The organism is Arthrobacter sp. OV608 (genome assembly GCA_900110595.1).
Classification (GTDB): Bacteria; Actinomycetota; Actinomycetes; order Actinomycetales; family Micrococcaceae; genus Arthrobacter.
In genome coordinates this window covers 1-57671 of the sequence record FOEZ01000014.1, presented here as the reverse complement: position 1 = coordinate 57671, position 57671 = coordinate 1, and the positions used below count along the sequence as shown (strand labels likewise).

The following is a 57671-nucleotide window of genomic DNA, read 5'->3' as shown; positions in this document are numbered from 1 at the left end:
GAGCCCGAAACGGCGCTGCACGAAACCTGGGCGCGCGACTTCGATCTGGTTATTGCCGAGCAGTATCCGGGCCATGCCGCCCCGCGCTATCCGCAACTGGACCGCGTCAAGCTGACCACCGATGCCATCCGACTGGCTGTTCCCCCGGCGTCCGACGGCGGCCCCTCCATCCGTTCGCTGGAGGACACCGCGGAGCTCGCCTGGGTCATGGAACCGAGGGGTGCCGCGTCCCGCCATTGGGCCGAGCAGGCCTGCCGGAGCGCCGGGTTCGAGCCTGACGTACGCTTCGAAACGGCGGACCTGCAGGCCCAGGCCCGCCTGATCGAGTCCGGCAACGCGGTGGCCCTGATGCCGGACCTGGTGTGGACCGGCCGTGGCACCACAGCCCAGCTGCTGGAGCTTCCGGGCAAACCGCACCGCACCGTCTTTACGTCCGTCCGCCGCTCCAGCGCCCAGAGGCCGGCCATCCTGGCCGCGCGGGAGACGCTCGCTGCAGCAGCCGCGGCGCTGGCAAGGAACGACGGCGCGTGACCGCCGCCGTCGTACGCGTCCTTCCAAGCGGCTAAGCGTCACTGTTCCCTGCGTCACTGCGCCGTGGCGCCCCCGGCGCTAGACTGATGCCGTTATGAATCGAACAATGTTCAAGTCCAAAATCCACCGGGCCACCGTCACGCACGCCGACCTGCACTACGTCGGTTCCGTCACCGTGGACCTGGACCTGCTCGAGGCCGCCGACATCCTGCCCGGCGAGCTCGTGTCCATTGTGGACATCACCAATGGCGCACGGCTAGAGACCTATACCATCGCGGGCGAGCGGGGTTCCGGTGTCATCGGCATCAACGGTGCGGCGGCGCACCTCATGCACGAGAACGACCTCGTCATCCTGATTACCTACGCCCAGATGACCACCGAAGAGGCCAAGGCCTACGAACCGCGGGTGGTCCATGTGGACGAAAACAACCGGATCATCCAGCTCGGCAATGACCCGGCCGAGGGCCTCACTCCCGGGATGATGCGCCCCCCTTTCGCGCTTAACAACGCCACCGCCTAACCGGGGCCGTGTGTCCCGGTACCCACTTCCGCCGCGCCCTGCGGGATAAGCCACCGGTGATCCCTTGCTAGGTGTACTGGCCGGCTTCTTTGTGGTCTGGTGCATCATCCTGGTGGGCTGGTTCGTGGGCCGGCGGAAAATCCTGGGTGAGAACGCCCGCCAGGTCCTCAGCTCCCTCACCTTCTTTGTGGCCAGCCCGGCGCTGCTCTTCGAAACGCTGAGCAAGGCCCGCCTCGCCGAAGTCTTCGCCGCACCCCTGTTAGTAACAGCGGTTGCCGCCATGGCCACGGCAGCCGTCTTCTTCAGCATTGCCAAGTTTTGGCTTAAGCGCTCCTTGCCTGAGTCCCTGATGAGTTCCATGGCTGCCTCGCTCGCCAACTCAGCGAACCTGGGTATTCCCATCGCGGTATATGTTCTGGGCGATGCCAGCTATGTGGCGCCGCTGCTGATCTTCCAGCTGGCCTTCTTCACGCCAATGTTCCTGATGATCCTCGACTCCAGCACCAGCGCACACCGCACCACGCCCCTGAGTTTTGTGGTGATGATCCTGCGTAACCCCATGATTGTAGGCTCCGCGCTGGGCCTGGTGGTGGCCGGCACCGGCTGGAAGGTCCCGCCCCTGGTATTGGAGCCCATCCACCTGATCGGCGGTGCAGCCATTCCGGCCATGCTGATCGCCTTCGGCATGAGCCTGAACGGCACGCGCCCGCTGCAGGCCGCCGCGGGCCGGCGCCTGGACACCCTGCTGGCGAGTGGTTTCAAACTGGCCGTCCAGCCGGGGCTGGCGTATCTCTTTGCCCGTTTTGCGCTGGGCATGGAAGGGCATGCCCTGTTCGCCGTGGTGGTCACGTCCGCGCTGCCCACCGCCCAGAACGTCTTTGTGGCCGCGAGCCGCTACAAGACCGGCCTCACCGTGGCCAAGGACACCGTGCTGATTACAACCGTTGTGGCCGTTCCGGCGATGATTGGCGTAGCGCTGCTGCTGACGTGATGGGAGTTTGATGGACAAGATGCTGGATACCCTGGTGATCGGCGGCGGGGCCATGGGATCGGCCGCCGCCTGGGCGCTGTCCCGCCGCGGCCGGCAGGTGACGCTCGTGGAGCAGTTCGGACCCGGGCACAAGATCGGCGCCTCTCACGGCACCACCCGCAACCTGAACCCGGGCTATCACCGTCCCGAATATGTAGCCATGCTGGCCGAGGGGCTGGCCCTGTGGGACGAGTTGGAGCAGGACAGCGGCGAGACGCTGCTGGCCCGCACGGGAATCGTCAACCACGGCCCGGACCCGCGGCTTCCGGACGTGGCCTCTGCGTTGAATGAGGCTGGCATCCGGGCCGAGTTCCTGTCCCCCTCGGAGGCAGGCGAGCGCTGGCGCGGCATCCGCTTCGACCAGCAGGCCCTCTTTATGCCCGACGGCGGGCAGCTCAACCCCGAAGCGGCGCTCCCCGTCTTCCAGCGTCTCGCCGCGGCCCGTGGCGCCGAGATCCGTCACCACACCAAAGTGGTGGAGTTCAAGGTGATGGACGACGGCGTCCGGCTGGCTTTGGAGTCCGAGGCCGGTACCGAGGTGGTCACCGCCGCCCAGGTGGTGGTCACCGCCGGCGGCTGGACGGAGAAACTTCTCGGCACAGCCGGCGCAGGACTCCGGATCCCGAAGCTGCGGGTCACCCAGGAGCAGCCGGCGCACTTCCGGGTGGCTGATGCCGGCGCCGTCTGGCCCGGGTTCAACCACATGCCGGGCACCAGTCCGGAATACAAAAACTGGTACTCCCCGGTGTACGGGATGCAGACCCCGGGTGAGGGGATCAAGGCGGGATGGCACGGTGTGGGCCCGCTGGTAGATCCGGACCGGCGTTCCTTCCAGCCGGAACCGGTGCAGCTCGCGGCCCTGCAGGATTATGCGGGGACGTGGCTTCCAGGGGTGGACCCGGATTCGTTCGAGGCCATCAGCTGCACTTACACCACCACCCCGGACGAGGACTTCATCCTGGACCGGATCGGCCCCGTGGTGATCGGCGCCGGGTTCTCCGGGCACGGGTTCAAGTTCACGCCCGTAGTTGGCCGGATCCTCGCGGACCTCGCCACCGGCACCCGGCCGGCGCCGGACATCTTCCGCGCTTCCCGCTAGGTACAAGCGGCAGCTATGTATCAGCAACGCTCCGGCTTTTTTCAGGGTCCGAATCCCGCTCCCCGGCGTCCGCGGCGTCCGCTTTCACTGCCGGCATTGCCAGGACCGCCGCCACGGTAAGGATGCCGCCCACCAGCGCCGCCAGGAAGACTGCGCCGGAAGCGGCCACCACCGCGGGGACGTCGCCGTCGCCCGTTGAGTTCGAATAAACCGCGTTCGCCACCGCGCCGAACACGGCCACACCCAGTGCGCTTCCAATAGACCTGGCGAACAGGTTGGTGCTGGTGACCACGCCGCGCTCATTCCAGGAAACGCTGGACTGGGCGGAAATCAGGGTGGGAGTGGCCACCAGCCCCAGGCCTAGTCCCACCACAAAGCAGCTGGCGGCCACCAGTACTACGTTGGGCGTGGTGGACGTGAGCGTAAGGGCCAACAAGCCCGTCACGGTGATGCTGATCCCGATCAACGCGGTGGCCTTGAACCCGATCCGCAGGTAAAACCGCCCCGCCTGCGAGGCACTGATGGGCCAGCCGACGGTCAGTGCTGCAAGCGCGAGTCCCGCAACGAGGGGTGATGTGTGCAGTGCCCCTTCCAGAAACGTGGGCACGTAGGAGGTCAGCCCGATAATCACAGCCCCGACGCCAAAGGCGACCAGCGCGGTAGTTCCAAGAAGCCGCCGCGAGACCACCCAGGATGGCAGCACCGGCTCCGCCGCCCGCCGCTCCACCACCAGGAACACGGCCAGCAGGACCGCACCCACCGCAAAGATGCCAATGCTGAGGGGGGAATCCCACTTCCACCCCTGGCCCCCCTGGAGGGCACCCAGGATCAGCAGGCCGAGTGAACCCGCCAGCAGGGCCGCACCGGCGTAATCCACCCGGTGCCTGGCCCGCTCAATGTCTTCGTGCAGGGTCCGGAACAGCATCCACCCGGCCAGCAGGCACAGCGGGACGTTGACCAGGAAGATCCCGCGCCAGATCCCCAGCGAGGAGAAAATCCCACCCAAGCTCGGGCCCACTACCGAGGAGACGGCCCACACGCTGGCCAGGTAGCCCTGGACCTTGGCACGCTCCTCCAGCGAGTAGACGTCCCCGGCGATAGTGATGGACACCGGCAGCACGGCTCCCCCGCCGAGTCCCTGCAGGGCGCGGAAGGCGATCAGCGAGGGCATGCTCCAGGCAATGCCGCAGAGGACGGACCCCAGCAGGAACAGCCCGATGCCCGCCAGGATGATCGGCTTGCGGCCCACCATGTCGGACAATTTGCCGTAAATGGGCACCGAGACGCCCTGGGCCAGCAGGTATGCCGAAAAAAGCCACGGGAACGATTCGAATCCGCCCACATCCCGGACGATCGACGGCACGGCAGTGGCCACGATGGTGGAATCAATGGCCACCAGTCCGGTGGACAGCATCAGGGCAATAAGGATGGGGCCGCGTTCAGAACGGAACCCCACTGCCTGGGTGCGGGCGGTCATCATCAGTCTCGTTTCAGTCTTTTGGGTCCCTGTTACCTCCACTCTAGGTACCGACGACGGACACCGCCTATCTTCTGCCCTGGTGTTCGTCCAGGAGCCTGGCGCAACGGATGAAGCCCAGGTGCGAGTAGGCCTGGGGATGGTTTCCCAGATGGGTCTCCGTACCGGGATCGTACTCCTCCGGCAGCAGCCCGGTGGGGCCGAAAAGGTTCACCAGCTGGTCGAACAGGTCCCAGGCTTCGTCGATACGGCCCACGGCTACATAGGCTTCAATGAGCCAGGTGGTGCAGATGTGGAACCCGCCCTCCAGGCCCGGCAGGCCGTCGTCGTACCTGTACCGGAAAACAGTGGGCCCCACCCGCAGCTCCCGCTCAACGGCGGTGACGGTGTCCAGGAAGCGCTGGTCCGTGACGTCCAGCATGCCGGAGAGGCCGATGTGCAGGACGGCGGCATCAAGGTCCGGGCTGTCATAGGCCACGGTGTAGGACTTTGCCGAGTCGTCCCAGCCCTCGTGCAGCACCTCCTCACGGATGGTGTCCGCCATCACCGCCCAGGCCGGGTCCGGCTCGCGGCCGTGGCGGGCCGCCGTCCGCAGAGCCCGGTCCAGGGTCACCCAGCACATCACCTTGGAATAGACGTGGTGGCGGGCCGCCCGCCGGGCCTCCCAGATACCGTGGTCCGGTTCATGCCAGCGGGCCAGGACGGCCGAGGCCATCTGGACCATCAGCTCCCAGTGGCCGTCCGCGAGCGCACCCTCCCGCTCACTGAGGGTGTGGATCAGTTCAGCAACCGGCCCAAAAACGTCCAGCTGGACCTGGTGGTCTGCGGCATTGCCGATCCTCACCGGGCGCGAGCCCGCATACCCCGGGAGGCTGTCGACGACGGCTTCGGTGGAGAGCGGCGCACCGGTCACCGAGTAGAGCGGGTGCAGCCATTCGGGGCCGGGCGCGTGTTCGAGGATCCGGCCCAGCCAGGCCAGGAATCCGGCAGCCTCCGCCGTGGAACCGAGGTCCACCAGCGCGTTGACGGTCATGGAACCGTCCCGCAGCCAGCAGTACCGGTAGTCCCAGTTCCTGGTTCCGCCAATTCCCTCAGGCAGGGAGGTGGTGGGGGCCGCGAGGACGGCGCCCGTGGGCTCATGAACCAGGGCGCGGAGCACCAGGGCCGAGCGCCGCACCAGGGAAGGCTTAACGGAAGGCAAGGCAAGCCGCTGCACCCACTGCCGGGCCTGCAGGGCCACCCCGGCCCGCCGCTCCGTCTCCCCTTGGGGGTCCGCGGGCTGCGGTTCAGTGTCGCCACAGCGCAGGTTGAGCACCACCGGTCCATCTTGCAGGTTCACGGACGCCGTGGCCGTGGCGTGCCGGCCGTCCGAGGTAATACTGAACGTGACACCGGGGGCAAAGAGGATGACCGGTTCCGATGTGCCCACCACGTGTACCTCGCCGCCGCGCGCTTCCATGCTGAACGGCGCGTTGGCGTAGTCCGGCCGGGGAGCAAAGACAATCCTGGCGGCTCCGTGCCCGGAAAGCACCCGGACCAGGCTGGTGATGCCGTCCGGGGCAGGCTCCAGGTAGTCCGTGACCGTGACGTCCGCCCACCGGGTTTCGACAATCATGGTGCTGTCCACGTACCGCTGCCCCAGCACTTGGGAAGCCTTGACCGGTTCCACCGAGAAGTGGCCGGCCGCGTCGCCGCCTAAGATGTGCGCAAACAGCGACCCTGAGTCCGGCAGCGGGTGGCTCATCCAGCAGATCTTGGCGTCCGGTGTCAGCAGCGCGGTGGAGGAGCCGTTGCCGATCATCGAGTGCCGTTCCAGGCCCACGGCGTCCTCGCCGAACAGCCAGGCCCGCCGCAGTTCGAAGAGGAGGGCGAGGACCCGCGCGAAGGATTCGGGGCCGCGGACACGGTGCGCGGCGGCGGTCTCCCCCGGGCCCACGTGCAGCCCCAGGTCGGGCCCCCGCAGGGTGGCGATGGCGAGTTCGTCACTGTAGGCATCCCCGGCGAACATGGCTGCGCTGGCTCCCAGCCGGGACCGGAGTGTTTCCAGCGCCTCCGCTTTGGACGGTTCCACAACGGACAGGTCCAGCACCGAACCGTCCACGATAAAGAACAGGCCGTGGACCCGGGCGATCTCCCTGGCTGTTTCCGTCACGGACTCCACAACGTCCGGCGGCGCCGGCCGGGTGTGGACAGAAACGGCCACTGGTTTGCGTTCAATCCAGATGCCTTTTTGGAAACCCACTGCCTCGTTGAGCGCGGCGTTGACCTTCTGCAGGGCCGATTCTGTGGCGAGGGTCTGGCCGTGCGCGAAGCCCATGTCCGATTCCGCGCCGTGCGAGCCGATGAGATGCACCTCCACCGGAAGGCGCGACACGGCCGCAAGGTCACGGAGAGAGCGCCCCGAGATGATCGCCGCATGGGTGTTGGGCAGGGCTGCCAGGGCGCGCAGGGCAATGGCCGCGCTGCCCAAAGGCAGGATCTCGGTGGAGATGCCCTCGGCGTCGCACAGGGTGCCGCCGTAGTTGCAGGCCACCAGCAGGCCGGGAACGCGCGCCAGTACCTTGAGTTCGGCGAGGAGGGCGGGCGTCAGCCCGTTGTCCGCCGCGTCCGACTGGACGAATGCGCGGAGCATCTCCAGCGGGAGGGAGCGGGTGAGCAGGGCGGAATCCGCCACGCTTTGGTTCAAGGGCGTCGGCATCCGTGTACCCCTTAGAGGCAGGACCAGGCCGGTAACTCAGCCGCTGGATTGCCTGCGGACTACCGGTTGGTGCCCCGCCTGGGAATCCCAGCGATTCCCAAGGGGGCAAGTCCAATACTCAGCCCCGGCAGTTTCCCCCGGAAGTCTCCTTCATTGCGTATGTGTAAAAGTCTGCGGGTCACGCTGCTGCCACGCCCGGCAGCCGTTTGGACCACGACGGCGACGCCCGGCGCACGGAACCGGGGAACCCGCCGTCGTGCCCGGGTGAAAAAGTGCCGCGCGTGACGCTCCGGCGGGCCTAAGAATCAGACCCGCACCAGCCCGGCGGCCTCGGCCAGGAGTTCCACCGACCGGAGCCGGGCCTCGGTGCCGGTGCTCTGGTGCGCCACGATGAGTTCGTCGGCGTCGGCATGCCGCCCGAATTCATCCAGGTAATCCAGGACGACGTCGGGCGTGCCCACCGCTGAATACGTCATCATCTGCGAGACGTGCTGGCCCTGCGGGGAGTCGAGGATCATATCCGCTTCATCGTCCGTGAATTCCCGGCCGCCGCCGAAGAACAGGGACACGCGGGCACGCTTCGTGGCCTGCATCATGGCCTGCGCTTCGGAGGCGGAATCCGCGGCGATCACGTTCACGCCCGCGATGACGTGCGGCGTGTCCAGCTGCGCCGAGGGCTTGAACTCGCGGCGGTAGAGGGCCACGGCATCCTGAAGCGCATTCGGGGCGAAATGGGAGGCAAACGCGTACGGCAAGCCCAGCTGGGCGGCCAGCCGCGCGCCGAACAGGGACGATCCCAGGATATACAGCGGAACGTTGGTGCCCTTGCCCGGGGTGGCTTCGACGCCCTGGATGCGGGTGGGACCGGTGAGGTAGCCCTGCAGTTCCAGGACATCCTGCGGGAAGCTGTCCGCGGACATAGGGTCCCGCCGGAGCGCGCGCATGGTGTTCTGGTCACTGCCCGGTGCACGTCCCAGGCCCAGGTCAATCCGGCCCGGGTGCAGGGTTTCCAGCGTGCCGAACTGCTCGGCGATGGTCAGCGGGGAGTGGTTGGGCAGCATCACGCCGCCGGCGCCGAGCCGGATGCTTTCGGTGTGCGCGGCAACATGGGCGATCAGCACGCTCGTCGCGGAGGAGGCAATCGAGGACATGTTGTGGTGCTCGGCGTACCAGACCCGGCGGTAGCCCAGTTTCTCGGCGCTCTGCGCCATGGCCACGCTGCCCGCGAAGCTTTCCGCCGCCGTCTGGCCCTTGCCGATGGTTGCCAGGTCAAGGATGGAGAGGGGAAGAGTCACGGTAAATGCCGGCCTTTCAGAAAATTACACAGGAAGGTGCCGGCCGGGTTGCGGCGGGCACGGTTTGTATAACGACGGCGGCTGCCGGCTTATTTCTGTGACTTGCGGAATACTCAGCAGGCTGAGGAGGTTGCCGCCCCTATGAGCTTTGAGACAACGAACCAGCTGGAACTGTCCGCAACGATTGACCTGAAGGACCTTGGAACCGTGCACCGGCTCGGTTTTGGTGCCATGCGCATCGTGGGCGACGGCGTCTGGGGTGAGCCCGCCGACCGCCAGGCCGCCGTGGACGTGGTGCGCCGCGCCGTCGAGTTCGGCGTTGATTTCATTGATACCGCAGATTCCTACGGCCCGAACATCAGCGAGGAGATCCTTGCCGAAGCGCTGTACCCGTACAAGGACGGGCTGAAGATTGCCACAAAGGTGGGCTTCACGCGGACCGGGCCCGGCAAGTGGATTCCGGTTGGCCGGCCGGAATACCTGCGCCAGCAGACGGAACTGAGCCTGCGGAAGCTGAAGGTGGACAGCCTGGACCTGCTGCAGCTGCACCGGATTGATCCCAAGGTGGATGCTGAAGAGCAGTTTGGTGTGCTCCGCGAGCTGCAGGACGAGGGCAAGGTCCGGGCCCTGGGACTGTCGCAGGTGAGCGTGGCGGAACTGGAAGCGGCCGGCAAGCACTTTACCGTTTCCACTGTCCAGAACCGCTACAACCTGACGGACCGGAGCTCGGAGGACGTGCTGCGGTATTCAGAGGAGAACGGGATTGGCTTCATCCCGTGGGCGCCCATTTCGGCCGGCGAGCTGGCGCAGCCGGGCGGGCCGCTGGACGAGGCGGCCAAGCGCCTCGGCGCCACCACTTCCCAGGTTGCGCTGGCATGGCTGCTGCGCCGCTCGCCCGTGATGATGCCCATCCCCGGCACCGGTTCGGTGCAGCACCTCGAGGAGAACATGGCCGCTGCGGGCGTCACGCTCGACGACGAGACGTACGCCGAGCTCGAGGCCGCCGGCGAGTAGCGGGAGGGTCCAGCCAAAGCCCGTCCCGGCGAGGACGTGGCCCAGGAAGTCACTAAGACGTGATGCTGAGCCACGTCGGCCGGCAAAAGGATGTGGCCCGGTCTGGTTGACCGGGCCGCATCCTTGCTGCGCACCTCGTTGGGCGCTGCAGAAGCTACCGCTACTTCAGCTTGAAGTTAGCGCTGATGGATGAACCGTCCTTCCCCGTCATCGTCAGCTTGTAGCAGTTGCCGGCACCCGTGGGCGTCTTCCAGTTGTAGACGAACTGGCCGGCGATGGCGTCGTAGCGGAGGACGGTGTTTCCGGTGGCAACAACCTCGACGGCGTCCTCAGCAGTGCCAGACAAGCACTGGATTTTTGCTGCACTGAACTGCACCAGGTTGGGGTCAGTGAGTTCGGTGGTGCCTGCGAAGACCTCGAACTTGGCCGGAACCGTGCTGCCGGACTTGACGGTGTTCAGGACTCCGTTCATATCGATCGGCTGATAGAAGCCCTTGAGCGTCCATGCCTTGACCTCGTAGGACTGGGACACGGTAGTGCTGTTGCCGGCGCGGTCAACGGCTGTTGCGGTCAGGAAGTGCTTGCCAACTTCCGGGCCGTAGCCCGAGACGGTGCAGCTTCCATCGAGTCCTGAGCCCCCGTCGTCCGATGCCTTGCAGCCGGGGGCTGCGGGGGTGGCGCCGAAGTAGCTGTCACCGAGATTGGAGGTGAAGGAGACCGAAGGTGCCGACTTATCGATGCTGAAGGTGGCCGACGTTGCTCCTTCAGGAGTGGTGTTACCTGCGCCGTCCGTGAACGCCGGGCTGTCTACTGACACCGCAGCGCCCTCGCCCGTGGTGGTCCTGGTCTGCATGGCGGACGTGGGGCCGGAGAGGTCGTCGGTTCCCGTAAAGGTCGCGACCACGTCGGTCTTGTACCAACCGTTGCTGTTCGGCGACGTTGTGGCGCCGCTGTAGGAGACCTTCGGCGCCGTCTTGTCGATCTTGAACGACTTGGCAGTGGCACCGGCGGCCGTGGTGTTTCCGGCGTTGTCGACGAATGCCGGGCTCGCTACCTTCACCTCCGGCCCCTCGCCGGTGGAGAACACTGTCTGCGACGAAACAGGCAGTCCGGATGTGGCATCCGTTGCGGTGAAGCGGGCCTCGACGTCGGACACGTACCAGTCGTTGGTCCCCAGGGTGCCGCTTGCGACCTCGCCGTAGCTTACGTCCGGTGCTGTCTTGTCGATTTTGTAGGACCGGGACACCGCGCCAGCGGCCCGGGTGTTGCCCGCGATGTCAGTGAAGGCAGGGCTCTGGATGGTCACCGATTCGCCTTCACCGGAGGAGGTCACTGCCTGCGATGCGCTGAGGGGTCCGGAAATGAGGTCCGTTGCCGTGAAGTTGGCCTGGACGTCCGAGGTGTACCAGCCGTTAGTGCCGAGGGTCCCCGTTTCATTGGTGTAGCTGACGTCAGGCGCATTCTTGTCGATCTTGAAGGTTTCCGAAGCCGCGCCAGCAGGGGTGGTGTTGCCGGCGATGTCGGTGAACGCGGGGCTGGTCACTTGCACTGCGGCACCCTCACCGGAAGAGGCCACTTGCTGGGTTGAGGTAAGCAGTCCCGAAGTGGTGTCAGTTCCGGTGAAGGTGGCAAGGATGTCAGAGGTGTACCAGCCGTTCGTCCCGGCAGTTCCCGTGGCGTCCGTGTAACCAACGGTTGGCGCGGTGCCGTCCTTCTTGAGGTTGACCGTTTGGGTTGCTGCGGTTCCGCCGGCACTGGTGGCGGAGCAGGTGAAGTCGGCTGCCATCTGGTCTTCAGTGATGTTCTGGTCCTTGCAGCCCGTCATCTCCAACGTGCTCGAAGAATCGCCTTCTGTTACCGTCCAGTCCAGCGCGACAGCGCTCTTGTACCAGCCGCCAGAGCCGTCAGGGGTGGTGGGTGACAAGGTGTATGAGATGACCGGCGCCGAGCCATCGGTGATTCCGTAGGTGATGGAACTGGCCGCGGTGAGGCCGCCTTTGTCGGTGTAGCTGCAACTGGCTTCCTGGATACCGATCCCGGTGGCGGCGTCGTTGCCCGAGATGGCACTCAAGGTTGCCGGGAAGGATTTGTTGCCGTCCTCCTTATCCGTGACGTTGCAGACGGCAGCGGGGACGTCACCCTTGGTGTAGGACGCACCGTTCGTTGCTCCAGAGATGTTGAGGATCGGCGCAGTGTTGGAAGGCGCTGGCGCGGCCACGTTCACCGTGAAGGCTGCGGATGCGAGATTGAAAGTGCCGCCGGTGTTATTGCCCGCCTGGCTGGCGGTCACATTTGCGGATCCTGCGCCCACAGGCGTGATGGTCAGCACCTTCGCGTCACCGCAGGACGTGAAGGTAACGCTGGACGGGGACACTGTGGCCACGGACGCGTTACTGGAGGTGAGGTTCAGCGTGAGCGTGGTCGAGCCCGTCAGGTTACAGCCGTTTTTGCCATCATCTTTCGTAGGAGACACGGCCAACGTAGTGCTGCCGTTGGCACCTCCGACATTGAGCGGCAAGACCTCTGCCGTGGCGTCGATGGTGGCGTCCAGGTCGTTGAAGATGTCGTCAGCAAAGGCCACCCCGCCGCCTGCCAGCACCAGTGTTCCCGCCGCAACTGCCGCTGCCGCCCTGGTACCGGTTCGCCTCACCAGGCCCTTCCCCTCAGCTAAAGCTTTCCCACCTGGCGAATTCATCATGTGTTTCTCCTCAAGACCAAGTGCCCCACCGTGGGCGCAACGTACTTCAACGTATGGGCTGGCGAGGGTGCGGCACACGCGTAATCCCCCACCTGTCTTTGCTCCTTGAGTACTCGTTTTCTTAAGCGGTACTCGAACCGCGCTACTTGGTTTAGCCGTTGGTACTCGCTCCGTAATGTGACCGCCGCGGTCCTCCGGTGACCTGCGGTTACTCCGCGTATCTCCGGGTTTCAGCGCCTTTGATTCGGTTGCTCGCGCTGCCGGATAGTTGCTGCAACGAGCACATCCGTTGCATCCGCTACCACCCTCCAAGGAGGAATAATGCCCATTCTCAAGGCGAAACCGGCTGCTGCCGTGGCCCTCACCATCACCGCGCTGCTGGGACTGGCAGCATGCGCCGATCCGGGCGCGACGGCGGCGACAGCACCGACGTCGGGATCTTCCACCACAGCGGCAGGCAAGACGTTCAACCTGTCCCCGCAGCAGGACCGCTTCAAGGTCTCCGTGGACTCCGAGGCGGCAGCGCTGGTCCCCGAAGCCATCAAGGCCGACGGCAAACTCACCGTGGTGAGCACCGGCGGCACTGCCCCGCTCAGCACCTTTGCCACGGACAACAAGACCCTGATCGGCAGCGAGGTGGACATCGCCTACGCGGTGGGCGCGACACTGGGGCTGGAGGTGGAGGTCCTTCCCGTGGCCTGGGCTGACTGGCCGCTGGGCATTGAATCCGCCAAGTACGAGGCCGTGCTGTCCAACGTGACCGTCACCGAAGCCCGGAAGGAGAAGTTCGACTTCGCCACCTACCGGAACGACCTGCTGGGCTTCTACGCAAAGAGCGATTCGGACATCGGCGAGATCAAGGAGGCCAAGGACGTTGCGGGCAAGCGCGTCATTGTTGGCTCTGGCACCAACCAGGAAGCCATCCTGGTGCGCTGGGACGAGGAAAACAAGAAGAACGGACTGAAGCCGGTTGAGTTCCAGTATTACGACGACGACTCCGCCTCCACGCTGGCCCTGCAGTCCGGCCGTGCGGACCTGACGTTCGGACCCAATGCCGGTTCTGCCTACAAAGCCGCCCTGGATGGCAAGAGCAAGCAGGTGGGCACCCTCAACGGCGGCTGGCCGCTGACCGCGCAGATCGCCTTCACCACCAAAAAGGACAACGGCCTGGCCGTCGCCGCCCAGGCAGCGCTGAACGAACTGATTGAAAACGGCACGTACGCCAAGATCCTGGACCGCTGGGGCCTGTCATCCGAGGCTATCCAGAAGTCCGAGCTGAACCCGGCAGGTCTGCCCAAGAAGTAAGCGGACCTGCCGACGAATGGATCCCCGCCTTGCCCTGACGGCGAGGCGGGGATTCTTCTGCGTTGCCAACGCCCCCAGTGCCTGACGCATATTCTGGGAGCAGCCCACCCCGATCATGGAGGAAGCCCATGCCCCACCCCGCCCGCCCCTTGCGCAAGCTTGGCTTCCTCACGATCGGCCTCTTCGATCCGGCGGATCCCGGCCCCGGCCACCAATCCACCTTGGAGATCATCGAACTTGGCGAGCAGCTCGGATTCGACAGTGCCTGGCTGCGCCACCGCCACCTGCAGTTCGGCATCTCTTCGCCCATCGCGGTGATGGCCGCAGCCAGCCAGCGCACCACCAGGATCGAACTCGGCACTGCAGTGACACCGCTCGGGTGGGAAAACCCGTTGCGCCTGGCCGAGGACCTGGCCACCGTGGACCTGCTCGCCGGGGGACGGATCAATCCCGGGCTGAGCGTCGGGGAACCGATGAACTACGACACAGTGAAGCACGAGCTGTACCCGGACTCCTCTGCAGTGGAGGACTTCAGCTACGCCCGCATGGATCGGCTGGCCCGTTTGGTTGCGGGGGAACCCGTGCGGGATTTTTCCGGCAAGCAAGGTGTGGTCGAGGAATTTTCCAACCGGGTGGAGCCGCATTCTCCCGGGCTGAGGGACCGTCTTTGGTATGGGGCAGGCAGCACGAAGTCGGCAGTCTGGGCCGGGGCGAACGGGTTCAACCTGCTCTCCAGCAGCGTGGTCTTCCCCGAAGCGGACCAGGAGCCGGACTTCGCCCTCGTCCAGCAATCGCAGATCCGTGCCTTCCGGGAGGCGGCACAAGGACATGGCGCGGCCCGGGTGTCGCAGGGCCTGGTGGTGATCCCCACGGATTCGGCCTCGCCGGCACAGCGGGAGAAATACCAGCGCTACGTCGATGAACGCACTCCGCGCACCCGGACGCCGCAGGGGCCCAAGGGCATGCTCTTCGCCCCGGACCTCATCGGCACCAGTGACGAAATCGCGGAACAGCTGTACGCCCACGCGGGATTCCAGGAAGTCGACGAGGTGGCGTTCGCCCTGCCTTTCAGCTTTGACCATGAAGATTACGTCCAGATCCTGACCGACATTGCCGGCAGCCTCGGCCCCGCCCTGGGGTGGACGCCGGCCGAGGGCCCGCAGTAGGCAGCGGACCGGGGCGTGTACCAGCCCGGTCCGGAAGTGCATTCGTGACGGGTTTGGCAATAGTGTGGCGGGGTGGGGACAAACACCGTCAATGGCGAACAGATCGACAGGCAGACACGCATTCTAGAAGCGGCACTCGATCTGCTGTCCCGCCACGGTATCTCCGGCGTGAGCATGCGTGCCGTAGCGCGGGAAGCCGGCGTCGCCCTGGGCCTGGTGAACTACTACTACGACGATAAGACAAGCCTGATCCGCGCAGCCCTGCGGCGGGTGGACGAGCACGACCTCCTGCTGGTGGCACAAGACCCCTCCCTGCCCGCCGACGAACAGTTGCGCAAGGCCCTGCGGCGGGTTGCCGCCGCTGATCTCCTGACCACCCGGTATCTGTCCCTGCGCCTGCACCTGTGGGCCCTCGCGCAGGCGGATGAGGACTACGCGCAGATCAACGCTGCCGCCTTTGACCGCTACATCGACGGACTCGCGGCACTGGTCTCCAACGCCCAGCCCGGACTGTCGTGGGAGGAATGCAGGGCAAGGGCAGCGGACATTGTGGTGATACAAAACGGGATGTGGCTGACCTCGCTTCTTGGCGTGGACAAGGAGTCCATCAAGCGAAGCATCAGCCGTACGGAAGAAATCGCTTTCGCCCCGCTCAAGGCGCAGGATCAAGCCGACAGCAAGAGCTCAAGTCCGCTTCAGGAGAACTAAAACCGCGCGCTTCCCGGCACTGCCACCCCCTCAGTCTCATTGAACGCCTGTTCAAAAAAACTATTGAACAGGCGTTCAACATCGGCTACTGTCCTCCGTATGACTTACGCCACACCGTCTCCGGACGTGACAGCATCCACCCTTTTCATCAACGGTTCGTGGGAGCCGGCAGCGTCGGGCGCCGTCCGCCACATCCACAACCCGGCCGACGGCGAACTGGCCGGCACGGTCTCCGAGGCCGGCCGTGAAGATGCCGAGCGGGCCATCGCCGCCGCGCGTACTGCCTTCGACTCAGGCATCTGGTCCAGTGTCCCGGCTCCCGAGCGTGGCACCTTCCTGCTCAAGGTCGCAGCCGAGCTGCGCGAGCGCCGGGAAAAGTTCGCCCGCGCCGAGTCACTCGATACCGGAAAGCGGATCATCGAAAGCCGCATCGACATGGACGACATCGCCGCCTGTTTCGAGTACTTCGGCCGGCTGGCGGGGCAGCAGTCGGGCCGCGTGGTCGATGCCGGGAACCCGGCCGTCGTTAGCAGAATTGTCTATGAACCCGTAGGCGTCTGCGGCCTGATCACTCCATGGAACTACCCCCTGCTGCAGGCCGCGTGGAAGATCGCCCCCGCGCTGGCCGCCGGCTGCACCTTTGTCCTCAAGCCCTCCGAACTGACCCCCTCCACCGCCATCCTGGCCATGCAGCTGCTGCAGGACCTCGGCCTGCCGGACGGCGTCGCCAACCTCGTCACCGGACCCGGCGCTGAAGCGGGCGCACCGCTCTCGGAACACCCCGACGTCGACCTCGTCTCCTTCACCGGCGGCCTGGAGACCGGCAAGCGCATTGCCGCTGCCGCCGCCGGCACGGTGAAGAAGGTGGCGCTGGAACTGGGCGGCAAGAACCCCAACGTGGTGTTCGCGAACGCGGACTTTGACGCCGCCGTCGACAACGCTTTGAACGGCGCCTTCGTCCACTCCGGCCAGGTCTGTTCGGCGGGGGCGCGGCTGGTGGTGGAGGAATCGATCGCCGAACGCTTCGTTGACGAGCTGGTCCGCCGGGCACAGGGAATCCGGCTTGGCGGCCCGTTCGACGAAGCGGCCGAGACCGGCCCGCTGATCTCCGCCGCCCACCGCGACAAGGTCCACGCCTACGTCCAGCGCGGCATCGAGGAGGGGGCGAGGTTGCGGTGCGGCGGTGCGGCGCCGTCGGGAGAAAAGTTCGACGCCGGCTTCTACTACCAGCCGACCATCCTGGACCGCGTCCAAAAAGGAATGTCCGTGGTCACCGACGAGGCGTTCGGGCCTGTGGTTACCGTGGAGACCTTCCGCACGGAGGACGAGGCTGTAGCCACCGCCAACGACACCATCTACGGACTGGCGGGTGCGGTCTGGACCCAGGACGCCGGCAAGGCGCAGCGTGTGGCAGGCCGTCTCCGGCACGGCACCATCTGGATCAACGACTACCACCCCTACCTCCCGCAGGCCGAGTGGGGCGGCTTCGGCCAGTCCGGCGTCGGCCGGGAACTCGGCCTCACCGGGCTGGCTGAGTACCAGGAAGCCAAGCACATCTACCAGAACACCAGCCCCCAGGTGACCGGCTGGTTCGCTGACCACGGCAGGGAGAACTAGATGCACTTCGACAACATCGAGGACCTCGGCGAGCGCGGGTTCGACTACGTGGTGGTCGGCGGCGGATCTGCCGGCGCGGCTGTGGCAGCACGGCTGAGCGAGGATCCTGAGGTGACCGTGGCCCTGGTGGAGGCGGGCCCGGATGACCGCAACATCCCGGAAATCCTGCAGCTGGACCGCTGGATGGAGCTGCTGGAATCCGGCTATGACTGGGACTACCCGGTGGAACCGCAGGAGAACGGCAACTCCTTTATGCGCCACGCCCGGGCCAAGGTCATGGGCGGCTGCTCCAGCCACAACTCCTGCATCGCCTTCTGGGCACCCCGCGAAGACCTGGACGAGTGGGAATCGAAGCACGGTGCAACCGGCTGGAACGCCGACGCCGCCTGGCCGCTCTACAAGAGGCTGGAAACCAACGAGGACGCCGGCCCGGACGCACCCCACCACGGGGACTCAGGCCCCGTGCACCTGATGAACGTGCCCCCGGTGGATCCTGCCGGCGTCGCACTTTTGGACGCCTGCGAGCAGGCCGGAATCCCGCGCGCGAAGTTCAACACCGGAACCACCGTGGTCAACGGTGCCAACTTCTTCCAGATCAACCGCCAGGCAGATGGCACCCGCGCCTCCAGCTCGGTGTCCTACATCCACCCGATTATCGACCGGGAAAACTTCACCCTGCTGACCGGCCTCCGCGCCCGCCAGCTGGTGTTTGACGCCGACAAGCGCTGCACCGGCGTGGACGTGGTGGACTCGGCCTTCGGCCGTACCCACCGGCTCACAGCGCATCGCGAAGTCATCCTGTCCACCGGCGCCATCGACTCGCCCAAGCTGCTGATGCTCTCCGGGATCGGCCCGGCGGCCCACCTGGCGCAGCACGGGATCGAGGTCCTGGTGGACTCCCCCGGCGTGGGCGAGCACCTGCAGGACCATCCGGAAGGCGTGGTGCAGTTCGAGGCGAAACAGCCGATGGTGCAGACCTCCACCCAGTGGTGGGAGATCGGCATCTTCACCCCCACCGAGGCCGGCCTGGACCGGCCGGACCTGATGATGCACTACGGCTCGGTCCCGTTCGACATGAACACCCTGCGGCACGGCTACCCCACCACGGAGAACGGCTTCAGCCTCACCCCGAACGTCACCCACGCCCGCTCCCGCGGCACAGTCCGGCTGCGCAGCCGCGATTTCCGCGACAAGCCGATGGTGGACCCCCGCTACTTCACGGACCCCGAAGGGCACGACATGCGGGTGATGGTGGCCGGCATCCGCAAGGCCCGGGAAATCGCGGCCCAGCCGGCGATGGCCGAATGGGCCGGGCGCGAACTGTCGCCCGGCGTCGAGGCCCAGACCGACGAGGAACTGCGGGACTACATCCGCAAGACCCACAACACCGTGTACCACCCGGTGGGCACCGTGCGGATGGGGCCGGTGGACGACGACATGTCGCCGCTGGATCCAGAGCTGCGGGTCAAGGGCGTCACGGGGCTGCGCGTCGCCGACGCCTCGGTGATGCCTGAGCACATCACCGTCAACCCCAACATCACCGTCATGATGATCGGCGAGCGCTGTGCTGATCTGGTCCGCGCGGACCTGATCCGCACCGGCAGGTCCGGGGAAACCATGGCCATGGAAGAAATGGAGCTCACCGCGTCCCTCGCCTGAGCGGCGGGGTCCGGCGGCAAGGCATACTTTCGCATGCGCCACGGCCGGCCGGTCATCACTATCGTGCTTTTCTGATTTAGGAGTCCCACATGGCGGAACCCAGCAAGAGTATTGATTCAAGCGGCATGGACGAATTTGGTTATACACAGACCCTGGACCGGAGCATCGGCAAGTTTGCCAGCTTCGCGGCAGGTGTCAGCTACATCTCCATCCTCACCGGTGTTTTTCAACTGTTCTACTTTGGTTTTTCCATGGCCGGCCCCGCGTACGCGTGGTCCTGGCCCCTCGTGTTCGCCGGCCAGCTGATGGTGGCCTTGTGTTTTGCCGAACTGGCAGGCCGCTACCCCGTGGCCGGATCCGTGTACAACTGGGCCAAGCGGCTTGCGTCCGGGACGTCGTCCTGGCTGGCCGGCTGGCTGCTGCTGTTGTCCTCCATCATGGCGCTGGGGTCCGTGGCGCTGGCCCTGCAGATCACGCTGCCGCAGCTTTGGTCCGGCTTCCAGTTTGTTGGCGACGGTACCGGCCCCTACGACTTCGCCATGAACGGGGTGGTGCTGGCCACCATCATGATCACCATCTCAACCCTCATCAACGCGTTCGGCGTGAAACTCATGACCAGGATCAACAGCATCGGCGTCTTCGTGGAGCTGGTGGCCGCGGTGCTGCTGATCCTCGCACTGGCCTGGCACGTGGTGCGGGGACCGGAGGTCTTTTTTGAGACCGCCGACTTCGGCGAAGGTCACGATCTTGGCTTCTTCGGCGTGTTCCTGATCGGCGCCATGGCGTCCGGTTATGTGATGTACGGCTTTGACACCGCAAGCTCCCTGGGCGAGGAGACCAAGGATCCCAAGCGCACGGCCCCCAAGGCCATCATCCGTGCCGTCACGGCGTCCTTCGTGCTCGGTGGCCTCATCCTGCTCTTCGGCATCCTTGCGGCACCGGACCTTGCCGACCCCAAGGTGGGAGCTGCCGACGGCGGCCTGCAGCACATTGTGCTCTCTGTCCTGGGCGGGCCTTTCGGCAAGGCCTTCCTGGCATGCATTGTTGTGGCCGTAGTGGTCTGCACCCTCGCTGTACATGCCGCCGCGATCCGGATGATGTTCGCCATGGCCCGGGACAACAACCTCCCGTTCAGCCGGCAGCTCAGCAAAGTGGACCCGGTCCGTAGGACCCCCACCATCGCCGCGATCGTGATCGGCGTGATTGCCGTCATCCCGCTGCTGGTCAATGTCATGCAGCCGGCCATTTTCACCATCCTGTCCAGCATCAGCATCGTCCTGATCTACCTGTCCTACCTGCTGGTCACCGTTCCGCTGCTCCGCAAGCGGCTGCAGAAGAAATGGCCGCTCGCGGACGACGGCTCCGAGCCCGGCTTCAGCCTGGGCAAGTGGGGGCTGCCGGTGAACATCCTTGCGGTCGTGTGGGGCGGCGCCATGACCCTGAACCTGGTGTGGCCCCGGCCGGAAATCTACAACTCCGTGCCGCCGTTTGAGTGGTACCTGCAGTGGGGCGGCGTGATCTTCGTGGCCGCCGTCACCGGCGGCGGGGCCCTGCTCTACCGGCTGAGGATCCGCCATAAGACGGGGGTGCTGGCCGAGCACGCGGCGGCCGTGGCTGCCCATCCGTCTTCGGGGCCTGAGCGGCGCGAAGCTTCCGCTGAATCACAGCCAATGGACGCCACAGTGGCTTAGAGCGGCAACATCCACAGTCACCTCAGAAGGGTCGACGGCGGCACTCACCCGAGTGCCGCCGTCGACCCTTTTCGCGCACTATCCGATACTCGTAATAAGCATGTATTTATGCTTGTAATGACTGTCGGCCCATGTAAGGATGGTCACATAACCTCAAAAGAGAAGAGAAACGCCAGTGAAGGTTCACATGAACTCAGTCCGCAAGCTTAGGGTCCACTGGCCCATCAGTGCCGAGACGTTCGGGCAGATAACGGCCGGCGAGGTGGCGGCGTTGACGAAGGACAGAGGGCTTGCCACGTTGCTTCAGGTTGTGGAGCAGTTCCAGGATCTGGGGGACTTCGGCAACTACAAACATGTCTTCGAATCCGGGGTTGGCTTCGAGGGTTTCACGTGCGCCGCTGGAGCTACCCCCACGCTGGGAGAAGTGGGAGAACAAACCTTCTCGCCGACTTTCGTCTACACCACTTACTTCAGTGCCGCCCTTGATGACGCTGTGGTGGAACAGTTCGTTCGGCAGATCGTGGATATCCATCCATGGGAGCTGCCCGTAATTGAACTGACAGGGCCGGTGAGCGTTGCGGCCGGCGCCCAGGTTGAAGACTGTGAAGGAGCGGTGGCATCTTGACAGGAACCACTGCCGTTGGCATTTGGGCTGGCCTGCAGTCCCTGCTCCAGGGCGCGTCTTTTACTGATCTGACTCATTCGTTCCACCCGGGCCAGCCACATTTCCCGGCCTTCCCGAATGAAGTGCGGGAAGCACTTTTCGATGTGGAGAAAGGCGATGGCTTTACTGCCCATCGCTACTCGATCGTTGGGCAGTGGGGAACACACGTTGATCCGCCGTCCCACTTTATCCGTGGCGGCAGGACACTGGATCAGATTCCGGTGGAGGAGATGATCCTTCCACTTGTAATTCTGGATATTACTGACCGCGTGAGCGGCAACCCCGATGCCACCCCAGTCCTGAAGGATGTTCAGGATTGGGAGAGCCGGAACGGCGCCATCCCGGAGGGCGCCTTCGTGGCCTTGCGCACCGGTTGGAGCAGGCGTTGGCCGGACCCGGAAGCAATGGCTAACCGGGATGCCGAGGGCTTGAGCCACACGCCCGGCTGGTCCCAGGAGGTGCTTGCCTTTCTGATTGAACAGCGGTCCGTTGCCGCCGTGGGCCACGAGCAAACCGACACAGATCCCGGTCTTGCCACGTCCATGCAGGACTTCAGCCTCGAGACCTACGTTCTTGCGCAAAACCGTTGGCAGATCGAACTGCTGGCCAACCTGGACGGACTTCCGGAAGCCGGTGCTGTAGTCGTCGCAACCTGGGCTAAGCCTCTGGGTGGCAGTGGCTTCCCGGCAAGGGTGTTCGCCATCTCCTGAAACAGTGGCTCGTCTAGAATCGGACGTATGTCAAAGATGTCCAGCATGGGCCGGGGAATCATGGCCGTTCTGGCAGCGGGATCGCGGCATGCGCAGGGGTTTCCCGGGGGAACAGTAGCTGACATTGCCGCAGATCTGGGTAAGGATCGGAGCCAGGTGTCGCGCAGCCTGCGCACTGCCGAGCTTGAAGGCTTCCTGCGCCGCACATCGCAGCGCGGCTTCGCCTTGGACTGGTCGCTGTACACGGACGCGCAATTGCTGTCCGGGCGGCGCCTGGAGATCGATGGTGCCGCTGCCCTCAACAGCCTTGCCCGGCAGACCGACGAGGGCTGCTTCCTTGGCGTGCTCAGCGGAAACAGCACGGTCACCATCGGTGAAAGTGTCCCGGAGAGCAGCAACATGGTGGGGTCCTGGCTGGGCAGGCCCTACCCCGCCTACTGCAGCGACGCCGGCCAGGCGCTGTTGTGGGAAGCGTCGGACGAGGAAGTGCATACCGTCTTTTCCGGTGTCGAGTTTGTCCGCCATGGACCAAATACGCCGACCAGTGTGGAGGACTTCCTGGCCCGGTTGAACCAGGCACGGTCGCGCGGGTACTCCATCGTTGACGAGGAGGCGGAACCGGGCCTCTACTCGCTTGCCGTGCCTATCCGGGACTTCAAAGCAGACGTCGTGGCCGCCCTGCAAATTGTCGGCCCCAAAGTGCGCCTGGAACCCCGGCAAAAAGATTGCGCGGAAGTTCTGATGGTGCAGGGAAAGCAACTGGAGGAGGCCCTGGGCTACGTTGCCGAAAAGCTTGGCGCGTAGCCTTTGCCCAGAGACGGGTCACGCGGTGGGGCGAACTTTGTCAGCTCGACAGCGCGGTCATTTGCAGAGGATCGCGCTGATCTAAAGGCACCGAACCGAGCCGTCCGGCAGCGTCAGCCAGGACCGCAGCGATATTTGTAGCGTTCGATGCCACGGCGGCGCGGACGCCAAGGACGCTGAGCGAGGCAACGACGCCGCCGCCTGCCTCGCGGATGGGGACCGCCAGTTCAGCAATGCCATGTTCGAATTCCTCCACTGCGGCAACATATCCGATGCCGCGGTCGCGAACCATCAGTTCCCACACTTCGGTTGTGGAGTGTGCAGCCTCGGGGCCTCCAACACCAATGAAATTCACGTCTTTGAGCAGCGCCTGAACTTCTCGTTCCTTGTAATCCCATAACAGGGCACGCCCTGCCCCAGTGCACCAGACAGGTGTCACCATGCCGGGCTTCACGAAGCCGCCTGCCACAGCGTCGGTGCTGGAGGCCCGCAGCAGGATGACGCGATATCCATCAAGGACGGAAATACGGGCTCGATGCCCCACCACAGCGCCGAGCTGCTCCAACTCGGTCGCGGCCGCCCGCACCCAGCCTGTATTGAGGGAGGCACCAAGGCTGAAAAACCGCGGGCCGACGCGGAAGGGGCCGCGGTCCTGGCGCTCCAGCAGCCCCAGATCGCATAGTTCCCGTGTCAGGCGGGAAACCCTGCTCTGCTCCATTTGCAGTTCGGCGGCCAGCTGCGAGACCCCGGAAAGTTGCCTGCCGGATTTCTCCCGGTCGGCAACCAGCCGCACTATCCGAAGTCCCTGTGCCATCGATGATGCTTCCGGGGAGGTATCCACCGTTATTGCTCCTTCCGCCAATCCAGCCTATCCCGGGGCAGGCATTATCCCGGCTGGCTAGGAAGGATTGGATAGCGGTCTCACCTGGACAAGAGCAGGCGGTATTGGGGGCCTGCAGCCGAAGCTGCCGGCCCCCAATACCGCCCGATAGGTGCTAACGGTCAGGACACTCTCTCAAGGCTGGCTTTGCGCCCGTACCTGAGGTAGAAGAATCCATAGCAGGCAGCCACGAAGGGAATGCCGAAGTAAAGCGCGGCGACCTGCGTGGGATCAAATGCGATGCCAACCAGGGAAACTACGCACAGGGTGAGTGCCAGGATGGGCACGAGCGGGAACAGCGGCGCCCTGTAGGCGAGGGCGGAAACGTCGCCGCCGTTGCGGACAAAAGCGCGGCGGTGGAAGAAGTGTGAGGCGGTGATGGACATCCAGACACCCACCACGGCGAATCCTGCCACGGAGACCAGAACCAGGTAGACCGTCTCTGGGGCAACCACGCTGCTGATCAAGGAGGCGACACCGCCCACCATGCTCACCGAGAGCGCGATCAGCGGGATGCCGCGGCCTGTCAGTTTTTTGAAGGCGCGGGGTGCGTGGCCTTCGTCGGCGAGGGAGTAGAGCATGCGGGCGCAGGAGAAGAGGCCGCTGTTGCCTGCTGACAGGAGGGCGGTGATGATGACGAAGTTCATGACGTCGGCGGCGAACGGAAGGCCGATGGAGGAGAAAACGGTGACGAAGGGGCTTTCGTCCAGGCCTACCTCGCTGTAGGGGATGGTGGCTGCGATGACGGCGATGGCGCCAACGAAGAAGATGAGCAGGCGGATCACGGTGGTTCGCATGGCCTTGGGGATACTGGTGGCGGGGTCCCTGGTTTCGCCTGCTGCAACGCCGATCAGTTCCGAACCGGAGAAAGCGTAAAAGACCGCAAGTGCGGTGACCAGGACGCCGGTGAAGCCGTTGGGAAACAGGCCGGCCTCGGTGGCGAAGTTCTCAAAGAGGAAGGGGTGTTCTCCCCCGCCGCTGAGCGGGTGGAACCCGAACAGGGCGGCGCCGCCCAGGACGATGAGCCCGATAATTGCGGCGACCTTGACGATGGCGAACCAGAACTCGGACTCGCCGAAAAACTTGGCAGAGACAGCGTTGAAGCCGAAGAGGACTGCGGCGAAGACCAGGCACCAGACCCAGACGTCGACGTCCGGGAACCAGCGCTGCATAAGCAGGCCGGAGGCGGTGAATTCGGAACCGATGGCCACGGCCCAGCAGAGCCAGTACAGCCAGGCGGTGGCGAAGCCGGCGGCGGGGCCGATGGAGCGTGCGGCGTAGATGTGGAAGGCGCCGGAAACCGGGTATGCGATGGCGAGTTCACCGAGGCAGGCCATCACCAAGTACACAACGAACGCACCTACCAGGTAGGCGATCACCGCGCCGAGCGGGCCCGCCTGGGAGATGGTGTAGCCGGAGCCGAGGAACAGCCCGGAGCCGATCACGCCGCCCATGGCAATCATCACCAGGTGGCGCGGGCCCATGGAGCGTCGAAGTCCGGGCTCTGCAGCGGGCGGCGAGTCGGGCTGTTGGTCAAGAACAAGGGGAGTTGGGGGTTGCAAGAGTGCCTCCGGTGTTGAAAGGGGTGGGGCATGTATGGCGCATCGCTCCTGGTGACCGGATTGGCTCGGGAAGGACTGTGCACCGATGGTGATGAAGGTAACACCAAATGGGGCGTTTAGTCATCAAAAACATAAAATCATGTCTATGTTGCGCAGATGTTACTTTCCTGTGGACTGTCACTTCGTCATCATTCTGGTCGCTTCGACATCGATTTCGGGCAGATGCACATGGCTGCCCTGACGCCAACAGGACACAGGATGGGAGCACTGACGTAACAGACTGAAGGAGCATGATGACCACTTACGACATTGCCCTGATCGGATTCGGCGGCGTAAACCGGACCTTGGCCGAGTTGATCGCCACCCGCGGAGAAGACCTCCGAAAACAGCTGGGCTTCGGGCTCCGGGTGGTGGCCATAACGGATCTGCGCCTCGGTTCGCTGGTGCAGGACGAAGGAATAGACCTGGCCATGGCCCTGGGACTGGGCACAGGCAGCGAGACGTTCGCTGAGCATGGCGGATCAGCTGAGCCGGACAATGAGCGCGTGATCCGCAGCTGCACCGCTGACATCATCTGCGAAGCGACCTTCACAAACCCGGACGACGGCGAACCGGCAGTCTCCCACGTGCAGTGGGCTTTGGAGTCCGGCAAGAGTGTGTGCACCACCAACAAGGGCCCGGTAGCACTGAGGGGAACCGAGCTGACCGAACTCGCCGAGCGGAACGGCGTGCACTTTGAGTTCGAGGGTGCTGTCATGAGCGGCACCCCGGTCATCCGGCTGGCGAAAAAGATGTTTGCCGGCCTGAAGCTGAACGGCTTCGAAGGCATCCTGAATGGCACCAGCAATTATGTGCTGGGCAGAATGGAAGCCGGACTGGCCTTCCACGAGGCCATCAGCGAAGCACAGCAACTCGGTTATGCAGAGGCGAACCCGGCTGCAGACATCGAGGGCTATGACGTACAGCTTAAGGTTCTGATTCTCGCCAATGAACTCCTCGGAGCGCGCATCCAGCTGGCCGACGTGCAGCGGCAGGGCATTTCCAGCCTGACACTCGAGGATATACGCGAGGCAGCACGCGAAGGCCTGCGCTGGAAACTGGTGGGGTCAGCCGAACGCAAGCCTGACGGAACGGTAACGGCCGCCGTCGGACCGGTTGCCCTGCCCTTGGATCACGGCCTGGCAGGTATCTCCGGCGCTACCAACGCAGTATCCTTCAGCACTGATCTCCTCGGTCCGGTCACGGTCTCCGGACCTGGAGCCGGGCGGATGGAGACGGCATACGCACTGCTCTCGGACATCATTGCCATGCATGCCAAGCAGAACCGGGTGGCCGCGCATGTATAAGACGAGCGTGGAAGCCATGGAGGAGGCATTGCCTTCGTTCCACGAGGTAGAAAGCCCCTACGACGGGACGATTGTGGGCGCAGTCCCGCTCACATCCCTGTCTGCCGTGGAAGAAGTCCTCAACGTCGCCCGCGAACGTGCCCGAAGGGCCCGGACGCTGTCCCGCCATGCCCGCGGGAAGATCCTGGACACTGCTGCGGCGGACGTTGAGGAGCGGTGCGAGGAGTTCGCGCGGACTATTACCTCCGAAAGCGGCAAAACCATCCGACAGGCCCGCAAGGAAGTCCGGCGGGCAGTTAATACACTTCGTCTGTCGGCAGCCGAAGCCCGCAGTAACGCCGGGGAAATGATCCCCTTTGATTCCTACGAGGGCTCAGAGGACAGGACGGGCTGGTATTCACGTGAACCGCTGGGGATCATAGCCGCGATCACCCCCTTTAATGACCCGTTGAACCTGGTGGTGCACAAAATCGGCCCGGCCATCGCCGGCGGCAACGCGGTCATTCTCAAACCTTCCGCGCTGACTCCTTTGTCCGCGCAACTGCTTGCGGACACACTTGCCAAGGCCGGCCTTCCCGAAGGCATCCTCAGTGTGGTCCACGGGGGCCGGGAGGTGACTGAAGCCATTATCAAGGCCCGTGACGTCAGGATGGTGTCCTTCACCGGGGGCTTCTCGACCGGCGAGAGCATCGCACACACCGCAGGGCTGAAAAAGCTTTCCATGGACCTGGGCGGAAATGCTCCGGTGATCGTGATGGCAGATGCTGACCTCGACTCCGCAGTGGAATCCTGCGTCTCCGGTGCCTTCTGGGCTGCAGGGCAAAACTGCGTTGGAGTGCAGCGCATCCTCATCGCCCAGCCCTTGTATGCCAGGTTCCGCCACCGTTTCCAGCAGGAAACTGCCCGCCTGGTCGCCGGCGACCCACGTGAGGAGCACACCGATGTTGGTCCTATGATCAACGGCCGTGCCCTGAGCCAGCTCAAAGCAAAGCTGGATGAGGCCATTCACGGCGGTGCTGCCTGCCTTGCCGGTAACACCTACGAGGGCAACGTGCTTCAGCCCACGGTTCTGGAGAACGTCCCGGCCGCCAGCAGGATCTGGCAGGAAGAAGTATTCGGTCCGGTGGTCATGCTCCAGTCCTTTGACACCTTTGACGAAGCAGTAGAGGTCGCAAATGCCATCGAGTTCAGTCTTCACGCGGGGATATTCACGAACTCGCTGGACACAGCCATGGACGCCGCGAGGCGTCTTGACGCAGGAGGAGTCATGATCAACGACTCCTCGGACTACCGTTTTGACGGTATGCCTTTTGGTGGTTCCAAGTACGGCAACATGGGCCGCGAAGGCGTCCGCTTCGCCTACGAGGAGATGACTCAGCCAAAGGTCATCTGCATCAGGCGCTAACAGGGTTTTGGAGGGACGGGACTTCCCGTCCCTCCAGAGACTGATGGACCGGCAAGCAGCCAGAACATTCCTGGGCTCCGCGGCCGGGCGGACGCCGGACATTGACATGTCCGGGAGCTAAAGCTCCGGCCTGGCCCCGCCAGGACTCCGCCGGACATAGCTGGACAGAGTCATCGCAGTGACCGTGTCCGTCACCCCGGGAAGCGCAGCTATCTGCTCCCAAATATCCTGAATCCGCTCCAGCGACCGCGCCTCGACGCGCACCAACAGATCAAAATCCCCGCTTACCACGTCGCAAAGAACAACCTCCGGAATGGACTGCAGTACAGCGATTACGTCTGAACCGCGGACCCGGTCCTTCCGGTAGATCATAAAAAATGCGGAGACGGCACCCTGGCCGGGCGTACCCGAAACGATGGTGTAACCCTGGATGTACCCCTGCCGTTCCATCCGATCGATCCGCTGCCGCACGGCGTTCCGTGAAAGCAGGACCTTCGAGGCCAACTCCGCATGGCTGACACGGGCGTTCTTCATCAGCTCCGAAAGGATCCTCTGATCGATCTGGTCAAGGCTTGCTCGATCCATGTTCACCCTTCAACGCCAGAAAGTCCGCCAACACCCATGAACCAGAAACGGCTCACAGACCTAAGGGCGCCAAAGACTGATAATACTTCCGCAACAGCAGAACCAGACCGCAGCGAGCGCGTTCAACTGCGTTCTGTTCGGCATGGACGGAACTCTTCTGAATTCGGCAGCAGGGGTGATAGCCAGCGCTGCCAAGGCGTTGGCGGCAGTGGGCGCACCGGTGCCCTCCCCGGAAGAAATGCGCCGATATGTAGGCCCGCCGATGATCGAATCCTTCAGAGGACCAGCCGGCCTTCACGAGGAAACCGCGCAAAAAGCCCTAAAGCATTACCGAAAGGCCTACGCGGATGAAGGAGGTGGCCTGTCGAGCCTGTACGAGGGAATCCCTGAGGTGCTGGATCAGCTGAAATCGGCAGGCATTCCTGTGGCCGTATCCACCTCCAAAGTAGAGGACCAAGCGGTCCTCATGGCGCAGCGCTTTGGCTTGGAGCGCTACTTCGTCAACATCTGTGGTGCATCTGACCTGGAGGGAAGATCCTCCAAAGTGGATGTAATAGCCGAGCTGCTGCTTCGGTTGGACCGTGCGGGCGTCGACCTTCCACATCCGGTTATGGTCGGCGATGGAAGCTACGACGTAGAGGGCGCCGCACCCCATGGAAATACCCACCCTTTTCGCAGCGTGAGGCTACGGCAGGGCGGCGGAAGCTTCAGCGGCATTCGCCGTCAGCTCAACACCGGAAGCTGCCCTGGAAGTCTTACTGCCCGCCGACCGCCGGTTGCCCAACGCGCGGTCCGAGCACAAGGGCCATCAGCAGGCTTTGGCAGGTTGACAGAATCATAATTATCGGCAGGGAAACATCGAGAGTAGAAGTGGATGCGAGAACTCGATGAATACGATGCCATAAGTGCTTGACTATGTCACCTAAGTGTCGATTGCTACTCCCGTCCCAAGAACACCCGCGCATGCCAGTTTAAAGTGGGCAGCGATGGGTGATCCACGGTATTGAGCACGAAGTCCTCATAGCACTGACCATCATCAGCGTTGAAGGTCTCTGGCTGAGGTACTGGGGTAAGCGTTTCGACGGCGATCACGGACGCTAAGCATCACTGTTATTCCGTGCGCATTTGTGACCGTTCGATCACTATCGGGTAGAAGCGCAAGGGCGGCGCGATGTACTGGAGACCAGCTATCGCGCCGCGCGTAGCGCGTCGTCACATGTAAATCATGCGACTGAGCTTCACGGCGTAGCCGGGGTCCGTCGTGACATTCGGGTTTCCCCACCGTTCCAAGAGAATCGCTGCAGCGAACTCGCGAAGCTTCGGGAGCCGCTCCTTCTGGGCGGTCTCCAACGCCGCAGGAATCTGTGCAGCGCTCAGTTCCGTGCAGTACACAGGTGAGCCGGGCTGTTGCCGCCACGAGTCGGTGATCCAGCCGGCGTCGACGGCGTCGAACCCTGAGTCGTCCATCAGTGTCGCGGCGACCCGCTTGGCCTCGGGATCGTCTCCAGAGATGGGTAGCCCGATGCGGTCGGGGTGCCCGGCTGGAAGATTCCGATTCTCCAAGGTGGCCGCGCCTACCGCGTTCCATGCCTTGATGACGGGTCGCCTCAGCTGCTCGATCACCCATTCGCTTTCGGGTTGCCCGTTCTCGATCGCCTCGATCCGGCCGTCTCGGCTCGGGTAGTAGTTCGAGGTGTCGATCAGCACCGTCTCTGACGGCACCGACGCGAGGAGCTCGGCGATCTTCGGCAGGGTGCTGAGTGGGATCGAGAGGATGATGACGTCGACGTCCCGGACCGCCTCTTCGGCTGTGACGGCACGGGTACCCGTGGACAGGATGTCTTCGTCGATGGTCTCGGGGCCGCGGGAGTTCGCCGCCCTGACCAGGTGACCTGCTGTCGGTAGCCGCCGGGCGAGGGTGCTGCCGATGTTGCCAAGACCGAGCAATCCGATCTTCATTGTGTGTCTCCTTCTGAAGGACTGGGGCATGGTGACGGCTGACGCCGGATCCGCTGTCGTCAGTGGGCGAGCGGCGTCTGTTCGGGTGCTTCGACGCCGACGGTCGCGGGCTTGCGAACGAACAAGGCGAGAACGACGGCGGCGGTGGCGACAATGGCGCCGACGAGGAACGCCGAGTGGACGCCGGCCACGGCTGCCTGCACGGCGGTGGCGCCGTCCTCGAGCTGCGCAGCGACCTGAACGGACATCAGCGTGACGAAAAGTGCGGTCCCAGCGGCACCGGCCACCTGCTGAACTGTGCCTGTGGTCGCGCTGCCATAAGGGTAGAGCGATGCGGGGAGGGATCCCAGCGCCGAGGTGAACAGCGGCGTGATGGTGAATCCGAGTCCGAGGTTCAGCGTCATGTGCACGGCGATGACCCAGGGCACCGAGGTGTCGGCGTCGAAGATTGTCATTCCCCAGAGAGCGAGGGCCACTGCCGCAATCCCCGGGATCATCAGCGGTGCCGGACCGAAGCGATCGAAGAGCGAGCCCACGACCGGCGCGACAGCACCCATCAGAAGCCCGCCAGGCAGCAACATCAGGCCGACCGCCAGCGTGTCGAGACCGAGAACCTGCTGGAGGTAGATGGGAATCAGCACGAGCGTGCCGAACAGTGTGCCCATGAGGATGAAGATGAGGATGACAGAAAGGGTGAACGGCCGCGAGCGGAAGGTCCGCAGATCGAGGAGCGCCGAATCGCTGCGCTGCAGCCGAAGCTGGCGGAGCACGAACGCAACCAGCGCCACCGCGCCCGCCGCCAGCGGGATCCATACCGGCACCGGGGCGTGGCCGGACGCGGCCTCACCGACCGAGCTGAGTCCGTAGATCAGACCACCGAAGGCCAGGGCTGACAACACTACCGACAGCGCATCGAAGCCAAGGCGGTGCGTCTCGGTGATGTTGCGCACCCAGATGGCTCCAAGCGCGAGCGAGAGAACGGCGACCGGCAGCACGAGCCAGAACATCCAGCGCCAGTCGAGCGCGGAGAGAATGATACCGGAGATGGTCGGGCCGATCGCCGGCGCGACGGCGATGACGATGGAGATGACGCCTATCATGCGGCCGCGGTGAGTCGGCGGCACGATCCTGAGCACGGTGGTGTACAGCAGCGGCAGCATGACTGCGGTACCTGACGCCTGCACGATCCGGCCCGCGAGGAGAATCTCGAACCCGGGTGCGAGCGCTGCGATCAGAGTGCCGATCGAGAAAAGCGTCATGGCGGTCAGATAGACACGGCGGAGCGGGAAGCGCGCAATCAGATAACCGGTGAGCGGAATGACGATCGCCATCGTGAGGAGGTAACCGGTGGTCAGCCATTGCGCGGTGCTCGCGGTGATCTGCAGATCGACCATCAGACTCGGCAAGGCCACGCTCATGATGGTCTCGTTCAGGATCACGACGAATGCCGAAATCACGAGCAGGGCGATGATCGGTCCAGAGCGTGTCGTGCGGACGGGGGCCGGTGCGTCGGGGAGGGAGGCTTGCTGATTCTCGAGGGTCACGGGATTCTTTCGTTTTGGTCGCGCCAGAGTGGCGTTTCGACAGCGGGTGAAGGCGCATCATCGGGCCGAGATAAATTATATGACAGAGACTGCCACTTTGGCAGCAAGGTACACTATAAGCATGAATCAGCTCCCCGTTCTCACCGCAGCGCCAATGGGCCTTCGCGAGCGACGCCGACGCGACACGCTGCGCGAGGTGTCGAATGCTGCGATAGAGCTGTTCGAACGCAACGGCGTCACTGAGACCACTGTCGACGACATCGCAGAGACCGCCGGAATTTCCCAGCGCACCTTTTTCCGGTACTACTCCACGAAGGAGCAGGCAGTTTGCGCCTGTGACGTGGGCCTAGGCACCGTGATGGAAAGAGCCGTCGCCGCGATCCGCGCCGGTGCGCCGGTCGTCGCCGCTCTGGAAGACGCGTGGATGCGTCTGTTCGACGAGCTCGACGCAAGTCCCGAGGAGCATCGCCGAACACTGCGGGTGCGACGTCTGGTGCAGAGCGAGCCGACCCTTCTGGCGCGCACGCTGGCCAACGAGGCGGAGCGCATCGAAGAATTAACAGCTGCCGCGGTTGACGCCGCAGGCCCTGGTATCGACGTACTCACTGCCCGCGCGTTGTTTACGGTGATTTCGACGACGACACGTCTCGCATTCGATGAGTGGGCGCGCCGAGTCGAGAAAGGCGCGGACGCCAGCGTGCGCGACATCTATCTAGACCTGAGGCGCGGCCTCGGAACCTACGCCAAACATCTCACCGACGATCTTCGCTGATGCAACCCAGCGACGTCGACAGGCCGGCTGAGCTGAACATGCTGGCCACCCTCGCCGAGTATGAGCGCGAGTTGATTGTCGAACGAGTGAATGCGGGGATGGCGGCGGCTCTTTTGACGGTACGCAACGCCTTGGTACGCGCAGCCCGGACCCGGTCCTTTGGTTCACGAAGGAGTTCGTTGTAACCGGCGAGGAGGGCGAGGTCACGGGTGTCAGACATCCGTTTGATCCTCGATGGTTGCCTCTCGGTGATCATCGACGACGAGTGCGAGGACTCACATGTTGACCGATCAGTTAGGCCTGGAAGTAGACTACGGTCAGTTATCAGGCACAACAAAGGGATCCTATGAAGATCCCTGCATTCGGGTAGCAGAATTCTCGCTGCGACCAGGGCACGCAGACCCCGCGTGCGCGCCGCTATTGGGATGGCGAAAAATCACGCAGACTACCCCTCATGCTCCCCATCCCAGGAACGTCCAGCAACGTTGATACAAAGGAGTTAAAACGTGAGCCAACGAATGACACGCGACCACCAGAGTCGCCCGAGAAGATCCCTGCGGTTAACGCTGGCGACAGCCATCATCGCAGCAACCGTGGGAAGCATGATGGTCGGGACTTCGGCCGTATCAGCAACGGAGAACCTGGGGTCGGCGGCTCCAGCGGTATCGACAGCATCCCCATGTGAAGCGCTCGAGTCGCTCAACCTGAACGAGACGGTAGCGATCAGCGCCGATCTGGTCACATCTGGGCAGGCGGAAGGCCAGTCGGGCCTGCCGGAATTCTGTCGCGTCAAGTTGACCGTCAGCGAGGCGATCAATATCGAGGTGTGGCTGCCAACCAGCACCTACAACGGTCGCTTACAGGCGGTCGGTGGCTGGGGTTACGCCGGCAACATCTTGTACTTCTCAATGGCAGATGCTCTGAAGCAGGGGTACGCGACGACGGCGACCGACGGCGGGCACGTCGGAATCCCCTATCGGGGCACGTTCGCGTTGAATCCGGACGGGACGCTGAACCATCAGTTAATCGAGGACTACGCATCGCGATCGCTGGTCGAAATGACGCTGAAGGCCAAGGACGTGATCGCCGCCTTCTACGGCAAGGCCGAGGAATACAGCTACTGGAATGGATGTTCGAACGGCGGCCGTCAAGGGATGGTGCTTGCCCAGCGACTTCCCGACGCTTATGACGGGATGATGATCGGTGCGCCGGCTATGATGTACGCTCGATTGTTCACCGCATCGTTGTGGCCCTTCGTCGTGGAGCAGAACGAGCTGGGTGGTCCAATGAGCGCCTGCAAGCTCAAGGCGTTCAACGATGCCGCGATCGCACATTGCGACGCATACGACGGTGTGGTCGACGGCGTGATCGGTGACCCGAAACTCTGCGACTTCGACCCGGCCACACTGGTCGGAAAGGACTTTGGGTGCGGCGAGATCACCGCCGCCGAAGCTGTAGCGGTGAGGAAGATCTGGAATGGTCCCGTTGCACCGGACGGCGAGCGGCTTTGGAACGGGATCGCGCCCGGCACCCCGCTGGAAGTGTATGCGGTGGAACCCAGCGTCCTCCTGAGCGATTTTGTCGCCTATTGGATCAAACAGGACCCGACGTTTGACTGGCACACTCTCGACTACGCGGAGTACGCACAGGTATTCCGCGAAGCGGTTGCGAAGTTCGCGGATGTGGACGGTTCGGATGATCCAGACCTGCGGCCCTTCCAGGAAGCCGGCGGCAAGATCGTAATGTGGGCCGGCCAGGCCGATTCGCCCATCGCAGGACAGACCGAGGGCTTCTACGACCGTGTCGTCGATGTGTTCCACTCACGCACCAAGGTGCAAGAGTTCGCACGGTTGTTCATGGCCCCGGGAGTCGACCATTGCGGCGGCGGGACCGGTCCCAACATCTTCGATCCCTTCGGCGCGGTGGTGAACTGGGTGGAGAAGGGAATAGCCCCGGAATCGCTTTTGGCCAGCAGCATCGTCGGCGGCCAGGTCGTGCGCACTCAGCCGCTCTGCCCCTACCCCCAAGTGGCCAAGTACAACGGCCGAGGTGACATCAACGACGCCACAAGTTACAACTGCCGTGCTAACTACGGCAGCTCTTCCGCTCCTGGCAAGAGAAATTAGCCGCCCATTATCGGATCGCCCGCGCTGTGGACGTCGCCTTGACGTCCACAGCGCGGCCCATTCCGCCTCCGTACGAGTGGATTGGACTGTGGGCACGTCCGGGCCATGGCGTTAAGTGCCTGATATTGGTACCCGACTGACCGAATTGCGTTTGACGGTGAGGAGCCCGAACGAAAGCAGCAACGCAATGGTTCCGACCCAGCCAAGTACGTTGGCGCAAGTTCATGCAATATGAACGAGGCCTTCCCCAATACCGGCTCTAGATTCCTCCGCCACCTCCCAAGCTGTGAGGATCCCTCCGGAAGCGGCCGCCATGCTCCGCATCGATGCCCTCCCCGCAGCCCCTATACGCGTGCGAAGGTCCCAGCGGGATGAGGATCGCGCTATTGCAGAACAGGTCGCCCCGCTCCAGGGTGAGGACGAGTATGACCTCGGCGCCCGATGACCAAAGAGCATCGACAACCGATTCGAGGGCCTCTTCACGAATGTCCGCGATAAACAGGCGGGCAGCCCTGACGGCAGTGGCCTCTGCCAGACCAAAACCGATCCCGCCCGCACCCCCTGTAATCACGGCGACCTGGCCGGACAAAATTTTCACAGTCTTCTCCTCCTCTAATAAGGGTCAGATCGCCGCTGCCTCATGGAACGCCTGTCCTCCGGTCGGGAGTCGGCGCTGACGTTTATCTCAGGAGTCAACGAATTCACGGAAGCATTGCCGCTGAGCCGAAGTGATGACGTGGAGTACACCCCAACCTGACGTCAGATTCTGGTGTCGGCGGCGTCAGAATTGAACCCGCTTCACGCATAGCGGACACCCATCGTGGCAGGTCTATATACCAACCTGACACTCTTGGATGAGGCACTTCCAGGCGAATCGGCAATCAGTTAAACGGCAAGGCCAGCCCGGGCAGATGTGCGCCCCAGCATCCAGAGCCCCTGAGGTAGGACACCTGAGTGTCAACCCAGACCCTGCCAATACCTGGAACACCCGTATGCCTCATCAGTGCTGCCTCCGACAGTAATGTTGAAGGGACACGAACCGGGGCAGAACCGACGGCAGGAGCCACGATGGGCCGCAGGACACTCGTTGACGACCTCGTCGACGGACTGCTCGATGAGATCCTCGAGGGCAGGCTCCAGCCGCACGCTGCCATCCCCCCGGAATCGGACATCGCCAAGGCCTATGACGTCAGCCGGCTCACGGTGCGCGAGGCCCTCAAGGCGCTGCGGGCGCAAAATATCCTCTACGTCAGGTCCGGCCGGGGGACGTTCGTCAACCCCACGGACAACTGGACCGGGCTGGACGCCATCTTCAAGGCTGCATCGCACGGAAACGGCGCAGACCAGGTGTCGGTGGGGCTCATCGAGGTGCGCCGCATGGTGGAAACCGGCGCGGCCGCCCTCGCTGCCAAGCGGTATACGCCAGAGCATGCCGAGATGATGCGCGGCTGCATCGCTGACATGAAACGCTTCCACGAGGCCGGGGATCTGGAGAAATTTGTCCTGGCAGACATAGCGTTCCATGACGCCGTCCTCAAAGCCTCAGGCAACCCCTTTGTCCGGGCCCTGTTCGCCCAGCTTGGACAGCTGCTGTACGTGACCCGGCGGGAAACGTCTGCCGTCCCCGAGATTCAAGTGCACGCCATCGAGTACCACCAGAAGGTGCTGGACAGTATCCTCACCGGCGACGTCGAACTCGCGCGGCGGACCATGGATGAACACATGGACCAGACGTACCGGGACTACGAACAGTACGTGCACCACCCTCACGCCTGACCGCCTGCGGCCAGCCCCGACTTTCAGCGCAAGGCGCCCCGACTTCCCGGCGCAAATAGCCTCTTGACGTTACCCAGATCACTCTCCTAGACTCTCTTTCATGTTCTTCCGTCAGATGTCAGACATCAGACTCTAAGCACGTCGACGGATTCCCCTCACCCCCCTTGGATCGGCCGCCCACCCCGGGCATTGCCTCCACCAAACAGAAGGTCGATGATGACTTCACTTTCGATGCCCTCCGCAGGGCTCGGCGAGCTCGGCGAACGGACGCTTCGCAAGGTCCGCCGCCGTGTGATGCCCCTGATTGTCCTGCTCTACTTCGTTGCCTACCTGGACCGGAACAATGTGGGCTTCGCCAAACTCACCATGAGCGAAGATATTGGCCTCAGTGCGGCAGCCTTCGGCCTCGGGGCCGGAATCTTCTTCCTCGGCTACGCCCTGCTCGAAGTGCCCAGCAACGCCGGAATGTACCGCTTCGGCGCCCGGAAATGGCTGGCCCGGATCCTCATCACCTGGGGAATCTTTGCCTCCGCCATGTGCCTGGTGAACGGTGAGACCACCTATTACGTCATCCGCTTCCTGCTCGGTGCCGCCGAAGCCGGATTCTTCCCCGCCATCCTCTTCTACCTGACGCTGTGGTTCCCGGCGGCGCAGCGCGTCACCGTCCTGGGAATCTTCATTCTGGCCCAGCCCATCTCCAACGCCCTGGGCGCACCGGTATCCGGCATGCTCCTCCAGATGGACGGCCTCCTGGGCCTGCAGGGCTGGCAGTGGCTCTACATCATCGAAGGCATCCCCGCCATCCTTCTCGGCCTGCTCACCCCGATCCTGATGACGGACCGTCCGCGGGATGCCAAGTGGCTCAACCCGGACGAACGCGAATGGCTCGCCACCACCATGGACGCCGAACTGGCCGCCAAGTCCAAGGCAGGAAGCCACAACTTCCTGGCGGGGCTGAAGGACAAGCGCACCCTGGTGTACTCCGCCCTGTACTTCGGCCTGGTCTGCGGCATCTACGGGCTGGGCCTGTGGATGCCCACCATCGTCGCAGCACTGGGAAAGTTCTCCACCACGGAGGTGGGCTTCATCGTCATGGTGCCGTACGCCATCGCCGCCGTCTTCGTCTACTTCTGGAGCAAGCAGGCCGACCGGACTGGCAAACGTGCCTGGCACACGGCAGTGAGCATGCTGCTGGCCGGCCTCGGACTCCTCGCCGCCGGGTACCTGCTGCCGGTGAATCCGGTCCTGGCCCTCATCGCCCTGACCGCCTCGGCCATGGGCATCTATGGCGCCATCGCCCCGTTCCTCTCCATGCCTTCGGCCGCGCTCACCGGTGCAGCGGCAGCATCCGGCCTCGCCCTGGTCAACTCGCTGGGCAACCTCGGCGGTTTTGTGGCCCCATACGCCGTCGGGCTGCTCAAGGACGCCACCGGGAACAACCAAAGCGGCCTCCTCTTCCTGTCCTTCTGCCTCTGCGTCACGGCCGTGGCCACCTACCTCTATGCACGGAAACGCCCTGAGGGCGACGCCGCGCTGGACCCGGCAGTGGCCGCCGCGGCCGCAGTGAACACCACCAAAGTTTCCTGACCCACCACCACGAAAGAACGCACCATGACAACCACAGCATTTCCCGCCGAACGCACCGTTGTACTGACTGGAGCAGCCTCCGCCCGCGGTATTGGCCGCGGCGCGGCAGACCGGATGGCCAGCGAAGGCTGGTCCGTGGCCATCCTGGACATCAACGCCGAGGACGCCAAGGCCGCAGCAGCAGAGATCGGCTCCAACCGTGCCGTCAAGGCAATCGGAGTGGGAGCGGATGTCTCCGACGCCGCATCCGTGGACCGCGCGATCAGCGAAATCGAGGATTCGCTCCCGCCCATCGTCGCCCTCGCGAACCTCGCCGGCATCAGCTCCCCGACCCCTTTTATGGACACCACCGTGGAGGAATGGGACAAAGTCTTCGCGATCAACATGCGGGGCACGTTCATCGTCTCCCAGCGCGTGCTCAAGGGCATGATCGAGCGCAAGCTCGGACGCATCGTGAGCATCTCATCGATTTCCGCCCAGCGCGGCGGCGGCACCTACTCCAAAGTGGCATACAGCGCCTCCAAGGCCGGAATCATCGGCTTCACCCGCGCCCTCGCCCGCGAAGTGGGAGAGTTCGGCGTGACCGTCAACGCCATCGCACCGGGCCCCATTGACACCGACATCATGGGCGGCACCCTTACCGACGAACGCAAAGCCCAGATGTCCGAGGGCATCATGATGGGACGCGTGGGGACCCGCGAGGAAGTCGCCGCCCTGATCGCCTTCCTGCTTGGCCAGGACTCCGGCTACATCACGGCCGCCACGTATGACATCAACGGAGGCCTGCAGGTCTCCTGATCCCTAAGCCCCCTCGGCTCAAGGAGCATCCAGGCCCAGGCTCACAGCCGCTGCTCCCCCACCGTCAGCTGCAGCCTGACAGTCCCACGCGAAGGTCCGACGGCGGCACCCACCCCGGTGCCGTCGTCGAACGTTCCAAGGTTGCGGCGTGAGGTAAGAACCCAGCGCCGCAACCACCCGCGGAGGCGGCCCGCGCTCATGACGCCCGGACCGCCTCAGCAGCTTCATCGGCCGAACGCACCGGCGTCTCCAGCCCAAGATTCTCGCGGAGAGTCTTCCCGGCGTACTCCGTGGGGTAGACGCCGCGTTCCTGCAGTTCCGGGACCAGGTGGTTCACGATGTCGTCCAGGCCCGTAGGAATGATCCACGGTGAGATGTTGAATCCGTCTACCGCACCCACCCGGGCGTATTCCGCCAACTGGTCCGCAACTGCCGTGTACGAACCCGTGAAGGTGGCATCGATGCGGGCTGTCTTTGAGGAAACGAACTGGCGGATGGAGAGCCCCTTGTCCTTGGCCTCGGCCCGCCACTGGTCCGCCAGTTGCCGCGCCTTCGCACCGTGGAAGCCGCTGCCGCGCGTCTCGGAGGTCTCCTCCACCACGGGATCGATCTCCGGCAGCGGCCCGTCCGGATCGTAGTCGGACAGTTCGCGGCCCCAGAACTGCTCCAGGTACGCGACGGCCTGCTGCGGCCCGATCTGCAGGCTCCGCACCCACTGCTTCTTCTCCAAAGCCTCCTCCGCCGTGGGCGCGAGGATGAATTCACTGGCCGGCATGATCTGCACGGCGTTGGCGCCCCGGCCCGCAGCCAGCGAGCGCTCCACCAGGTCCTTGCGGAACTCCACGGCGTCGTCGAACTTGGGGTGGGCTGAGAAGATGACGTCCGCCTGGCGGGCGGCAAAGTTGCGGCCCTCCGGGGAGTCGCCGGCCTGGAAGAGCACCGGCCGGTACTGGGCGCTGCGCGGCAGGCGCGGCGTCACGTCCACCGTGTAGTGCTGCCCCTCATGGAGCACCCGGCGCGCGGGCCCGTCAGCGGTTTCCCAGGAGTCCCAGATCCGCTTGGCCGTCTCCACAAATGCCTCGGCGTGCTTGTAGCGGTCGGCGTGGTCCAGGTATCCCCCGCGGCGGAAGTTCGCGCCCGTCCAGGCGTTGTCAGTGGTCACGATGTTCCATGCCGCCCGGCCGCCGGAGATCAGGTCAAGGGACGCGAGCCGGTGCGCCAGGTCGGCGGGATCGTTGTACGTGGTGTTCTGGGTGGCCACCAGCCCGATGTTTTTGGTCACCGATGCCAAGGCGGCGAGCATGGTCTGCGCATCCGGCCGGCCCGCCACATCCAGAGCGTGCGGGCGGCCCAGGTGTTCACGCAGCCGGAGCCCCTCGCCCAGGAAGAAGGCGGCGAACAACCCGCGCTCGGCGGTCTGCGCGATGCGGCGGAACGACTCAAAATCCGTCTGCGAGCCGGATTCGGCGGCCTTCCAGATGGTGCCGGAGTTCACGCCCTGGAAGAAGATGCCGAACTGGATCTTGCCCGACGGCGTGAAGACCCCGGACTTAGCACGGTTGTGCTGTGTCATGGTTATTCCCCTTATTTTCCGGCACCAGCGGCGGCGGATGCGTAGCGGCTGGCCGGGCGCGTCAGGCCCAGCAGGTCACGGAAGGTGCCGTCCTGCACAGGCGGCCGAAGGGCGCCCCGGCGCCGAAGCTCCGGCAGCACCAGCCGGGAAAGTTCGTCCAGTTCCAGCGCGAGCGACGCCGGATGGAGACGGACGCCGTCGGCCTCCTTCAGCAGCTCCGCAAGGAAGTCCACAAGGCCTGCAGCGCTGCCGGCGTACCGTGCTCGGGCGCCGTCCAACCCGACCGAGCGTTCAGCCGCGGCCTGTCCGCGCGAGTCCAGGACGACGTCGAGCTCGGCGATGACTGCCACGGACTCCCCCAGGCGTTCCCGCACATCGCGCACCTCGGCGGCGAGCAGTTCAGGCGTCGGCGCGGTGACGAGCACAGCGTCAACCGCATCGGCCGGAACCTGCCCCGGGCCCACCAGCGAGGCCCCGGCAATCACCGGCAGCTGTCCCTGCGGCGGCCTCGGGATGATGGACGGGCCCTTGACCGAGTACGCCGGCCCGGCGAAGTCGGCCGGAGTTTCAAAGTCAACGTAATGCAGCTTGTCCACGTCGATATACCGGCCCGTGGCGACGTCGCGGATCACGGCGTCGTCCTCCCACGAGTCCCACAGCCGGCGGGACACCTCAATGGATGCCCCGGCTTCCTGCCCCAGCGCGTCCCCGGCAGCAAAAGAGCGTCCGACGGCGGCAGCAGCCTCAGGTGATTCCGCTGCGGTGGCGATCCAGCCCGCACGGCCGCCTGACACATAGTCGAGGCTGGCCAGCTGGGTGGAGACGTGGAACGGTTCGGTGTAGACGGTATCCACTTCCGGGACCAGGGCGATGCTGCGGGTCACGGGCCCGGCGAAGGCCGCCCGCTGCAGCGCGTTGGCCCGGCCCGGAACCGGCGCATCGGTGAAGGTGGCTGCGTGGAACCCGGCCGATTCAGCTGCGAGGACGGCTTCGCCAAGGCTCGCGAAGTCCCCGCCGTCCCACCCGGCGCCATCGAGTTCGATAGCAAGAAACCCCGGCTTGATCGATGAAGTGCTCACTGCTGGTCCTGACGTTCGTAGGGAATCTTCTCGCCGGCTTCAACGGCCACCGGCAGCCGGTTTTCCGCAGGCGGCAGCGGGCACGTGGCCAGGTCTGTGTAGGCGCACGGCAGGTTGACCGCGCGGTTGAAGTCGAGCACCACGGACCCGTCCGCAGCAGGCACCACGGACAGCGAACGGTTGGCCGCGTAGGTGGTCTTGCCGGACGTCTGGTCCGTGAACAGCACCGACAGCGAGCCCGGCGCGTGCCCGTTGAACGCTGTCAGCGCCAGCTCCTGGCCGGCCAGCTTGAAGCGGATCTCACCCGGCGCCTCGTAGACATGCTGGATGCCTTCGACCGCGGCACCCACCGTGGTGGAACGCGGCGCCTCGAACGGCACGTAGGTTCCACGGACCGCGTAGGCAGCATCGGGCGAGTAGGCCGGCGTGCCCTGGTACTCCCGCAGCAGCCCGTGCTCCGGGTTCCGCGGCCGCACAATGTACTCGCCGCCGCGCTTGGCCACCTCAATGACGGTATCGCCGGCGACCAAGCTGATCCCGCCGCGCTCCTCAATGGGGCCAAATTCGAGCGCTGCCCCGTCGGCGGTGTTCAGCTCCTTGCCGTCCCGCTGCAGGCTTTCGCCCGGTTCGAGGACCACGCGGACGACGTCGGCCTCCACACTCCAGGTGCCGGGGACACCTTCCAGCCGGGCGGCCTCACTGCCCAGCCAGTGCAGGTGGGTCACCGCCAGGAAGCCGTGCGGATGGGCGCGCTGGCGTTCGTGGGCAGCATGCCATTCCTGCCAGTCGGCGTCGAAGGATTCGAGGGCGGTTTCAGTATGTCGTGCGTTCATGATGCCTTTCCTGAAGGAGCCGGGGTGGCCGTGGCCTGGGCGGCCGCGAAGCTTTCCTCGGTGATGGTCTTCGACTCCGGCAGCGCCTCCTCGGACAGGCCCCAGCGCTCCAGCACCTTGGCGTAGGAGCCGTCGTCGATTGCGGAGTTGAGGGCTTCGGTGATGACTGGTGCCAGGCCGTTGCCGCGCAGGGTGGTGGCGGCCACCAGGGTTTCGGACGGCCAGCCCGCGTTGACCTTGCCCACCACTTTCAGGTCGTCACGGGTGTTCTCCCGGTAGACCGTGGACGGGTAGGGCGCGATGTTCAGGTCGGTGCGGCCGGAGGACAGCGCCAGGATGGTATCGGCGTCGGAGGAGTAGTACTGCAGGGTGGCCGGTGCCTTGCCCTTGCTTTCCAGCTCCTTGTTCCAGGCCAGCAGGATCTTCTCCTGGTTGGTCCCCGATCCCACAGACACCTTCAGCCCGGAGATGTCGTCGGCGCCCTTGATGTCATAGGTAGAGGACTTTTTCGCTTCAAAACCCATGAAGGCCGCGCGGTAGCTGGCGAAGTCGAACAGCTTCACCCGGTCCTTGTTCACGCCCACGTTGGAGAACACCGCCTCGAAGTCGCCCGACTGGGTCTTCAGCGGCCAGTTCTCCCAGGACGTCACCTGGACGTCCAGCTCCAGGCCCAGCTTGTCCGCCACCAGCTGCGCAATGTCCAGCTCTGAGCCGATCGGCGTCTTGTCATCGGTGGCGTGGAAGGACAGCGGGATGGAGCCGGCGGTGGTGGCAACGGTCAGCTTTCCGTCCTTGCCGATCAGCTCGGGGACCTTGGCGGCGAGCGCCGCATCCTTCTCCGCACGGAGGCGCTGCTGGTCCGGCGACGTGTTGTAAACCACGCCGTTGCGTGCCGCCGTCGTCTGCGCTCCGCCGCTGGCGGAACCGGCAGCCGTTGCGCCGGGATCAGCGCAGCCAGCCAGGCCGGCTACGGACAGAAGGACGACGGCGGGCAGCGCCAGGGAGCGCACGCGGAGGCGGCGGCGGGAAGGGCCGGTGGGAAATGCCATGGAGGAATCCTTTAGATGTTGAAAGCCGGCTCGAGCACTTTGGAGAAGAAGCTCCGGGTGCGCGGTTCCTGCGGGTTGGTGAAAATCTGCTCCGGGGTGCCCTGTTCCACGATCTGCCCCTGGTCCATAAACACCACGGTGTCCGCCACATCGCGGGCGAAGCCCATCTCGTGGGTGACGATGATCAGGGTGGTGCCGGATTTTGCGAGTTCGCGGATGACGTCCAGCACCTCGTTGACCAGCTCCGGGTCCAGGGCCGAGGTGGGCTCGTCGAACAGCAGGATCTTGGGGTCAAGGGCGAGCGCGCGGGCGATGGCCACGCGCTGCTGCTGCCCGCCGGAAAGCTGGCGGGGGTACGCGCCCGCCCGGTCCTTGAGGCCCACCCGGTCAAGGAGTTCCAGGCCGCGGCGCCGGGCCTCCTCCTTGGAGCGACCCTGTGCGACGACGGGGGCTTCGGCCACGTTTTCCAGCGCGGTCAGGTGCGGGAACAGGTTGAAATTCTGGAACACCATGCCGATTTCGGTGCGCTGCTTCAGAATCTCCTTCTCCCGCAGCTCGTGCAGCTTCTGGCCCCGGACTTCGTAGCCCACCAGTTTCCCGTCAATGGAGATGTAGCCGCCGTCCACCTTTTCCAGGTGGTTGATGGTGCGCAGCAGGGTGGACTTGCCGGATCCGGACGGACCCACAATGACGGCCACGCCGCCCGGCTCCACGGTGAGGCTGACGCCCTTGAGGACTTCTGTGGCGCCGAAGGATTTGTGGACCTTGGTGATTTCCACCAGGCCGCGGGTGGCAGCAGTGCTTGCCGGCGCTTCTGCAATTGCGGTTGCGGTGCTCATCGTGCATTCCTTGCGTTGTTGGCCACGGCGTGGGTGGCGAAGAATTTGCGGGCCTTCTGCAAGGGCGTCAACGGCAGGTTCCGCACCGCGCCCTTGGAGTAGTGCCGTTCGATGTAGTACTGGAACACGCTCAGCACGGACGTGATCACCACGTACCAGAGCGTGGCCACTAGCAGCAGCGGCAGGACTTGCTGGGTGCGGTTGTAGATGACCTGCACGGTGTAGAACAGCTCGGAGTAGGCCAGGACGTAGACGATCGAGGTGCCCTTGACCAGGCCGATGATCTCGTTGAACGCCGTGGGCAGGATGGCCCGCATGGCCTGCGGCAGCACGATCCTGGTGGAACGGCGCCAGGCCGGGATGCCCAGCGCGGCCGCGGCCTCCAGCTGGCCCTGGTCCACGGAGAGGATGCCGCCGCGGATGATCTCGGCCGAGTAGGCGGCCTGGTTCAGGGTCAGTCCCAGCACTGCTGCCGCAAACTGGCTGATCAGTGTGGTGGTCTGCACCTCGAAGAACCGGACATCGGTGAACGGGATTCCCAGGGAGATCTTCTCGTACAGGTAGCCCAGGTTGTACCAAAGGAGCATCTGGACCAGCAGCGGCGTGGACCGGAAGATCCAGGAGAACGTCCAGGACACCGAGACCAGCAGCGGCGACGCGGAGAGCCGCATCAGCGCCAGGATGAACCCCAGCACAAAGCCGAGGATCCCTGAGATCGCCGTCAGCTTCAGGGTCTCCAGCAGCCCGGCGATGACGGACTGGGCCGTGAACCACTGCGCCACAACACCCCATTCCCAGCGGGGATTCGTGGCAAGGGACCAGGCGACGGCCAGGACGCCCAGGGCCACAAATGCCGTGCCCACCCAGCGCCACGGATGCTTTGCGGCCACCACGCGGAAGGCCGAGTAATCCGTGGCTACACGGGCGCTTCCGTCTTCCGGCGGGACCCCGCCCGAGCCGGAAGTAGCCGTTCCTGTAGGGGCAGCCTGCAAAGTAACGCCGCCTAAAGTCGCGTGCCCGCCAGCGTCGGCGTCCGGCGCCGCGCCGGCAGCCGACTGTGCCGACGTTGTTGACTGCGCCGCGGTAGTTGCTGCTGAACTCATGCGCCACCTCGCTTCTGTGATTTGGGCCGGGACTGTTTGACCCGGTTGCTGGCTGCAAATCTAGGACCGGCCGGAATGGGCCAGCAAGGCGGCAGGTTGCATAACTTCACTGGAGTTCGCACAGCGTCATGAGTCGGTTTTTTGCGTCTGTTGACGGGATATGACGCGGAGTTAACGGCCATGACCAGCCGCTCGACCGCCGTCGGAATCGCTGCCTAGCATGGGCACTCCAAGCCGCCCCCTACCGCCGCTCCAGGAGCCCTCATGCCAGCGAACATCCCGGCCGTCGTCTTCGTCGGCGGCGGACCCCGCACGGCCGGAGTGCTGGAGCGGCTCGCTGCCAACCGCCCGGAACTGTTCAGCGGACCACTGGAAATCCATGTTGTTGAGCCGCACGTGCCGGGCTCCGGCCGCATCTGGCGCTACGACCAGCACCCGGGCCTCCTGCTCAATTCCATGGCGGCGGACATCACCATGTTCACCGATGCCTCCGTGGCCTGCGATGGCCCGGCCGGCGAAGGACCCAACCTGGCTGAATGGGCAGCCGGCGTACTGGACGGGTCCATCACGGACGTTCCGGACTTCCCACGCAGCCTGCGCGAACAGCTCCGCTCCCTCACCGGCGCCACCTTCCCCACCCGCCAGCTGCAAAGCCAGTACCTGGAGTGGTTCTTCCGGCGGGCAGCCCGGTCGCTGGGCAGCAACGTCACGGTCCACCGGACCACGGCCGTGGCAGTTACACCCGCAGCCGGCAGCCCCGCACATGCCCTCCGCAGCTCCGCCGGCTACCTCGTGGAGCTGGCCAACGGCCGGACCCTGCGGGCCGACGTCGTGGTCACTGCCCTCGGGCATACTGACTCCCGCCCGGACGCCGCCTCTGCCGCCTGGGCCGGCTTCGCCGCGCGGCACGGCGGGTACCACGCGGCACCCAGCTACACCACCGACGTCGACTACTCCCCCGTCGCTCCTGGCCAGGACGTCATTGTTGCCGGCATGGGCCTGGCCTTCGTCGACCTCCTGGTCCTCCTGATGGAGGGACGCGGAGGGCGGTTCGTTGAAACGGACGACGGCGGGCTTCGCTACCTTCCCTCAGGCCGGGAACCAAGGCTGTGGGCCGGGTCGCGCCGTGGAGTGCCGTACCACTCGAAGATTTCGGCAACGCTGCGGGGCGAGGCGCCGGGGCCGCTGCGGTTTTTCACAGCGGCCGCCGTCGATGCCCTGCTGGCGCGGCACGGGGAACTGGATTTCCACCGGGACCTGTGGCCGCTGATCGCCAAGGAGGCCGGATACGGCTACTACCGCGAGCTGCTGACCGGCAGTCCCGCACGGGCCGCCATGGGCTGGGACGAATTCGCCGCCCGGTACTCGGAGCTCGAGTGGTACAGCCCCGCCCGGGAGGAACTCGTGGCCGCTGCCGTTCCCGACGCTGCCCGTCACCTTGACCTTGAGCGGCTCGACCGGCCATTCAGCGGCCGCCAATTCGCCAACCATCAGGAGGTGCAGGATGCGGTGGTGGGGTACATCGAGCACGATCTTGCCCTCCGGGACAGCCCGGACCACCCCGAGACCCTGGCCCTGTTCCTGGCCCTGCTCCACGTCTACATGGAGGTGGGCCGGGTGGTCCCGCCGGAGCGCCTCAACGCCAGGTCCCAGCAGACCGTCCACGGCTGGTGGCACGGATTCTTCAGCTTCGTGGACTCCGGCCCGCCACCGCACAGGCTCCGCCAGATGCTGGCACTGCATCATGCCGGGCTGCTGCACTTCCTCGGCCCCGACCTCGAGGTGGCCGCGGACGAGTCAACGGGCCTGTTCCATGCGGGCTCGCCCCACTCCGGGACCTCGGTGGCAGCGAAGGCCCTGATCGAAGCCCGCCTGCCCTCACCCACCGTGACGCGGTCCCGTAATCCGCTGCTGGAGTCCCTGCACAAGACGGGCCTGGGCGCCGAGCAGCAGCTGCTGACGGCGGACGGGATCCATTCCACCGGCAAGCTGCTGATCTCGGCCGGGCACCAGCTCGTGAACTCCGAAGGAGTGCCGCAGCCCGGACTGTTCGGCGTCGGTCCGGGCACGTCAGGCTGGGGTGCGGGGGCCTTTGCCCGGCCCGGCACCAACGCCGCACCGTTCCGGGAGAATGATGCCCTGGCCCGCAGCATCCTTGCCGTTGCCCGCGACGTCGCCGCAGAATCCTCCGCCACAGAATCGTCCGCCACAGAATCCTCCGCCACACTGTCCACAGAACCAGCCGCCGTCGGAAAGAATTGAACCGTGACCGCAGAACCTGATCTCAGGCGCCAGCCCCTGGATACCGCGCACCAGCCCTTTGAAGCTGTCCGGCCGCCGCTCGGCGCCAGCCCCCTGGATGCGTCGCCCCGGCCGGTGGACCCGGCCGCGCTGACAGTCCTTAGCCTCCCCATGCATGATCCCCGGGTCCGGCCGCTGCTGGACGAACTCGCCGTCGAATACGACACGCGCTATGGCGACCTGTTCGGCCGGGAGGGAGCAGCAGAGGAACTGAACCGGTACCCCGCCGAAGAGTTCGCGGGGCCGGACGGGGCATTGCTGGTGATCCAGGAGAACGGCGAATCCATCGCCGGCGGGGCCTTCCGCCGGTACGACGACGCCACCGCCGAGCTGAAGCGGATCTGGACCCACTCCGCCCACCGCCGCCGCGGCCTGGCCCGGGTGGTCTTGGCCGAGCTGGAAGCTTTGGCGGCCCGCCGGGGGTACAGCCGGCTCTACCTCACCACCGGACCGCGCCAGCCTGAAGCCAAGTACCTGTATCTGGCCACCGGCTACCAGCCGCAGTTCGACCTGGACGCCGACCCGGAGACCATCAAGTTCCTCGCCTTCACAAAGGAACTTTCCGGACACCCGCAGAACTGACTGTGGTCCCGCCCACACGTTCCGTGGAGCCGCAGCTAAGCTAAACCGCATGGCCAACAAAAGCACAGCAGAGAAGCTCGCCACCATCCAGAAGGGCTACACGCTGGAAGGGGCCGCCATCGAACTGGGCGCCGCCATCGTGGACGGCGAACTCCACAAGGAAGCGCAGGTCCGCCTGCCGCTGTCCATGATGAACCGGCACGGCCTGGTGGCGGGCGCAACCGGCACCGGCAAGACCGTCACACTGCACATGATGGCCGAACAGTTGTCCATGGCGGGTGTTCCGGTCTTCCTCGCGGACATCAAAGGCGACCTGTCCGGGCTGGCGACGGCCGCCGTCGGCAGCGACAAACTCAACGCCCGCACGGAAAGCATCGGGCAGGCGTGGCTGGGCAGGACCTACCCGGTGGAGTTCCTGGCGCTGGGCGGGGACGGCAATGGCATTCCGGTCCGGGCAACCGTGTCCTCCTTCGGGCCGATTCTGCTCTCGCGCATCATGGAGCTCAACGACACCCAGGAATCAAGCCTGCAGCTGGTGTTCTACTTTGCGGACAAAAACGGCCTGGAACTGATCGACCTGAAGGACCTCCGGGCAGTCATCCAGTTCCTCACCTCTGACGAGGGCAAGGACCAGCTGGAAGAGCTCGGCGGCCTGTCGAAGGCCACCGCAGGTGTGATCCTGCGTGAACTGGTGAACCTCGAGGCCCAGGGGCTGGAAAAATTCTTCGGCGAACCGGAGTTTGATACCGCCGAGCTGCTGCGCACCGCCCCGGACGGCCGCGGCGTGGTCACGTGCCTGGAGCTGCCCACCCTGCAGACCAAACCCATGTTGTTCTCCACCTTCCTGATGTGGCTGCTCGCCGACTTGTTTGAGGACCTGCCCGAGGCGGGCGACCTGGACAAACCCAAGCTGGTGTTCTTCCTCGATGAAGCCCACCTGCTGTTCAACGGCGCGTCCAAGGCGTTCCTCGAGGCGATCACCACCACTGTCCGGCTCATCCGGTCCAAGGGGGTGGGGATCTTCTTTGTCACCCAGACGCCCAAGGACGTTCCCGCTGATGTCCTCGGCCAGCTGGCCAACCGGGTGCAGCACGCCCTGCGTGCCTTCACCCCGGAGGACGCCAAAGCACTCAAGGCGACGGTCTCCACGTTCCCGGTCAGCGACTACGACCTCGAAGAGACGCTCACCTCTGCAGGCATTGGTGAAGCCGTTATTACGGTCATGAACGAGAAGGGCGCTCCCACCCCTGTGGCCCTCACCAGGCTGCGCGCCCCCGAATCCCTGATGGGGCCCAGCGCGGAGGACCTGGTCCGGAGCACGGTGGCGGGTTCGGCCCTGCTGGGCAAATACGGTACCTCCGTGGACAACCCCTCTGCCTACGAGAAGCTCAGCGGAAAGGCCGCGGCTCCCACCGGGCCTGCCGCTCCCGGACAGCCGCCGGTTCCCGGTTCGGGCGCTCCCGGTGGCGGTGTTCCTGATTCCGGTGCGGGCGGCAGTCTGGACGTTGATGCCGAGGCCCGGCGCATTGAGGAGGAGATCCTCGGCCGTCCCAGCAGCAGGCCGGCACCTTCCACCAGGACCAGTGCACCCCGCACCCGAAACGAGGCACCGCGCGCCCCACGGCCGCCGTCACCGCCCCAGGACGCAGGCGGCGGGATGATGGGCGACCTTGGCGGTGTCCTCGGCGGAGCACTCGGAGGCGGGCTGAAGAGCATGGCCAGGTCCATCGGAACGCAGCTGGGACGCGAGCTGCTGCGGGGCGTTTTCGGCACATCGTCCCGGCGCCGGCGCCGCTGAGAGGTACCGCGCGCAGCTGACTCAACTGCCGTCGTCGTGCGCTTGGCAGGTAACGTATTGAAAGTGCAGATGAGTCAAGCGTTGGTGAGGATAGCGGCCGGATGGCTGCTGGGCCTCATGCTTGCCGTGGCCGCTGCCGTGGTTGCGGTGAATGTGGTGAACAATACCGTGGCCAGTCCGCAGCAGCCGGTGCGCGAGTATCTGGACGCGCTGCAGGGCGGGGATGGCGGCAAGGCGCTGGGACTCTTGAGGGCTACGGTGCCGCCCAGCAACGCCGCCATGTTGGACGGCACTGCCCTGCAAACGGCCGTGTCCCGGCTCGCTAACGTCAACATTGGCGAGGCCGAGGAACGGCCGGGCGGCCAGGTGATGGTGCCCATGGAGTACACCATTGACGGCAGCCGCCTCCGCACCGAGTTCCTGCTGCAGAAGACCGGAACCGAGTGGATCTTCTTCAACACCTGGGCGTTTGTGCCGTCCCGGCTGCCGACTGTTGACGTGTCGGTGGTCAATTCCCCCGAGGCAACGGTCAACGGTGTGGACGTCAATATGCCCAATGGCCGGAACTCTTTCGCGGTCTTCTATCCAGGCGAGTACGAGGCCACCGTCAATGGTGAGTACTTCTCAGCTCCTGCCACCCGCGCCACTGTCACCGGCCGCGACGCACCCGTGGCCCCGCTCAACCTGCTGACCCAGGCCACGGACAACCTGAAGAAGGATGTGACGGCGAAGGTCAAGGAATTCCTGGACGGCTGCGCTGCCCAGGCGGTCAAGGAGCAGAAGCTCCAGCCGGACTGCCCGTTCTACTACGCCAGCAACAACCGGGTGCAGGACGGCACCATCAAGTGGTCTGTGACGGAGTACCCCAACGTGTCCATCGAACCGTTCGACGGGCGGTGGGTGGTGGCGCCGCTGGACGGCAAGGCCAAGGTGGAGGCCCTCCAGCAGAACCTGTTCACCGGCGCCTGGTACCCCCTGGACGAAGAGGTGGACTTCAGCTTCACCACGCGGCTGGACGTCTCCGGGGACGCCATCAAGGTCACGCCGCTCCTGAGCTTCTAGGCTTTTCGCGCCACACTGGCCCGGTTATTGCGGTCTGCCGGCAGGATTACCAGCCATTTTCTTGCCAATTGCGCGAATAACCGGGCCGGTTTGGCTGCGGCCACCGCGAGGAACCCCTGGCCAGCACCTCCCGGACCTGGACCAGGACGGATTCGGGCGCGTGAACCACGTCATCGTAGAAGAACCTGAGAACGGGCAGGCCCTGCAACGTCGCCGAGTTGTCCCTGCGCCGGTCCTTCTTGAACTGGCGTGCCTCAAGGTGGAAGGCAAGCCCGTCAATCTCCACTATGAGGAAACCCTCCAACAGGAAGTCCACGCGGCCGATGCCGTCGATCCACACCTGTGTCTTCGTCAGGATGCCGGCATCCCGAAACAGAACTCGGGCCAAGGTTTCGAGGAGGGAGTCTGCACCACGGTCAACTTTGGACACCACGTTCCGCGCCTTCCCGCAGCGGCGGCCGTCAAGGTGGCGGAGCAGATACGACAGTTCGATGTCTCCGCGGTTGTAGGCGCACTCCACCATCACCAGAGACTCGAGTTCCGGCAGGCACAACAAGGCATGAAGCAGGACATCGGGGAGGGCTACGAGAGTGCGATGCCGGGGTGGCTGCGTCAGGTCAGTACGGTGGCTGACACATCGGATCGCGCTCCGGCCGTTGCTTTGCCAGTAGTGGGGCCTGACAGGGGGGCTGAGCTGCCAGAGGCCATAAGCCCGGGCGGCGGAAGCACACGTAACCAGACCGTGGGCTCGTCCTGCAGCCACCAGTTCCGGATCTGCGTCCGCCACGGCCAGGAGTCCTCGCTCCAGTCGTAGGATCTGGCCGCTGCGGACCGCCCGGCGAAGTTCAGTATCCGTGGCACCTGCGGCCAGGACATCGCGCCGCAGCAATACTCCCCCAGCTGATGTGAGGATCTCCATTAGGTCCATCAGGCCACGATGTCTGCCCTGCCAGCCTGGCGGCAGCCCAGAGCGGCGCTATGTGGACAAGATGGCGCCCACGCTGGCCCGCTTTTTGAGGCTGGCAGCAAGAAAAGTGGCCCGGTTCCCGCCGGTCAGGCTGGAAAACCGGGCCACTTTGGTCACACAAAGTACGGCGGGTCAGTCCATGCCGCGCAGGTCCAGCACCAGCTCGGTATCGCCGTCGGCCTGAAGCAGCACCGGGATGCCCCAGTCCTGCTGGTAGAGGTGGCAGGCCGCGTGGTCCGGGATCTCGCCGTCCTCGGTTTCCGGGCCGTCGCACGCTGCCGCGCGGGCCGTGATGTGCAGGATACCCTCGGGCACGTCCGAGGACAGCTCGAGGGTACGGAGCAGTCCCACTGAGGTGCCGCCGCCGGACACCAGCAGCTCGGGCGGTGTGGAGGAGATCTTCAGCTGGGTGGGATCGCCCCAGCGGTCATCCAGCTTCTGCCCGGTGGGGGCCGTGAACCGGACCGTCAGCTCCAGCGGGCCGGGCGCAAACGGGCTCTTGGGCCGGTGGGTCTGCGACGCACCCTCGTCCACCTGCTGTGCTTCCTTGGGGATCGGCACGTACACGAGCTGGTGCTGGTTCGCTTCCACCACCACCAGCAGCGGCTCCGAGCCGGCCGACTGCGTGTGGTCCACAATCACGTCGGACGGCTCAAGCAGCCCGCGGGCAAGGGTGGAGACCGTACCGCTGGAGGGGTCATAGCGCCGGACAGCACCGTTGTAGGTGTCCGCGATGGCCACGGAACCATCGGGCAGGACGGTCACGCCCAGTGGGTGCTGGAGCCGGGCTTCGGCGGCGGGGCCGTCCCGGAAGCCAAAGTCGAACAGGCCCTTGCCTACCGCGGACTCCACGGTGATGGCCCCGTCGTCGCCAACTACCAGCTTGCGCAGCGCGGACGTCTCGGAATCTGCCACCCAGATGTTGCCCTCGGCGTCCTCGGCCAGGCCGGAGGGCTGCGCGAACCAGGCCTCGTGCGCGGGACCGTCCAGCAGCCCCTCGAGGCCGTTGCCTGCAACGATCGCCACCGCACCGGTCAGCGGGTCGAAGCTGAAGATCTGGTGTGTGCCGGCCATGGCGATCACCACGGCGTTGAGCTTCCTGGACCAGACGAGGTCCCATGGTGAACTGAGCGAGACCTCCAGCGGGTGTTCACTGAGGCGCCCGGTGAATCCTGCAGCGTCCTCGTCAACCCGCGCCGGCCCGGTTTCCAGCAGCCGCTGCACCCCGTTGCCGGTCACCGTGGAGGCCTTGCCGTCCGTGAGTGAAAGGCCCCGGAGCCGGTGGTTGACGGAGTCCGCAATCACGACGTCGTACCCCGCCTTGGCAGCCACGTCTTCCGGCAGGAGGACCAGCCCCTGCGGCTCGTTGAAGCGGGCGGTGGCGTCGTCGCCGGCGGCGGGGCCGTCAACGTGCCCTTTGGTGCCGGCGCCGTAGGTTCCCAGGACGGTTTGGAAGTCGGTGTCCAGTTCCACCAGGCGGTGATGGCCGGTATCGGTGACCAGCCACGATCCCTTTGCGGCACCGTTGGATGGCGCGGCACCTGCCGCGCTGCCGTCGTCGGACGTTCCCTCGGATACTGAACCGCGGCCGGCGGGAAGGAACAGCGCCTTGCCGGGGAAGCGCAGGGTGCCGGCGGTGGGCTCCGGCGCCACGTACGGGCCGGAGCCGCGGTGCAGCGTGCCCTTGGCCTCGTGCTCCGCGATGAGCTCGGGGATCAGTACCGCGAGCCCGTCCGCGTGGCCTTCGCCGGACAGGTGCGCCACGATGTAGCCCTCGGGGTCGATGACCACGAGAGTGGGCCAGGCGCGGGCGGTGTAGGCCTTCCACGTCTCCAACTCCGGGTCATCCAGGACGGGATGGTGGATCTCGTAGCGCTCCACGGCGGCAGCCAGCGCCACCGGGTCCGCCTCGTGTTCGAACTTGGGCGAGTGGACGCCCACGGTGACCAGGACGTCGGAGTACTGCTCCTCGAGGGGCCGCAGTTCGTCCAGGACGTGCAGGCAGTTGATGCAGCAGAAGGTCCAGAAGTCCAACAGCACGATTTTGCCGCGGAGGGCTTCGAGGTCCAAAGATTTGCCGCCGGTGTTCAACCAGTTACGGCCCACCAGTTCGGAGGCTCGGACCCGGAGGTGGGTGCGTACGGTTTCGCTCATCAGCGTCCTTCCGTCTTGTTTCGTTCGGCCAGCCTGGCGTCGCGTTCGGCCAATTTGGCAAACATATCGTTGTAAGCGGTGAGATCGGCGTCGTTATTCCTGTCCGCCGCCCGGTCCACGCGTTTGGTCTCCCGCTGGTCCGAGCGCGACCACATAATGGCCACGCCGATGGCCACCAGGAGCGTGGGTACCTCGCCGATGCCCCAGGCCACAGCGCCGCCGGTCTGCTGGTCCAGCAGCGCGGACTGGCCCCAGGCCCGACCCAGGTTGCCGAAGTAGTCCGCGGCCAGGAGGTTGGTCCCGCCCATGATGGCCACGCCGAAGAAGGCGTGGAAGCCCATGGTGGCCAGGAGCAGCAGCAGCCGCATGGGGTACGGCGCACGGCGGGGCAGCGGGTCCGTGCCGATCATGCTCAGGATGAAGATGTATCCGGTGAGCAGGAAGTGCAGGATCATCAGCTCGTGCCCCACGTGCTCGCGCATGGCGTACCCGAACAGGTCCGAGTAATAGAACAGCACGATCGAGCCGGCGAAGTTGGCGGCGGCGAAGATCGGGTGCGTGACTACCTGCGAGAACCTGGAGTGGACAAACACCAGCAGCCACTCGCGCGGCCCGCGTGAACCGTCCCCGCGCGGAGGCAGTGCCCTTAGCGCCAGGGTCACGGGCGCGCCGAGGACCAGGAAGATGGGAGCCACCATGGTCAGCGCCATGTGGTCCACCATGTGCGCAGAGAACAGGACGCGGCCATAGACCGACGGCGGCCCGGACGTGATGTAGGTGAGCACCAGAAGGCCAATCACCCAGTTCACGGAGCGGAACCACTGCCACTTGTCACCGCGGCGGTAGATTTTAGCGACACCGAGGAAGTAGGACACCAGCCCGAACAGGGCCACGGCGATCCACAGCCAGTCCAGCCGCCACTCTGTCAGCCAGCGCACGGGCGTCAGTTCGGGGGGAAGCTCGTAGCCGCTGAGGATGAACGCCGGTGAAGCGTCGGGGGCAAAGGTGGTGGGCTGCGGCGGTGCGGAGCGGCCCAGGGCCACGGCGATGCCGGACGTTGCGCCCATCACCAGTAACTCGGCCAGGACCAGCTGCCATAGGACCCGGCGCGAGGACATGGTGGAACCTTTGGCACCCAGCTGCGGGATGACCCACTGCCGGTGCATAAACCCGATCCCGCCCAGCACCACGGTGGCGGCGGACTTGGCTAGGATCAGCTGGCCGTACGGGGAACCAACGAGGTCACCCCAGTTGGTGATGCGGATGCTCGCGTTGATGATGCCAGAGGCGAAGACCAGCACGAAGGCGAACCCCGCCAGGGAGGAAAACCTGCGGAGTGTGACTTCTGTGGTGTCCGTGGAAGCACCGGCCTTGGGGCCGGTGAGGATTCCGGACAGCAGCGCCAGCATGATGATGCCACCCATCCAGGTGCTGACCCCTACCAAGTGCAGGCCGAGGGAGTTGATGGCACCCTCGTGGTCCGATGAACTGGAGGAGTGTCCGATCAGGGCCGTCGGGACCAGTCCGATGAGGGCCAGGACCAGGGTCAGTGCCAGCCCGCCCTGGGATCTGACGCCGAACAGGGCTGTTGTCACCACGGCGGCGATGATGGTGACGGCGAGCCAGGCCCGGCCCGTCTCGATGTCCGTCATGAAGTAGACCAGGGCCTGCGTGAACTCGGCGTCGCCGGAGACGGCCTGTCCTGCCACGTCAGCGTAGGTGAGCACCAGGACGGCGATGGCGGACAGCGTCCACGCTGCACCCGCGGCAGCGGCGATGGCCAGGGCTCGGGTGAAGGCTGGATGTTCTGCATCCTCGGCGCCGCTCTCCTGGCCCCGGTTGCGCCGGGTCAGGCTCCTGGGGAGGATGCCAACGGCGAAGATGAGGCCACCGATGACCGTGGCCACTGAGACGTTGTGGATGGCCTTGGTGACGGGCAGGCCCCAGCGCACCAGGGCACCGGGATCCGAGACCTCACGGGCGGCCGCCGCGCCGGAAAAAAGGAGAGCTGCCACAAGGGCCAGGAGGAGCGCCCCCAGGCCGGCCAGCTGCCATCCCGTGGAGACGCCGAGCGCACCGCTGCCCTGCCCCGGTGCTCCCTTACCGGGAACTGGCGGGGTTGTTGTGGATGGGGGGTTTGCGGCAGAAGGCACCTATCCATTGTCCGTCACCACTGCCCGGGCCGCGAATCGGCCTTAAAAGCAAAAGGGGCGGCAACCACGTGGTTGCCGCCCCTTGTCCAGCCGGGTTTTGATGCCGGGAGGAAGAAGCTTACTTCTTGCTGGAGACAGCAGCCTTCAGCTTGGAGCCGGCGGTCAGCTTGACGCTGTGGCCGGCGGCGATCTGGATGGTCTCGCCCGTCTGGGGGTTGCGGCCGGTGCGTGCTGCGCGGTCGGTGCGCTCGACGGCGAGCCAGCCCGGGATGGTGATCTTCTCGCCCGCGGCGACAGAAGTCTCGAAAACCTCGAACAGTGCGTCGAGGACGGAGTTGACGGCTGCCTGGCTGGTGCCGGCCTTGCCCGCTACCTCTGCAACAAGTTCACTACGGTTCTTAGCCATTTATGTCCTCCTGGACGGTCATGATTCTGGAGCCTGCACGCGGCATGCGCACAAGCCACTGTTCGAAAACTTACCAGCTTGGGCCCTTCAGGTCCGCAAATTCCGCGTGTTTCCGCGACTTTTTGAGGTTAATCACCCGATTCTTGGGGATTTGGAGCCCTCTATGCTGCCGGGGGCGGCCAAGGCGCACTTCCCGCAGCCCCTCACAGGGACACCGCCCCTAACCTCCTGTGGCCCTTCCTGAGACGCGCGCTCAGTTGATGCCGCTTCCCAGTCGACGCCCGCTCAATTCCTCGTGGGAGTTGATGGCGGTGCGGCTATGAGTGAGCCGGCGTTGGGGGCCGTTAGTGAGCGCGGGTTCGCCGATTGGGGGCCATGAGTGAGCCGGCGTTGGCTGTTCGGCGGCCACAACTGAGCGCGGGTCCGTCGATTAGGGGCCATGAGTGCGCCGGCGTTGGCTGTTTGGCGGCCGCAACTGAGCGCGCGTTTGTCGGTTGGGGGCCGTGAGTGAGCGCGGGTGGTGTTCGACGGCGGTGCTGCCGCGGGCGGTGCGGGGCTGCTTAGGCCGTCCGGCCTCGGGGGCCTGTTGGGGTTTGTGTGTTTAAATGTGGGAGGCCCCAACCGTGATGGTTGGGGCCTCGACCTAATGGTTGTCCGGCGGTGACCTACTCTCCCACACCCTCCCGGGTGCAGTACCATCGGCGCTGTGGGTCTTAGCTTCCGGGTTCGGAATGGGACCGGGCGTT

Annotated in this window: 47 protein-coding genes, 1 rRNA gene and 1 pseudogene (1 of these 49 running past the window's edge); 27 read left to right on the top strand and 22 right to left on the bottom strand. The window is 65.0% G+C overall.

Features of this window, described 5'->3' with window-relative positions:
* From BMX78_RS16875 to BMX78_RS16860, 4 genes are all read left to right on the top strand, one after another.
* Positions 1-531: the 3' portion of a LysR family transcriptional regulator gene (locus BMX78_RS16875; RefSeq protein ID WP_091421792.1), read on the top strand. Its footprint begins 384 nt before the window's first position; the window shows 531 of its 915 coding nt (coding positions 385-915); the start codon falls outside the window, past its left edge; the stop codon is at positions 529-531.
* A gap of 94 nt (positions 532-625) precedes the next feature.
* Positions 626-1051 carry an aspartate 1-decarboxylase gene (gene panD, locus BMX78_RS16870; RefSeq protein ID WP_170850853.1) on the top strand — a complete coding sequence of 142 codons (426 nt, stop codon included), beginning with the start codon at positions 626-628 and terminating at the stop codon, positions 1049-1051.
* 64 nt (positions 1052-1115) lie between these two features.
* Complete coding sequence (locus tag BMX78_RS16865) at positions 1116-2042, top strand: AEC family transporter (protein WP_091421788.1); 927 nt, start codon at positions 1116-1118, stop codon at positions 2040-2042.
* 10 nt (positions 2043-2052) lie between these two features.
* Positions 2053-3180 carry an FAD-dependent oxidoreductase gene (locus BMX78_RS16860; RefSeq protein WP_091421786.1) on the top strand — a complete coding sequence of 376 codons (1128 nt, stop codon included), beginning with the start codon at positions 2053-2055 and terminating at the stop codon, positions 3178-3180.
* Positions 3181-3193: 13 nt separating this feature from the next.
* On the opposite strand, the gene BMX78_RS16855 is transcribed toward BMX78_RS16860, so the two are convergent.
* The 3 genes from BMX78_RS16855 to BMX78_RS16845 all read right to left on the bottom strand — a co-directional run bounded on the left by BMX78_RS16855 (position 3194) and on the right by BMX78_RS16845 (position 8650).
* Positions 3194-4660, bottom strand: a complete 1467-nt coding sequence (locus BMX78_RS16855; protein ID WP_091421783.1) for an MFS transporter — start codon at positions 4658-4660, stop codon at positions 3194-3196.
* Between the two features lie 64 nt (positions 4661-4724).
* Positions 4725-7355 carry a trehalase-like domain-containing protein gene (locus BMX78_RS16850; RefSeq protein WP_091421782.1) on the bottom strand — a complete coding sequence of 877 codons (2631 nt, stop codon included), beginning with the start codon at positions 7353-7355 and terminating at the stop codon, positions 4725-4727.
* Between the two features lie 305 nt (positions 7356-7660).
* Positions 7661-8650, bottom strand: a complete 990-nt coding sequence (locus BMX78_RS16845; RefSeq protein ID WP_091421779.1) for an LLM class flavin-dependent oxidoreductase — start codon at positions 8648-8650, stop codon at positions 7661-7663.
* A gap of 141 nt (positions 8651-8791) precedes the next feature.
* Here BMX78_RS16845 and BMX78_RS16840 point away from each other — a divergent pair, with 141 nt between their 5' ends.
* The gene (locus BMX78_RS16840; RefSeq protein ID WP_091421776.1) at positions 8792-9664 is read left to right on the top strand and encodes an aldo/keto reductase; all 873 of its coding nucleotides are present in this window, start codon (positions 8792-8794) and stop codon (positions 9662-9664) included.
* Between the two features lie 160 nt (positions 9665-9824).
* On the opposite strand, the gene BMX78_RS16835 is transcribed toward BMX78_RS16840, so the two are convergent.
* Positions 9825-12362: a PxKF domain-containing protein gene (locus tag BMX78_RS16835; RefSeq protein ID WP_091421775.1), complete on the bottom strand. Its 2538-nt coding sequence runs from the start codon at positions 12360-12362 to the stop codon at positions 9825-9827.
* Positions 12363-12683: 321 nt separating this feature from the next.
* Here BMX78_RS16835 and BMX78_RS16830 point away from each other — a divergent pair, with 321 nt between their 5' ends.
* The 9 genes from BMX78_RS16830 (at position 12684) to BMX78_RS16790 (ending at position 22686) form a co-directional block, all read left to right on the top strand.
* Positions 12684-13667, top strand: a complete 984-nt coding sequence (locus BMX78_RS16830; RefSeq protein ID WP_091421772.1) for an ABC transporter substrate-binding protein — start codon at positions 12684-12686, stop codon at positions 13665-13667.
* 128 nt (positions 13668-13795) lie between these two features.
* Positions 13796-14833, top strand: coding sequence for an LLM class flavin-dependent oxidoreductase (locus BMX78_RS16825; protein ID WP_091421771.1), 1038 nt, complete (start codon positions 13796-13798; stop codon positions 14831-14833).
* 72 nt (positions 14834-14905) lie between these two features.
* A complete protein-coding gene (locus BMX78_RS16820; protein ID WP_091421767.1) occupies positions 14906-15541 on the top strand; it encodes a TetR/AcrR family transcriptional regulator in 636 nt (211 codons plus the stop codon).
* Between the two features lie 99 nt (positions 15542-15640).
* The gene (locus tag BMX78_RS16815; protein WP_091421765.1) at positions 15641-17158 is read left to right on the top strand and encodes an aldehyde dehydrogenase family protein; all 1518 of its coding nucleotides are present in this window, start codon (positions 15641-15643) and stop codon (positions 17156-17158) included.
* On the top strand, positions 17159-18817 hold the full coding sequence (locus BMX78_RS16810; RefSeq protein WP_091421761.1) for a GMC family oxidoreductase: 1659 nt from the start codon (positions 17159-17161) through the stop codon (positions 18815-18817).
* 89 nt (positions 18818-18906) lie between these two features.
* Positions 18907-20508, top strand: coding sequence for an APC family permease (locus BMX78_RS16805; RefSeq protein WP_091421759.1), 1602 nt, complete (start codon positions 18907-18909; stop codon positions 20506-20508).
* A 187-nt stretch (positions 20509-20695) separates the two neighbouring features.
* Entirely contained in the window at positions 20696-21133 is a 438-nt protein-coding gene (locus BMX78_RS16800; RefSeq protein WP_091421896.1) for a hypothetical protein, read from the top strand.
* Positions 21130-21882 carry a cyclase family protein gene (locus tag BMX78_RS16795; RefSeq protein ID WP_502686305.1) on the top strand — a complete coding sequence of 251 codons (753 nt, stop codon included), beginning with the start codon at positions 21130-21132 and terminating at the stop codon, positions 21880-21882. The genes BMX78_RS16800 and BMX78_RS16795 overlap by 4 nt, the downstream gene beginning before the upstream one ends.
* Before the next feature lie 27 nt (positions 21883-21909).
* Entirely contained in the window at positions 21910-22686 is a 777-nt protein-coding gene (locus BMX78_RS16790) for an IclR family transcriptional regulator (protein WP_091421751.1), read from the top strand.
* Positions 22687-22726: 40 nt separating this feature from the next.
* Here the strand turns inward: BMX78_RS16790 and BMX78_RS16785 are convergent, their stop codons facing one another.
* A complete protein-coding gene (locus BMX78_RS16785) occupies positions 22727-23527 on the bottom strand; it encodes an IclR family transcriptional regulator (RefSeq protein ID WP_091421748.1) in 801 nt (266 codons plus the stop codon).
* A gap of 161 nt (positions 23528-23688) precedes the next feature.
* Complete coding sequence (locus BMX78_RS16780) at positions 23689-25128, bottom strand: amino acid permease (RefSeq protein ID WP_091421746.1); 1440 nt, start codon at positions 25126-25128, stop codon at positions 23689-23691.
* 293 nt (positions 25129-25421) lie between these two features.
* On the opposite strand from BMX78_RS16780, the gene BMX78_RS16775 reads away from it, so the two are divergent.
* On the top strand, positions 25422-26474 hold the full coding sequence (locus BMX78_RS16775) for a homoserine dehydrogenase (protein WP_091421745.1): 1053 nt from the start codon (positions 25422-25424) through the stop codon (positions 26472-26474).
* Positions 26467-27879, top strand: coding sequence for an aldehyde dehydrogenase family protein (locus tag BMX78_RS16770; protein WP_091421742.1), 1413 nt, complete (start codon positions 26467-26469; stop codon positions 27877-27879). The genes BMX78_RS16775 and BMX78_RS16770 overlap by 8 nt, the downstream gene beginning before the upstream one ends.
* A gap of 117 nt (positions 27880-27996) precedes the next feature.
* Here the strand turns inward: BMX78_RS16770 and BMX78_RS16765 are convergent, their stop codons facing one another.
* Entirely contained in the window at positions 27997-28464 is a 468-nt protein-coding gene (locus tag BMX78_RS16765; protein WP_091421738.1) for an Lrp/AsnC family transcriptional regulator, read from the bottom strand.
* Between the two features lie 142 nt (positions 28465-28606).
* On the opposite strand from BMX78_RS16765, the gene BMX78_RS16760 reads away from it, so the two are divergent.
* The gene (locus BMX78_RS16760; RefSeq protein WP_286139085.1) at positions 28607-29305 is read left to right on the top strand and encodes an HAD hydrolase-like protein; all 699 of its coding nucleotides are present in this window, start codon (positions 28607-28609) and stop codon (positions 29303-29305) included.
* A gap of 371 nt (positions 29306-29676) precedes the next feature.
* Here BMX78_RS16760 and BMX78_RS16755 read toward each other — a convergent pair whose 3' ends face one another.
* Both BMX78_RS16755 and BMX78_RS16750 read right to left on the bottom strand, forming a co-directional pair.
* Positions 29677-30423: an NADPH-dependent F420 reductase gene (locus BMX78_RS16755; protein WP_091421735.1), complete on the bottom strand. Its 747-nt coding sequence runs from the start codon at positions 30421-30423 to the stop codon at positions 29677-29679.
* A gap of 59 nt (positions 30424-30482) precedes the next feature.
* On the bottom strand, positions 30483-31967 hold the full coding sequence (locus BMX78_RS16750) for an MDR family MFS transporter (protein WP_091421733.1): 1485 nt from the start codon (positions 31965-31967) through the stop codon (positions 30483-30485).
* A 121-nt stretch (positions 31968-32088) separates the two neighbouring features.
* On the opposite strand from BMX78_RS16750, the gene BMX78_RS23880 reads away from it, so the two are divergent.
* The 3 genes and pseudogenes from BMX78_RS23880 (at position 32089) to BMX78_RS16740 (ending at position 34865) form a co-directional block, all read left to right on the top strand.
* A complete protein-coding gene (locus BMX78_RS23880; protein WP_139205002.1) occupies positions 32089-32739 on the top strand; it encodes a TetR/AcrR family transcriptional regulator in 651 nt (216 codons plus the stop codon).
* A 3-nt stretch (positions 32740-32742) separates the two neighbouring features.
* Positions 32743-32849: pseudogene (locus BMX78_RS23460) on the top strand (recombinase family protein); the annotation flags it as partial.
* Positions 32850-33245: 396 nt separating this feature from the next.
* The gene (locus BMX78_RS16740; RefSeq protein WP_139205000.1) at positions 33246-34865 is read left to right on the top strand and encodes a tannase/feruloyl esterase family alpha/beta hydrolase; all 1620 of its coding nucleotides are present in this window, start codon (positions 33246-33248) and stop codon (positions 34863-34865) included.
* 259 nt (positions 34866-35124) lie between these two features.
* On the opposite strand, the gene BMX78_RS16735 is transcribed toward BMX78_RS16740, so the two are convergent.
* Entirely contained in the window at positions 35125-35463 is a 339-nt protein-coding gene (locus tag BMX78_RS16735; protein WP_091421728.1) for an SDR family NAD(P)-dependent oxidoreductase, read from the bottom strand.
* Between the two features lie 470 nt (positions 35464-35933).
* Here BMX78_RS16735 and BMX78_RS16730 point away from each other — a divergent pair, with 470 nt between their 5' ends.
* From BMX78_RS16730 to BMX78_RS16720, 3 genes are all read left to right on the top strand, one after another.
* On the top strand, positions 35934-36641 hold the full coding sequence (locus BMX78_RS16730) for a FadR/GntR family transcriptional regulator (RefSeq protein ID WP_091421726.1): 708 nt from the start codon (positions 35934-35936) through the stop codon (positions 36639-36641).
* A 213-nt stretch (positions 36642-36854) separates the two neighbouring features.
* Complete coding sequence (locus tag BMX78_RS16725; protein WP_502686304.1) at positions 36855-38228, top strand: MFS transporter; 1374 nt, start codon at positions 36855-36857, stop codon at positions 38226-38228.
* A 24-nt stretch (positions 38229-38252) separates the two neighbouring features.
* Complete coding sequence (locus BMX78_RS16720; protein WP_091421719.1) at positions 38253-39026, top strand: SDR family NAD(P)-dependent oxidoreductase; 774 nt, start codon at positions 38253-38255, stop codon at positions 39024-39026.
* Positions 39027-39067: 41 nt separating this feature from the next.
* Here the strand turns inward: BMX78_RS16720 and BMX78_RS23170 are convergent, their stop codons facing one another.
* The 7 genes from BMX78_RS23170 to BMX78_RS16690 are packed head-to-tail and all read right to left on the bottom strand — an operon-like array spanning position 39068 to position 45502.
* Positions 39068-39226, bottom strand: a complete 159-nt coding sequence (locus tag BMX78_RS23170; RefSeq protein WP_170850850.1) for a hypothetical protein — start codon at positions 39224-39226, stop codon at positions 39068-39070.
* A complete protein-coding gene (locus tag BMX78_RS16715; protein ID WP_091421715.1) occupies positions 39223-40599 on the bottom strand; it encodes an NtaA/DmoA family FMN-dependent monooxygenase in 1377 nt (458 codons plus the stop codon). Before BMX78_RS16715 ends, BMX78_RS23170 begins: the two co-directional genes overlap by 4 nt.
* Positions 40600-40610: 11 nt before the next feature.
* Positions 40611-41678: an LLM class flavin-dependent oxidoreductase gene (locus tag BMX78_RS16710; protein ID WP_091421713.1), complete on the bottom strand. Its 1068-nt coding sequence runs from the start codon at positions 41676-41678 to the stop codon at positions 40611-40613.
* Entirely contained in the window at positions 41675-42511 is an 837-nt protein-coding gene (locus tag BMX78_RS16705; RefSeq protein ID WP_091421710.1) for a DUF1684 domain-containing protein, read from the bottom strand. Before BMX78_RS16705 ends, BMX78_RS16710 begins: the two co-directional genes overlap by 4 nt.
* On the bottom strand, positions 42508-43560 hold the full coding sequence (locus tag BMX78_RS16700; protein WP_091421708.1) for a transporter substrate-binding domain-containing protein: 1053 nt from the start codon (positions 43558-43560) through the stop codon (positions 42508-42510). The genes BMX78_RS16705 and BMX78_RS16700 overlap by 4 nt, the downstream gene beginning before the upstream one ends.
* 11 nt (positions 43561-43571) lie before the next feature.
* Entirely contained in the window at positions 43572-44399 is an 828-nt protein-coding gene (locus tag BMX78_RS16695; RefSeq protein WP_091421705.1) for an amino acid ABC transporter ATP-binding protein, read from the bottom strand.
* The gene (locus BMX78_RS16690) at positions 44396-45502 is read right to left on the bottom strand and encodes an amino acid ABC transporter permease (RefSeq protein ID WP_091421702.1); all 1107 of its coding nucleotides are present in this window, start codon (positions 45500-45502) and stop codon (positions 44396-44398) included. The genes BMX78_RS16695 and BMX78_RS16690 overlap by 4 nt, the downstream gene beginning before the upstream one ends.
* Before the next feature lie 264 nt (positions 45503-45766).
* On the opposite strand from BMX78_RS16690, the gene BMX78_RS16685 reads away from it, so the two are divergent.
* The 4 genes from BMX78_RS16685 to BMX78_RS16670 all read left to right on the top strand — a co-directional run bounded on the left by BMX78_RS16685 (position 45767) and on the right by BMX78_RS16670 (position 51245).
* On the top strand, positions 45767-47764 hold the full coding sequence (locus tag BMX78_RS16685) for an FAD/NAD(P)-binding protein (protein ID WP_091421699.1): 1998 nt from the start codon (positions 45767-45769) through the stop codon (positions 47762-47764).
* A gap of 150 nt (positions 47765-47914) precedes the next feature.
* Positions 47915-48385, top strand: coding sequence for a GNAT family N-acetyltransferase (locus BMX78_RS16680; RefSeq protein ID WP_091421894.1), 471 nt, complete (start codon positions 47915-47917; stop codon positions 48383-48385).
* 49 nt (positions 48386-48434) lie between these two features.
* A complete protein-coding gene (locus tag BMX78_RS16675; RefSeq protein ID WP_091421694.1) occupies positions 48435-50183 on the top strand; it encodes a helicase HerA-like domain-containing protein in 1749 nt (582 codons plus the stop codon).
* Positions 50184-50252: 69 nt separating this feature from the next.
* Complete coding sequence (locus BMX78_RS16670) at positions 50253-51245, top strand: hypothetical protein (protein WP_170850849.1); 993 nt, start codon at positions 50253-50255, stop codon at positions 51243-51245.
* A 46-nt stretch (positions 51246-51291) separates the two neighbouring features.
* Here BMX78_RS16670 and BMX78_RS16665 read toward each other — a convergent pair whose 3' ends face one another.
* The 5 genes from BMX78_RS16665 to rrf all read right to left on the bottom strand — a co-directional run.
* Entirely contained in the window at positions 51292-52173 is an 882-nt protein-coding gene (locus tag BMX78_RS16665) for a type IV toxin-antitoxin system AbiEi family antitoxin domain-containing protein (protein ID WP_091421692.1), read from the bottom strand.
* A gap of 171 nt (positions 52174-52344) precedes the next feature.
* Positions 52345-54366 carry an NHL domain-containing thioredoxin family protein gene (locus tag BMX78_RS16660; RefSeq protein ID WP_091421689.1) on the bottom strand — a complete coding sequence of 674 codons (2022 nt, stop codon included), beginning with the start codon at positions 54364-54366 and terminating at the stop codon, positions 52345-52347.
* Complete coding sequence (locus BMX78_RS16655; RefSeq protein WP_091421686.1) at positions 54366-56519, bottom strand: bifunctional copper resistance protein CopD/cytochrome c oxidase assembly protein; 2154 nt, start codon at positions 56517-56519, stop codon at positions 54366-54368. Before BMX78_RS16655 ends, BMX78_RS16660 begins: the two co-directional genes overlap by 1 nt.
* A gap of 118 nt (positions 56520-56637) precedes the next feature.
* The gene (locus BMX78_RS16650; protein WP_091421683.1) at positions 56638-56925 is read right to left on the bottom strand and encodes an HU family DNA-binding protein; all 288 of its coding nucleotides are present in this window, start codon (positions 56923-56925) and stop codon (positions 56638-56640) included.
* Positions 56926-57577: 652 nt separating this feature from the next.
* A 5S ribosomal RNA gene (gene rrf / locus BMX78_RS16645) occupies positions 57578-57671 on the bottom strand; the annotation flags it as partial.

Bases quoted from the DNA above. Each gene is read 5' to 3' on its own strand.
- panD (WP_170850853.1), top strand. From the start codon at position 626: ATGAATCGAACAATGTTCAAGTCCAAAATCCACCGGGCCACCGTCACG.
- BMX78_RS16860 (WP_091421786.1), top strand. From the start codon at position 2,053: ATGGACAAGATGCTGGATACCCTGGTGATCGGCGGCGGGGCCATGGGA.
- BMX78_RS16855 (WP_091421783.1), bottom strand. From the start codon at position 4,660: ATGATGACCGCCCGCACCCAGGCAGTGGGGTTCCGTTCTGAACGCGGC.
- BMX78_RS16850 (WP_091421782.1), bottom strand. From the start codon at position 7,355: ATGCCGACGCCCTTGAACCAAAGCGTGGCGGATTCCGCCCTGCTCACC.
- BMX78_RS16840 (WP_091421776.1), top strand. From the start codon at position 8,792: ATGAGCTTTGAGACAACGAACCAGCTGGAACTGTCCGCAACGATTGAC.
- BMX78_RS16835 (WP_091421775.1), bottom strand. From the start codon at position 12,362: ATGATGAATTCGCCAGGTGGGAAAGCTTTAGCTGAGGGGAAGGGCCTG.
- BMX78_RS16830 (WP_091421772.1), top strand. From the start codon at position 12,684: ATGCCCATTCTCAAGGCGAAACCGGCTGCTGCCGTGGCCCTCACCATC.
- BMX78_RS16825 (WP_091421771.1), top strand. From the start codon at position 13,796: ATGCCCCACCCCGCCCGCCCCTTGCGCAAGCTTGGCTTCCTCACGATC.
- BMX78_RS16815 (WP_091421765.1), top strand. From the start codon at position 15,641: ATGACTTACGCCACACCGTCTCCGGACGTGACAGCATCCACCCTTTTC.
- BMX78_RS16810 (WP_091421761.1), top strand. From the start codon at position 17,159: ATGCACTTCGACAACATCGAGGACCTCGGCGAGCGCGGGTTCGACTAC.
- BMX78_RS16805 (WP_091421759.1), top strand. From the start codon at position 18,907: ATGGCGGAACCCAGCAAGAGTATTGATTCAAGCGGCATGGACGAATTT.
- BMX78_RS16800 (WP_091421896.1), top strand. From the start codon at position 20,696: ATGAACTCAGTCCGCAAGCTTAGGGTCCACTGGCCCATCAGTGCCGAG.
- BMX78_RS16790 (WP_091421751.1), top strand. From the start codon at position 21,910: ATGTCAAAGATGTCCAGCATGGGCCGGGGAATCATGGCCGTTCTGGCA.
- BMX78_RS16775 (WP_091421745.1), top strand. From the start codon at position 25,422: ATGACCACTTACGACATTGCCCTGATCGGATTCGGCGGCGTAAACCGG.
- BMX78_RS16770 (WP_091421742.1), top strand. From the start codon at position 26,467: ATGTATAAGACGAGCGTGGAAGCCATGGAGGAGGCATTGCCTTCGTTC.
- BMX78_RS16765 (WP_091421738.1), bottom strand. From the start codon at position 28,464: ATGGATCGAGCAAGCCTTGACCAGATCGATCAGAGGATCCTTTCGGAG.
- BMX78_RS16760 (WP_286139085.1), top strand. From the start codon at position 28,607: ATGGACGGAACTCTTCTGAATTCGGCAGCAGGGGTGATAGCCAGCGCT.
- BMX78_RS16755 (WP_091421735.1), bottom strand. From the start codon at position 30,423: ATGAAGATCGGATTGCTCGGTCTTGGCAACATCGGCAGCACCCTCGCC.
- BMX78_RS23880 (WP_139205002.1), top strand. From the start codon at position 32,089: ATGAATCAGCTCCCCGTTCTCACCGCAGCGCCAATGGGCCTTCGCGAG.
- BMX78_RS16730 (WP_091421726.1), top strand. From the start codon at position 35,934: ATGGGCCGCAGGACACTCGTTGACGACCTCGTCGACGGACTGCTCGAT.
- BMX78_RS16725 (WP_502686304.1), top strand. From the start codon at position 36,855: ATGATGACTTCACTTTCGATGCCCTCCGCAGGGCTCGGCGAGCTCGGC.
- BMX78_RS16720 (WP_091421719.1), top strand. From the start codon at position 38,253: ATGACAACCACAGCATTTCCCGCCGAACGCACCGTTGTACTGACTGGA.
- BMX78_RS23170 (WP_170850850.1), bottom strand. From the start codon at position 39,226: ATGAGCGCGGGCCGCCTCCGCGGGTGGTTGCGGCGCTGGGTTCTTACC.
- BMX78_RS16715 (WP_091421715.1), bottom strand. From the start codon at position 40,599: ATGACACAGCACAACCGTGCTAAGTCCGGGGTCTTCACGCCGTCGGGC.
- BMX78_RS16705 (WP_091421710.1), bottom strand. From the start codon at position 42,511: ATGAACGCACGACATACTGAAACCGCCCTCGAATCCTTCGACGCCGAC.
- BMX78_RS16700 (WP_091421708.1), bottom strand. From the start codon at position 43,560: ATGGCATTTCCCACCGGCCCTTCCCGCCGCCGCCTCCGCGTGCGCTCC.
- BMX78_RS16695 (WP_091421705.1), bottom strand. From the start codon at position 44,399: ATGAGCACCGCAACCGCAATTGCAGAAGCGCCGGCAAGCACTGCTGCC.
- BMX78_RS16690 (WP_091421702.1), bottom strand. From the start codon at position 45,502: ATGAGTTCAGCAGCAACTACCGCGGCGCAGTCAACAACGTCGGCACAG.
- BMX78_RS16685 (WP_091421699.1), top strand. From the start codon at position 45,767: ATGCCAGCGAACATCCCGGCCGTCGTCTTCGTCGGCGGCGGACCCCGC.
- BMX78_RS16680 (WP_091421894.1), top strand. From the start codon at position 47,915: ATGCATGATCCCCGGGTCCGGCCGCTGCTGGACGAACTCGCCGTCGAA.
- BMX78_RS16675 (WP_091421694.1), top strand. From the start codon at position 48,435: ATGGCCAACAAAAGCACAGCAGAGAAGCTCGCCACCATCCAGAAGGGC.
- BMX78_RS16670 (WP_170850849.1), top strand. From the start codon at position 50,253: ATGAGTCAAGCGTTGGTGAGGATAGCGGCCGGATGGCTGCTGGGCCTC.
- BMX78_RS16665 (WP_091421692.1), bottom strand. From the start codon at position 52,173: ATGGACCTAATGGAGATCCTCACATCAGCTGGGGGAGTATTGCTGCGG.
- BMX78_RS16660 (WP_091421689.1), bottom strand. From the start codon at position 54,366: ATGAGCGAAACCGTACGCACCCACCTCCGGGTCCGAGCCTCCGAACTG.
- BMX78_RS16650 (WP_091421683.1), bottom strand. From the start codon at position 56,925: ATGGCTAAGAACCGTAGTGAACTTGTTGCAGAGGTAGCGGGCAAGGCC.